Annotated in this window: 53 protein-coding genes (2 of these 53 cut by a window edge); 24 read left to right on the top strand and 29 right to left on the bottom strand. The window is 58.5% G+C overall.

Going from position 1 to position 56,401, the window contains the following annotated elements:
• Positions 1–125: the 5' portion of a 30S ribosomal protein S6 gene (gene rpsF, locus FQB27_RS13820; RefSeq protein WP_169561645.1), read on the bottom strand. 298 nt of this gene lie to the left of the window's left edge; 125 of the gene's 423 nt are visible here — the first part of the coding sequence; its start codon is at positions 123–125; the stop codon falls past the left edge of the window.
• Between the two features lie 198 nt (positions 126–323).
• Here rpsF and fabD point away from each other — a divergent pair, with 198 nt between their 5' ends.
• The 8 genes from fabD (at position 324) to gmk (ending at position 7,659) form a co-directional block, all read left to right on the top strand.
• Positions 324–1,277, top strand: coding sequence for an ACP S-malonyltransferase (gene fabD / locus FQB27_RS13815; protein ID WP_169561644.1), 954 nt, complete (start codon positions 324–326; stop codon positions 1,275–1,277).
• A 28-nt stretch (positions 1,278–1,305) separates the two neighbouring features.
• Positions 1,306–2,043 carry a 3-oxoacyl-ACP reductase FabG gene (fabG, locus tag FQB27_RS13810; RefSeq protein ID WP_169561643.1) on the top strand — a complete coding sequence of 246 codons (738 nt, stop codon included), beginning with the start codon at positions 1,306–1,308 and terminating at the stop codon, positions 2,041–2,043.
• 199 nt (positions 2,044–2,242) lie between these two features.
• Positions 2,243–2,473: an acyl carrier protein gene (locus tag FQB27_RS13805; RefSeq protein WP_169561642.1), complete on the top strand. Its 231-nt coding sequence runs from the start codon at positions 2,243–2,245 to the stop codon at positions 2,471–2,473.
• 54 nt (positions 2,474–2,527) lie between these two features.
• Entirely contained in the window at positions 2,528–3,787 is a 1,260-nt protein-coding gene (gene fabF, locus FQB27_RS13800; protein WP_169561641.1) for a beta-ketoacyl-ACP synthase II, read from the top strand.
• A gap of 40 nt (positions 3,788–3,827) precedes the next feature.
• The gene (gene mltG / locus FQB27_RS13795; RefSeq protein ID WP_169561640.1) at positions 3,828–4,814 is read left to right on the top strand and encodes an endolytic transglycosylase MltG; all 987 of its coding nucleotides are present in this window, start codon (positions 3,828–3,830) and stop codon (positions 4,812–4,814) included.
• A 74-nt stretch (positions 4,815–4,888) separates the two neighbouring features.
• Positions 4,889–6,037: a hypothetical protein gene (locus FQB27_RS13790; RefSeq protein WP_169561639.1), complete on the top strand. Its 1,149-nt coding sequence runs from the start codon at positions 4,889–4,891 to the stop codon at positions 6,035–6,037.
• Positions 6,038–6,127: 90 nt separating this feature from the next.
• Entirely contained in the window at positions 6,128–7,009 is an 882-nt protein-coding gene (locus FQB27_RS13785; RefSeq protein WP_206374673.1) for a YicC/YloC family endoribonuclease, read from the top strand.
• 44 nt (positions 7,010–7,053) lie between these two features.
• Positions 7,054–7,659: a guanylate kinase gene (gene gmk, locus FQB27_RS13780; RefSeq protein ID WP_169561847.1), complete on the top strand. Its 606-nt coding sequence runs from the start codon at positions 7,054–7,056 to the stop codon at positions 7,657–7,659.
• On the opposite strand, the gene rsmA is transcribed toward gmk, so the two are convergent.
• From rsmA to lptF, 6 genes are all read right to left on the bottom strand, one after another.
• On the bottom strand, positions 7,653–8,492 hold the full coding sequence (rsmA, locus tag FQB27_RS13775; protein WP_169561637.1) for a 16S rRNA (adenine(1518)-N(6)/adenine(1519)-N(6))-dimethyltransferase RsmA: 840 nt from the start codon (positions 8,490–8,492) through the stop codon (positions 7,653–7,655). The genes gmk and rsmA overlap by 7 nt on opposite strands.
• Entirely contained in the window at positions 8,485–9,474 is a 990-nt protein-coding gene (gene pdxA, locus FQB27_RS13770) for a 4-hydroxythreonine-4-phosphate dehydrogenase PdxA (protein ID WP_169561636.1), read from the bottom strand. The genes rsmA and pdxA overlap by 8 nt, the downstream gene beginning before the upstream one ends.
• Before the next feature lie 27 nt (positions 9,475–9,501).
• Entirely contained in the window at positions 9,502–10,770 is a 1,269-nt protein-coding gene (locus FQB27_RS13765) for a peptidylprolyl isomerase (protein WP_169561635.1), read from the bottom strand.
• Positions 10,771–10,856: 86 nt separating this feature from the next.
• Positions 10,857–13,019 carry an LPS-assembly protein LptD gene (locus FQB27_RS13760; RefSeq protein WP_169561634.1) on the bottom strand — a complete coding sequence of 721 codons (2,163 nt, stop codon included), beginning with the start codon at positions 13,017–13,019 and terminating at the stop codon, positions 10,857–10,859.
• A 3-nt stretch (positions 13,020–13,022) separates the two neighbouring features.
• Positions 13,023–14,117: an LPS export ABC transporter permease LptG gene (lptG, locus tag FQB27_RS13755; protein ID WP_169561633.1), complete on the bottom strand. Its 1,095-nt coding sequence runs from the start codon at positions 14,115–14,117 to the stop codon at positions 13,023–13,025.
• The gene (gene lptF / locus FQB27_RS13750) at positions 14,117–15,250 is read right to left on the bottom strand and encodes an LPS export ABC transporter permease LptF (protein ID WP_169561632.1); all 1,134 of its coding nucleotides are present in this window, start codon (positions 15,248–15,250) and stop codon (positions 14,117–14,119) included. The genes lptG and lptF overlap by 1 nt, the downstream gene beginning before the upstream one ends.
• A 250-nt stretch (positions 15,251–15,500) precedes the next feature.
• Between lptF and FQB27_RS13745 the strand changes: the two genes are divergently transcribed.
• Both FQB27_RS13745 and FQB27_RS13740 read left to right on the top strand, forming a co-directional pair.
• Entirely contained in the window at positions 15,501–17,009 is a 1,509-nt protein-coding gene (locus tag FQB27_RS13745; protein ID WP_169561631.1) for a leucyl aminopeptidase, read from the top strand.
• Between the two features lie 8 nt (positions 17,010–17,017).
• A complete protein-coding gene (locus FQB27_RS13740; protein ID WP_169561630.1) occupies positions 17,018–17,467 on the top strand; it encodes a DNA polymerase III subunit chi in 450 nt (149 codons plus the stop codon).
• 75 nt (positions 17,468–17,542) lie between these two features.
• Here FQB27_RS13740 and FQB27_RS13735 read toward each other — a convergent pair whose 3' ends face one another.
• From FQB27_RS13735 to FQB27_RS13725, 3 genes are all read right to left on the bottom strand, one after another.
• A complete protein-coding gene (locus FQB27_RS13735; protein ID WP_169561629.1) occupies positions 17,543–17,848 on the bottom strand; it encodes an AzlD family protein in 306 nt (101 codons plus the stop codon).
• Positions 17,838–18,548, bottom strand: a complete 711-nt coding sequence (locus FQB27_RS13730) for an AzlC family ABC transporter permease (RefSeq protein ID WP_206374671.1) — start codon at positions 18,546–18,548, stop codon at positions 17,838–17,840. Before FQB27_RS13730 ends, FQB27_RS13735 begins: the two co-directional genes overlap by 11 nt.
• Positions 18,549–18,687: 139 nt before the next feature.
• Positions 18,688–20,622 (bottom strand): ABC-F family ATP-binding cassette domain-containing protein, encoded by a 1,935-nt coding sequence (locus tag FQB27_RS13725; protein ID WP_169561627.1) that lies wholly within the window; start codon positions 20,620–20,622, stop codon positions 18,688–18,690.
• 162 nt (positions 20,623–20,784) lie between these two features.
• On the opposite strand from FQB27_RS13725, the gene ndk reads away from it, so the two are divergent.
• The gene (ndk, locus tag FQB27_RS13720) at positions 20,785–21,207 is read left to right on the top strand and encodes a nucleoside-diphosphate kinase (protein ID WP_169561626.1); all 423 of its coding nucleotides are present in this window, start codon (positions 20,785–20,787) and stop codon (positions 21,205–21,207) included.
• Between the two features lie 104 nt (positions 21,208–21,311).
• Here the strand turns inward: ndk and FQB27_RS13715 are convergent, their stop codons facing one another.
• The 5 genes from FQB27_RS13715 to FQB27_RS13695 all read right to left on the bottom strand — a co-directional run bounded on the left by FQB27_RS13715 (position 21,312) and on the right by FQB27_RS13695 (position 27,677).
• Positions 21,312–21,740, bottom strand: a complete 429-nt coding sequence (locus tag FQB27_RS13715) for a bactofilin family protein (protein WP_169561625.1) — start codon at positions 21,738–21,740, stop codon at positions 21,312–21,314.
• Between the two features lie 24 nt (positions 21,741–21,764).
• Entirely contained in the window at positions 21,765–23,222 is a 1,458-nt protein-coding gene (locus FQB27_RS13710) for a M23 family metallopeptidase (RefSeq protein WP_169561624.1), read from the bottom strand.
• 121 nt (positions 23,223–23,343) lie between these two features.
• Positions 23,344–24,150, bottom strand: a complete 807-nt coding sequence (locus tag FQB27_RS13705) for a ferritin-like domain-containing protein (protein WP_169561623.1) — start codon at positions 24,148–24,150, stop codon at positions 23,344–23,346.
• 3 nt (positions 24,151–24,153) lie between these two features.
• Positions 24,154–24,615 carry a thioredoxin-dependent thiol peroxidase gene (bcp, locus tag FQB27_RS13700; RefSeq protein ID WP_169561622.1) on the bottom strand — a complete coding sequence of 154 codons (462 nt, stop codon included), beginning with the start codon at positions 24,613–24,615 and terminating at the stop codon, positions 24,154–24,156.
• Positions 24,616–24,689: 74 nt separating this feature from the next.
• Positions 24,690–27,677, bottom strand: coding sequence for a bifunctional [glutamine synthetase] adenylyltransferase/[glutamine synthetase]-adenylyl-L-tyrosine phosphorylase (locus FQB27_RS13695; protein WP_169561621.1), 2,988 nt, complete (start codon positions 27,675–27,677; stop codon positions 24,690–24,692).
• A gap of 96 nt (positions 27,678–27,773) precedes the next feature.
• Here FQB27_RS13695 and FQB27_RS13690 point away from each other — a divergent pair, with 96 nt between their 5' ends.
• On the top strand, positions 27,774–30,989 hold the full coding sequence (locus tag FQB27_RS13690; RefSeq protein WP_169561620.1) for a YhdP family protein: 3,216 nt from the start codon (positions 27,774–27,776) through the stop codon (positions 30,987–30,989).
• A 43-nt stretch (positions 30,990–31,032) separates the two neighbouring features.
• Here FQB27_RS13690 and tyrS read toward each other — a convergent pair whose 3' ends face one another.
• A complete protein-coding gene (gene tyrS / locus FQB27_RS13685) occupies positions 31,033–32,286 on the bottom strand; it encodes a tyrosine--tRNA ligase (protein WP_169561619.1) in 1,254 nt (417 codons plus the stop codon).
• Positions 32,287–32,382: 96 nt separating this feature from the next.
• Between tyrS and FQB27_RS13680 the strand changes: the two genes are divergently transcribed.
• The gene (locus FQB27_RS13680) at positions 32,383–33,507 is read left to right on the top strand and encodes an anhydro-N-acetylmuramic acid kinase (protein ID WP_206374669.1); all 1,125 of its coding nucleotides are present in this window, start codon (positions 32,383–32,385) and stop codon (positions 33,505–33,507) included.
• On the opposite strand, the gene FQB27_RS13675 is transcribed toward FQB27_RS13680, so the two are convergent.
• The 3 genes from FQB27_RS13675 to FQB27_RS13665 form a co-directional block, all read right to left on the bottom strand.
• A complete protein-coding gene (locus tag FQB27_RS13675; RefSeq protein WP_169561618.1) occupies positions 33,497–33,733 on the bottom strand; it encodes a hypothetical protein in 237 nt (78 codons plus the stop codon). The two genes, FQB27_RS13680 and FQB27_RS13675, sit on opposite strands and share 11 nt — an antisense overlap.
• A gap of 122 nt (positions 33,734–33,855) precedes the next feature.
• Complete coding sequence (locus tag FQB27_RS13670; protein ID WP_169561617.1) at positions 33,856–34,710, bottom strand: SDR family NAD(P)-dependent oxidoreductase; 855 nt, start codon at positions 34,708–34,710, stop codon at positions 33,856–33,858.
• A gap of 170 nt (positions 34,711–34,880) precedes the next feature.
• Positions 34,881–35,534, bottom strand: a complete 654-nt coding sequence (locus FQB27_RS13665; protein ID WP_169561616.1) for an alpha/beta hydrolase — start codon at positions 35,532–35,534, stop codon at positions 34,881–34,883.
• Between the two features lie 179 nt (positions 35,535–35,713).
• On the opposite strand from FQB27_RS13665, the gene epsC reads away from it, so the two are divergent.
• The 4 genes from epsC (at position 35,714) to tenA (ending at position 38,751) form a co-directional block, all read left to right on the top strand.
• The gene (gene epsC, locus FQB27_RS13660) at positions 35,714–36,514 is read left to right on the top strand and encodes a serine O-acetyltransferase EpsC (RefSeq protein WP_284347897.1); all 801 of its coding nucleotides are present in this window, start codon (positions 35,714–35,716) and stop codon (positions 36,512–36,514) included.
• An 80-nt stretch (positions 36,515–36,594) separates the two neighbouring features.
• Positions 36,595–37,716, top strand: a complete 1,122-nt coding sequence (locus tag FQB27_RS13655; RefSeq protein ID WP_169561614.1) for a cysteine desulfurase family protein — start codon at positions 36,595–36,597, stop codon at positions 37,714–37,716.
• 41 nt (positions 37,717–37,757) lie between these two features.
• Positions 37,758–38,087, top strand: a complete 330-nt coding sequence (locus tag FQB27_RS13650; protein WP_169561613.1) for a ferredoxin family 2Fe-2S iron-sulfur cluster binding protein — start codon at positions 37,758–37,760, stop codon at positions 38,085–38,087.
• A 1-nt stretch (position 38,088) separates the two neighbouring features.
• Complete coding sequence (gene tenA, locus FQB27_RS13645; protein WP_169561612.1) at positions 38,089–38,751, top strand: thiaminase II; 663 nt, start codon at positions 38,089–38,091, stop codon at positions 38,749–38,751.
• A 42-nt stretch (positions 38,752–38,793) separates the two neighbouring features.
• Here the strand turns inward: tenA and FQB27_RS13640 are convergent, their stop codons facing one another.
• From FQB27_RS13640 to FQB27_RS13625, 4 genes are all read right to left on the bottom strand, one after another.
• Positions 38,794–39,603: a phosphodiesterase gene (locus FQB27_RS13640; RefSeq protein ID WP_169561611.1), complete on the bottom strand. Its 810-nt coding sequence runs from the start codon at positions 39,601–39,603 to the stop codon at positions 38,794–38,796.
• On the bottom strand, positions 39,600–40,922 hold the full coding sequence (locus tag FQB27_RS13635; protein WP_169561610.1) for an FAD-dependent oxidoreductase: 1,323 nt from the start codon (positions 40,920–40,922) through the stop codon (positions 39,600–39,602). Before FQB27_RS13635 ends, FQB27_RS13640 begins: the two co-directional genes overlap by 4 nt.
• A gap of 17 nt (positions 40,923–40,939) precedes the next feature.
• Positions 40,940–41,872 (bottom strand): PaaX family transcriptional regulator, encoded by a 933-nt coding sequence (locus FQB27_RS13630; protein ID WP_169561609.1) that lies wholly within the window; start codon positions 41,870–41,872, stop codon positions 40,940–40,942.
• A 101-nt stretch (positions 41,873–41,973) separates the two neighbouring features.
• Complete coding sequence (locus FQB27_RS13625; protein ID WP_169561608.1) at positions 41,974–43,338, bottom strand: 8-oxoguanine deaminase; 1,365 nt, start codon at positions 43,336–43,338, stop codon at positions 41,974–41,976.
• Positions 43,339–43,603: 265 nt separating this feature from the next.
• On the opposite strand from FQB27_RS13625, the gene FQB27_RS13620 reads away from it, so the two are divergent.
• Entirely contained in the window at positions 43,604–44,305 is a 702-nt protein-coding gene (locus FQB27_RS13620) for a Crp/Fnr family transcriptional regulator (protein WP_169561607.1), read from the top strand.
• Between the two features lie 74 nt (positions 44,306–44,379).
• On the opposite strand, the gene FQB27_RS13615 is transcribed toward FQB27_RS13620, so the two are convergent.
• The 5 genes from FQB27_RS13615 to metC are packed head-to-tail and all read right to left on the bottom strand — an operon-like array spanning position 44,380 to position 49,035.
• A complete protein-coding gene (locus FQB27_RS13615; protein WP_169561606.1) occupies positions 44,380–45,618 on the bottom strand; it encodes a TIGR03862 family flavoprotein in 1,239 nt (412 codons plus the stop codon).
• Positions 45,619–45,630: 12 nt separating this feature from the next.
• Positions 45,631–46,734, bottom strand: a complete 1,104-nt coding sequence (gene modC / locus FQB27_RS13610) for a molybdenum ABC transporter ATP-binding protein (RefSeq protein WP_169561605.1) — start codon at positions 46,732–46,734, stop codon at positions 45,631–45,633.
• Positions 46,727–47,428, bottom strand: coding sequence for a molybdate ABC transporter permease subunit (modB, locus tag FQB27_RS13605; RefSeq protein ID WP_169561604.1), 702 nt, complete (start codon positions 47,426–47,428; stop codon positions 46,727–46,729). The genes modC and modB overlap by 8 nt, the downstream gene beginning before the upstream one ends.
• 2 nt (positions 47,429–47,430) lie before the next feature.
• The gene (gene hisI, locus FQB27_RS13600; protein ID WP_169561603.1) at positions 47,431–47,823 is read right to left on the bottom strand and encodes a phosphoribosyl-AMP cyclohydrolase; all 393 of its coding nucleotides are present in this window, start codon (positions 47,821–47,823) and stop codon (positions 47,431–47,433) included.
• A gap of 36 nt (positions 47,824–47,859) precedes the next feature.
• The gene (gene metC / locus FQB27_RS13595; protein WP_169561602.1) at positions 47,860–49,035 is read right to left on the bottom strand and encodes a cystathionine beta-lyase; all 1,176 of its coding nucleotides are present in this window, start codon (positions 49,033–49,035) and stop codon (positions 47,860–47,862) included.
• A gap of 276 nt (positions 49,036–49,311) precedes the next feature.
• Here metC and FQB27_RS13590 point away from each other — a divergent pair, with 276 nt between their 5' ends.
• The 5 genes from FQB27_RS13590 (at position 49,312) to FQB27_RS13570 (ending at position 54,621) form a co-directional block, all read left to right on the top strand.
• Positions 49,312–50,325 (top strand): amino acid ABC transporter substrate-binding protein, encoded by a 1,014-nt coding sequence (locus tag FQB27_RS13590; protein WP_169561601.1) that lies wholly within the window; start codon positions 49,312–49,314, stop codon positions 50,323–50,325.
• Positions 50,326–50,428: 103 nt separating this feature from the next.
• Complete coding sequence (locus tag FQB27_RS13585; RefSeq protein ID WP_169561600.1) at positions 50,429–51,625, top strand: amino acid ABC transporter permease; 1,197 nt, start codon at positions 50,429–50,431, stop codon at positions 51,623–51,625.
• A gap of 3 nt (positions 51,626–51,628) precedes the next feature.
• The gene (locus FQB27_RS13580; protein ID WP_169561599.1) at positions 51,629–52,729 is read left to right on the top strand and encodes an amino acid ABC transporter permease; all 1,101 of its coding nucleotides are present in this window, start codon (positions 51,629–51,631) and stop codon (positions 52,727–52,729) included.
• Between the two features lie 12 nt (positions 52,730–52,741).
• Positions 52,742–53,515: an amino acid ABC transporter ATP-binding protein gene (locus FQB27_RS13575; protein WP_169561598.1), complete on the top strand. Its 774-nt coding sequence runs from the start codon at positions 52,742–52,744 to the stop codon at positions 53,513–53,515.
• A 200-nt stretch (positions 53,516–53,715) separates the two neighbouring features.
• The gene (locus tag FQB27_RS13570; protein ID WP_169561597.1) at positions 53,716–54,621 is read left to right on the top strand and encodes a hypothetical protein; all 906 of its coding nucleotides are present in this window, start codon (positions 53,716–53,718) and stop codon (positions 54,619–54,621) included.
• A gap of 72 nt (positions 54,622–54,693) precedes the next feature.
• On the opposite strand, the gene FQB27_RS13565 is transcribed toward FQB27_RS13570, so the two are convergent.
• A complete protein-coding gene (locus FQB27_RS13565; RefSeq protein ID WP_169561596.1) occupies positions 54,694–55,515 on the bottom strand; it encodes a hypothetical protein in 822 nt (273 codons plus the stop codon).
• A gap of 191 nt (positions 55,516–55,706) precedes the next feature.
• On the opposite strand from FQB27_RS13565, the gene FQB27_RS13560 reads away from it, so the two are divergent.
• A protein-coding gene (locus FQB27_RS13560) for an alpha/beta hydrolase (protein ID WP_169561595.1) crosses the window boundary here: on the top strand, positions 55,707–56,401 show its 5' portion. 328 nt of this gene lie beyond the right edge of the window; the window shows 695 of its 1,023 coding nt (coding positions 1–695); the start codon lies at positions 55,707–55,709; the stop codon falls past the right edge of the window.

Genomic DNA, 56,401 nt, shown 5'->3' with positions numbered 1-56,401 from the left:
TTTTCCACCTTGGCGATAGTGCCGCCTGCATTGGTGATAAAACCGGACATTGTTTCGGTCAGAGTTTCAACCTGCTGAGAGGAGATGTCCTGACGGGCAATCATAACTGTCTCGTAAAGAGGCATATATAAAGCTCCTTATGGCTATTGGGTGTCTGGAGTTTCCATAAGGGAAACCGAACAGACGAAGCCGACCTCCGTCGGCAAGGAGTATTGAGGTCGCGGACTATACAGAAATCCCGGCTTTATGCAAGTAGGCTTGACAGGAAAAATACAGTCAATATGACTGTTCCTATTATCTATTAACTGGATTGGACACTATTTATGACACGTGCATTCGTTTTTCCGGGGCAGGGAAGTCAGGCCGTCGGCATGGGCAAGGAACTGGCCGAGGCATTCCCGCTGGCGGCGCAGGTATTCGAAGAAGTGGATGACGCCCTCGGTCAAAGTCTCACAAAGCTGATGTATGAAGGGCCCATTGAGGACCTGACCCTGACCGAAAACGCCCAGCCGGCTCTGATGGCCGTCAGTGTGGCGGTTGCCCGTGTCCTGGAGCAGGAAGGAAATCTTCGCCTGGCCGATGTGGCCCGCTTTGTGGCCGGACACTCCCTTGGTGAGTATTCCGCCCTGACAGCGGCAGGGGCTCTGGAACTGGCCGATGCGGCCCGGCTTCTGAAAGCGCGCGGGCAGGCCATGCAGCAGGCGGTTCCCGTCGGCATTGGCGCCATGGCGGCGCTGCTGGGCATGAATATTGAGCCGGTCGAGGAACTGGTCAAGGAAGCCACCGCCGCCGCCGATGAGGGCGAGGTTGTGGTTGCCGCCAATGACAACGCCGATGGGCAGGTGGTCCTGAGCGGTCACAAGGGCGCGGTCGAGAAAGCTATTGAACTGGCCCGTGAAAAGGGTGTTCGGAAAGCCATGATGCTGCCGGTCAGTGCCCCGTTCCATTGTCCGCTGATGCAACCGGCCGCCGATGTGATGGCCGAGAAACTGGGCGAGGTCACCATTGCGCCGCCGTCCGTTGCGCTTGTCGCCAACGTGACCGCCGGTGAGGTCAGCGATCCTGAAACCATTCGCAAACTGCTGGTTGAGCAGGTGACGGGCCGGGTACGCTGGCGTGAATCCGTTCTGTTCATGGGAGAGCAGGGCATTTCCGATCTGGTAGAGCTGGGGACCGGCAAGGTGCTGACCCAGATGGTTCGCCGGATCAACAAGGACATGACCGGCAGTGCCGTTCAGTCCCCGACCGATATTGAAACTTTCTTGAAATCACTTTGATCTGTTACAGGGAATTGGGGAAAAATTGATGTTTGATCTTACAGGTAAATGTGCGCTGGTTACCGGTGCTTCCGGTGGTCTTGGGGCCGCCATTGCAAAAGACCTGCACGCAGCCGGGGCAACCGTTGCCCTGTCCGGCACCCGCAAGGAGGCCCTCGAAAAGGTGGCAGCCGAGCTTGGTGACCGGGTTCATGTTCTGCCGTGCAACCTGTCCGACATGGAAGCCGTAGACGGCCTGATCAAGGCTGCCGAAGAAGCCATGGGTCAGCTTGACATTCTGGTCAACAATGCCGGCCTGACCCGCGACGGCCTTGCCATGCGGATGAAGGATGAGGACTGGGATTCCGTCATGGACGTGAACCTGAAGGCGGCGTTCAAGCTGTCAAAGAACTGCCTGCGCGGCATGATGAAGCGTCGGACCGGGCGGATCATCAATATCACGTCCATCGTCGGTGTGACCGGTAATCCGGGCCAGATGAACTATGCCGCGTCCAAGGCGGGCATGATCGGGATGTCCAAGTCCCTCGCGCAGGAAGTGGCCGCACGCGGTATCACCGTAAACTGCGTTGCGCCGGGCTTTATCAAGACCGCCATGACCGATGAACTGTCCGATGGCCAGAAGGAAAACCTGCTGGGTGCCGTTCCTGCCGGTCGTCTGGGCGATCCGCAGGATATTTCTGCGGCGGTTCTCTATCTTGCTTCGGACGAGGCAGCCTATGTTACCGGCCAGACCCTGCATGTGAACGGCGGTATGGCCATGATCTGATGGTCGTAATTTGACCATAATGAGATCCCACTTTGTGGTGGACCTGTGGCGACGATGTCACGTTCTATTTGCATCGTCGTCAAAATATGATAGGAACGCCACGATTTTTTGACCGCCGGTTTGCGTCTTGTAATTTGATCGCACTGGGGGTAAGGAATACACTATTAACTAACTGCCGGACTATCTAAGGATAAAGCTAATGAGTGATGTCGCAGAAAGCGTAAAGAAAATTGTTGTTGAACACCTCGGCGTAGAGGAAGCAAAGGTTACTGATACCGCCAGCTTCATCGACGATCTCGGTGCAGACAGCCTGGACACTGTTGAACTGGTCATGGCCTTCGAAGAGGAATTCGGTATCGAAATTCCGGACGACGCTGCTGAAAAAATCCAGACAGTGAAAGACGCGATCGACTTTATTTCCGCTGCCTGATTGGCAATCGGAAAAGTCTGACGATCCTTTTATTTTCATCGATAGGTATTTAGCATGCGACGTGTTGTAGTCACAGGCCTTGGTCTTGTTACCCCTCTGGCAAACGGCGTTAAGCCAAGTTGGAACAGGCTTATCAATTCTGAATCCGGCGCTGGTATCATCACTAAATTTGATACGACCGACTTGCCCGTCAAATACGGCTGCGAAGTACCTGTCGATGAAGATCACCCTGATGCCTTCAAGGCGGACGATGTTCTGTCCCCGAAGGAACAGCGCAAGGTGGACAAGTTCATCCTGTACGGGATTGCCGCTGCGGATGAGGCCATCAAGGACTCCGGTTGGGAGCCTGCAACCGAAGAAGACGCCATTCGGACCGGTGTGTCCATCGGCTCCGGTATTGGCGGTCTGCCGTCCATTGAAGAAAATTCCATTATTCTGAAAGAGCGGGGGCCCCGTCGGATCAGCCCGTTCTTCATTCCGGGGGCGTTGATCAATCTGGTTTCTGGCCAGGTGTCGATCCGTCACGGATACAAGGGCCCGAACCACGCGGTCGTAACCGCCTGTTCAACCGGCGCCCACTCCATTGGTGATGCGGCTCGCATGATTGTCATGGATGATGCCGATGTCATGGTTGCCGGTGGTGCCGAAGCGGCCATGTGCCGGATCGGTTTCGCCGGGTTTGCCGCTGCAAAGGCGCTTTCCAAGGGCTTCCACGATGACCCGACAAAGGCTTCCCGTCCCTATGATCAGGCCCGCGACGGCTTTGTGATGGGCGAGGGGGCTGGCGTTGTGGTTCTTGAGGAATACGAGCACGCGAAGAAGCGCGGTGCCAAGATTTATGCCGAAGTGGTCGGTTATGGCCTTTCCGGCGATGCCTACCACATCACGGCCCCGGCCAGCAATGGCGACGGCGGGTACCGTTCCATGCAGATGGCCCTGAAGAAATCCGGCCTGAACCCGGAAGATATCGGCTATGTGAATGCGCATGGTACCTCCACCCCGCTGGGGGACGAAATCGAGGTGAACGCGGTCAAGCGTCTGTTTGGCGATGCCAAGGACACACTGGCCATGTCCTCCACCAAGTCCGCGATCGGTCACCTGTTGGGTGCCGCCGGGGGTGTTGAGGCCGTGTTCTCCATTCTGGCGCTGACAGAAGGCATTCTGCCGCCGACCATCAACCTTGAAAACCCGTCTGAGGGTCTGGACATCAACCTTGTGCCGAATGTGGCGCAGGAGAAGAAGGTGGACGCGGTTCTGTCCAACTCCTTCGGCTTTGGCGGGACCAACGCCAGCCTGGTGATGAAGCGGGTATAACCCCGCCTGCCTTTTGAAAATTGAATGAAACGAGGTCAGAATGAAGCGTCTTTTTATCTTCGTTCTGGCCTTGTTTGTTTTGTTCAACCTCGCCCTTGCCGGGACGGCCTTTTATGGCTGGAAACAGTTTCACGCGCCGGGCCCGCTGGATCAGGAAACGGTCCTTGTTCTTGACAAGGGCGTCGGCCTGCGCGGCATTGCCACCCGCCTGAAAGAGGCAGGGATCATCCGAAACGATCTTGTGTTTGTGTTCGGGGTGCGCCTCAAGGATCAGGCCAAGAACCTGAAAGCCGGTGAATATCGCTTTACCGAGGGGATGAGCGGCCTTGCCATCATGAACCTGCTGGTCAGTGGCAAGGGGGTTGTGCATTCCCTGACCATCCCGGAAGGCTTGCAAAGCCGGGAAATCCGAGACCTGATTGAACAGGCGGACCCGCTTTCCGGTGAACTGACCGAGGCCCTGCCGGAAGGGTCGATCCTTCCTGAAACCTATCACTTTACCCGAGGCGACCAGCGTAACGCTTTGGTAAAGCGGATGAAATCCGCGATGAAGGATGCGCTTGAAACCGTGTGGAATGGCCGCAAGCCGGACCCGCTGATTACCTCGAAACAGGATTTGCTGGTCCTTGCTTCCATTGTGGAAAAGGAAACCGGATTGGCGTCGGAACGCCCCCATGTGGCGGGTGTGTTCCTGAACCGCCTGAAAATCGGCATGCGGTTGCAGTCAGACCCCACGGTGATTTATGGCGTGACCGAGGGCAAGGCGGATATGGGACGCCCCATCAGCCGCAAGGACCTTGCCACCGATACGCCCTATAACACCTATACCCGCGGCGGCCTTCCTGCCGGTCCGATCAGCAATCCCGGCCTTGACAGCCTGCGGGCCGTGGTGGACCCCAAGGTCACCAAGGATCTGTATTTTGTGGCCGATGGCACCGGGGGCCATGCCTTTGCCCGAACCCTTGCCGAGCATAACCGCAATGTGCGGGCATGGCGCAAACTGGAACGGGCAGGCGGCAGCCAATAATTTCCTCCCGGGCTGTTGCGGCACAAAACGCCGCGGCGCACGTCATTTCAGTACTCCCAAGAATGCGAGAGGAAATGATGTCAGCCACCAGTCAGTCTATTCAGTCCCTTTTAAAGCAACGGCAGGATCTTAAAAATGCCTTGCTGGACCTGCGTGCCGAAATCGCGGCCCTGAACCGTTCCGCCGGCGCGAAACTTGACGGGCTGGAGCAGGACGAGGAAGAGGATTTAGCCGCCCAAATGGTTGTGTCACCGTCCTTGCCGGAGGTCCCCGAGAAAGAGACAGAAGCAGCCCCGCAAGAGGCTGCACAAACAGACAAGACAGCAACAGAGGCAGCAGAGACACCCGCAGCGCCGGCATCACCAACAGCGACAGAAACGCCCCCGGCGCCGCAGCCAAGGTCCGGCGGCGCTTCAGGCGTGGCATCGGGCGCACGACCCACCCTGACGGGGGAGGAAAGTCTTTACCGGCAGGAGGAGGCAGCCCGGACGCGGCCGGGATCGGCACCGGGGGCAAGCCTGCCCGTTTTGCTGGAGCGGGCGCAGTTGCTGGCGGACTATTGTCTCAACCATCCCACGGATGTGGACCGGGACAGACTTGGACAACTGGACAGGATACTGGCGGAGCTGGAAGCGGGCGGGCTTGACCCGGACCGGGTTCAGACCCTGAAGGACTGTTACCGGGCAGTGGCGGCGCAATGCTATTCTGCTGGCGGCGTCAACGGTCTTACACTTCAGGAAAGTCAGGGATCGGTTCCCTTGCTGTGGGGCTTGCCCGCGGTGGTGGCGGCGTTGGTTTTTGTCGCCATTCCGTTCCTGTTGCTGTTTCGGACCCTGACGGGGAAAATGTTTGTCGCCGGTTTTGCGGATGAACTGACCCTGCTTATAACGGGGCTTGTGTCTTTCATCTGGGGGGCGTCGGGGGCCCTAGTCTGGGTGGCGGGCAGTATGATCCGGGATGTGCGGGCGCGCCGCTATTGCCGCCTGTGGTACCGGGGAACCGGGGTGCGGGCAGCCGTTGGCGGAACAGTGGGCCTGATCCCGTTTGTGGGGATGTTTTTTCTGTCCCCTGGTGCCGCGGTCGGGATTGCCCCGGATATCCTGTTATTTCTGGCGGCCTTTACTGTCGGCCTTGTGACAGGCTTTGTGTTCAGTATTCTGCTGGATCGCTTTCCGCGATTGACCCGGAACCGGTCGGAGCAGTATTCGTTTTCTCCCTTTTAAGGAACGGATGTCATCTTGTTGTCTGGGGAAAATGGCGATATACACTAGGCTTTTCACATAACGGAAGAGGCCGCCGTGACCCTACAGAGCATGACAGGATTTGCCCGCGCCAAGGGAGAGTTTGAAGATTATTCCTGGCTTTGGGAAATCAAAAGCGTGAACGGCCGGGGCCTTGAAATCCGCTGCCGGACACCGGGCGGGCTTGACCGGGTCGAGGAAATCGCCCGCAAGCGCTTGAAGGCCCGCTTCAACCGGGGCAGCATCAATCTGCAACTTCAACTGAGCCGCTCGTCCGCACGGGCGCCCTATGTGATCAATCGGGACTTTCTGGAAGAACTGATCGACCTTGCCAATGACTATGTTCACGATGGCAAGGCGAAACCCGCCCGCATTGACGGCCTGCTGGGATTGAAGGGCGTCATTGATCAGGGAGAGCGTGAAGCCGCGGATGATGACGAGCAGAAGGCACTGGAACAGGCGCTGACAGACAGCCTTGGGCAATTGCTGGACAATTTCGAGGCCGCCCGCGCCGAAGAAGGGGCCCTGCTGTTACCGGTCCTGACAACGCAGGTGGATGAAATCGAGGCCCTGACCCTGCGGGCCGCAGGCTCCGCTTCCTTGCGCCCTGAAAAGGTGCGGGGGCGGATGCAGGAACAGATGGCCTTGCTGCTGGGCGGGGAAAACGCACTGGATGCCAACCGGTTGGAACAGGAACTGGCCCTGCTGGCCACCAAGGCGGATGTATCCGAGGAACTGGACCGCCTGAAAAGCCATGTGACAGCGGCGCGGGATATCCTGTCCCGCACCGGGACGGACCCTGTTGGCCGCCGTCTGGATTTCCTGTGTCAGGAGTTTAATCGCGAGGCCAATACCCTCTGTTCCAAGGCCAATGACAAGGAATTAACGCAGATCGGGTTGGACCTGAAGGTTGTCATCGACCGTTTGCGGGAACAAGTACAGAATATTGAGTAGGTAAGATCGTGACAGAAACAATCGAAATTGAACGCCGTGGCCTGATGCTGGTCCTGTCGTCCCCATCCGGGGCAGGGAAGACAACCATTTCCCGATCCTTGCTGGCCGAGGATGACGAGCTTGCCATGTCCGTTTCCGCCACCACCCGCGCCCCGCGCCCCGGCGAGGTGGAAGGCAAGGACTATTATTTCATGGAACCGGTGGACTTCAATCTGCTGATCAACCGGGATGAACTTCTGGAACACGCCAAGGTGTTCGACAATTATTACGGCACCCCCCGCGAACCGGTGGAGCGGGCGCTGGCCGCCGGCAAGGATATCCTGTTTGATATCGACTGGCAGGGAACCCAGCAGCTTGCCCAGAAGATGGGCGATGATCTGGTCAGCATTTTCATTCTGCCGCCGTCCACGCAGGCCCTTGAAAAACGCCTGAAAACCCGCGCACAGGACAGTGACGAAGTTGTCGCCCGCCGCATGTCAAAGGCGTCCGAGGAAATCAGTCATTGGGCTGAATATGATTATGTCGTCATCAATGACGATATCAACCGCTGCCGGGCCGAGGTCAAGGCCATCCTGCAGGCAGAGCGGGTTCGCCGTACCCGCCGGACCGGTCTTCTGACCTTTGTGGAGCAACTGCGCGAGGGTTACTGAGCCTTCGCGTAGACACGGGCCAGCGTGCAGAAATCCTCAATGCTGAGTTCTTCTGCGCGGCTGGTGGGCTTGATGCCCGCTTCGACCAGCAAATCCTCTGTCGGGCCGCCAAGACTTTTCAGGCTGGCCCGCAGCATCTTGCGCCGCTGACCAAAAGCGGTCGCCACCACCTTTTCCAATATAGCCTGATCGGCCGGAAAGGCCGGTTCCGTCCGGGGCACCAGGGTCACAACCGTGCTGACCACCTTGGGCGGCGGGGTGAAGGCCTTGGGGGAAATGTCAAACTGCCGTGACGTATGGCACAGCCACTGGCTGAGAATGGAAAGCCGACCATAGGCCTTGGTGCGCGGGGCGGCGGTAATGCGGTCGCCTACCTCTTTTTGGAACATCAGGGTCATGGACTTGAACAGGTGGCGTTTGTTCAGCCACTTGATCAGCAGGGGGGTCGCCACATTATAGGGCAGGTTGGCAATGATATGCGCAGGCTGCCCGCCCAGCAGTTCCGCTTCGTCCAGTTCAAGGGCATCGCCGTTGATCACCGTCAGCCGCCCGTCGAAGGCATCGCTTACATCCTGAAGGGCGGGAAGGCAGCGGGTGTCCTTCTCGATGGCAATCAGTTGTTTGGCCCCTGCCGCCAGAATGGCCCGTGTCAGGCCACCCGGACCGGGGCCGATTTCCAGAACTGTTTCGCCCTCAAGACTACCGGCACACCGGGCAATTCGCCCTGTCAGGTTCAGGTCCAGAAGAAAATTTTGGCCCAGTGATTTTTCCGCCCGAAGGCCATAGGTATTGATCACGTCCCGAAGGGGAGGGAGGCTTGATCCGTCAGTCATGGGGGAGTGTCCTTTGTGCCCTTGCCATATCGGTTGCCATGCGGATGGCGGCGATCAGGCTGGCCGGGTTGGCAATACCCTTGCCGGCGATGTCATCGGCGGTTCCGTGATCCGGCGAGGTCCGGATGATGGGCAGGCCCAACGTCACATTGACGCCATTCTCGAAATCAATGGTCTTGATGGGGATCAGGGCCTGATCATGATACATGCAAATGGCCGCGTCATATTGGGCGCGGGCGGCAGGGTGAAACAGGCTGTCTGCGGGGAAGGGGCCGGTCACGCCGAGGCCCTCTGCCTTTAGTTTCCGTACCAGCGGGATAATCATGTCCTGTTCTTCCCGTCCGATGCTGCCATCTTCCCCGGCATGGGGGTTCAGGCCCGCCACAACAAGGCGCGGGGCGGCAATGCCGAACTTTGCGGTCAGGTCCGCCCATGTGGTGCGGATGACATGTTCCAGATGCCCTGCGCTCAAGGCGGCGGACACCTTCGCCAGCGGGATATGGATGGTGGCCGGGACCACCTTCAGGGCCTCACAGGCCAGCATCATGACAGCCTTTCCGGGCGCACCGGTCAGGTCAGCCAGAAACTCCGTATGGCCGGGATGGGTGAACCCCGCATCATAGAGGCGCTTTTTCTGGATCGGGTTTGTGACAAGGGCGGAAACCTCTCCCTGCTGGCACAGGCGGACCCCGTATTCGATGGCGGCAACGGTATCCTCGGCGGCGGTGCCCCCGGTGGCCGGGGACAGGATCGGCAGGGCGCTGTCAAAAATTTCGGCTGCGGCTGCCGGGTGAGCAATTTCCCGGATCGGCAGATCGGGAAACAGCGGCGCGAGGCGGGCGTTCACCCGCTCCGGGTTGGCAATCAGCGCGAACGGGGCCAACCCCAGTTCATGGCGCTGGGCCCATGCCTTGGCGGTGATCTCCATTCCGATACCGGCGGGATCACCCATGGTGATGGCAAGAGGAGGGATGCTGTTCATGTATGTCCTTTGATGCCGATAAGGCGATCAGCGCATCTCGATGGTGGCTTCCCGGTGCAGGTCCTGCAGGTACCGGCGGGCGCGGGCCTCGATCCGGCGGTTGCCGATATCCTGACGGATGGCTTCCTCGCTGTCGCTGCGGCCAATATCGTCCTGACGGTCGCAAACAATGAAAATGCGGTAGACATCCTCGTCCAGATACGGCGCGCTGGCCTGACCCGGTTTCAGATCCTTGACCATGTTCCGGTATTTTTCCGGCATGTCGTTCAGGCTGACCGTTCCCATGGTGCCACTGCCGGGTGAGGCGATTTCCTCCAGCAGGGCCGGGACGTAATCGCAGCTACCGATAAAGCGGCTGACGGAATTGATCAGTTGCATCTGGGATTTGCCGTTGCCAAGGCTTTCGGCCGGTTTGACGGGAATGGCAAGCTGGCTCATGGTCAGGCGGGAATTGCCCGGCCCCTCGTCCAGAATCTTGCGAATGTCGCGAACGGCAACGATGTAGTATCCGTCAGGGGTGCGGATGGCTGACGAAATACCGCCTTTTTTGGCTTTTGGCAGGACGGCCGCGATTTCCGGGTCCACATCCTCGGCCATGGTCCAACCGATATTGCCGCCATTGGCCGCAGAGGGGCCCTGACTGAACTGGCTGGCCACACGGGGGAAGGATGCCCCGTTGCGAAGCTGCGCGATCAGGTCATTGACACCCCGACGCACATTGGGCTCGTCGGACGGGGTTTCCACCGGAATGAAGATTTCACTGAGCAGATATTCATCCTTGCCCTTGTTGGCCTGAAGCCGGGCCTGTGCCGCGGCAACTTCCTCGTCGGAAACAAGGATGCGCGGGACAATCCGGCGGCCGACAACCTTGCGCCATGCCAGTCCGGCCCGGACCTGCTCCAGCAGGGTTTCAATATCGATCCCGCGATTTTCAAGCATGGCATCGATCTGGCCGGACGGGATGTTGTTGGCCTTTTCGATCTGGTCGATGGCCTCGTTCATCTCCATATCGGAGACGGTCAGGTTGAAGCGGGCCGCTTCCTGCAGTTTCAGGCGATCGTCGATCAGGCGGGTAATGGTTGGCTGCACCAGCCTGCGGCGGGTTTCGTTGTCGTTGGAAAAGCCCGACATGGCAATGGTCAGCGAGATCCGCTGCAAGACGTCATAGCCGGAGATCACCTCGTCATTGACCACGGCAACAATCCGTTGCACATCCTGCGCCCGCACGGCAGAGGCGGCGGTGAAGGTGGCCATGATTACAAAAACTGCGGCAATATACTTGCGAAAACCGGTCATTTGGATATCTCAAATCTGTCTGTCATGTTCAGGCGCAACGAGCCGTGCCGGAGAATAGCACTACTTTCCCCCTGTTGTGAACCATATCAGTTAAAGGGAAGCAGGCGGATTCTGAAACCGATGCTGGTGGATGGTTCCACATCCCGATCCCGGGTGAAGCTTCGCTGGCCTTCGATGGCAAAACCAAAGCACTCATCCAGATATTCCAGCCCGAAGGTGGCTTCAACGGAGCGGCCGCCATCAGTCAGGTCCCGGCGGTAGGAGCCATAGGCGCTCCAGAAATCCGCCAGCTTGACGCGGCCCTGTGTGAAGATTTCCTGCCGCTTCTCAAGCCCGGCATTGGTAATTTCATCACCGATCCGCACATAGCCGAGACTGAGCCAGTTTTCCTCGGTTCCGACAAGAGCCTCAATCTCGTTGCGGGCCAGTTCCAGATCGTCTTCATCCAGCCGGATCCGGTGGGTGTATTTGAAATAGTCGATGGGCTGGATTTCAAGGCGGGCCACATAGTCGGACCAGCGATCCTCAAGCCCGCTGCCTTCGCCAAACCGGTTGTCACCGGCAAGATGGGCCGTCTGTCCAACCAGAAGGGTGGTATATCCGCCTTCAGCCCCATAGAAGCCGAAATTCACACCGTAATTGACCCGCGTACCTTCCTCGACGGCGTCCAGACCGGCAAACCGGTTGTCGCCAAACAGGTTGGTATCGTCGAATTCAAAGCTGAGGCTGTCCTCGTTGGGTGTTTCCTTGCTGCCAAGGGACTCGGACCAGACGCCTTCGACCACCGGTTCGATCAACTGGCGGACGGAACCGGCCTGCCGCACGAACGGATAGCTCCATTTCATGGACAGGGACGGGATCACCCGACCGGTAAACTGGCTTTGTGTCTCGCTGGAGGTGTCATAGGGGTCCTCCAACTGGTCGAGCGCATAATAGGCATCGCCCCGCAGCGAGGCATCAAGACTGAGAACCTGCCCGGAGGGGGAGGTATAGGGCAGGTGCCAGCCGCCTTTTACGGACACCCGGTTGGTGTCCTGACCTTCCGTCCGGACCAGTGTCAGGGCGTCCACATCAAGGCTGTAGCGGGCGCCAAGGCGGGTTGGCTCACCCACATAGGAATATTCCAGCCACGCCGGCACAAACGGGGTTTCGCCAGTCACGTCTTCCGCTTTCAGGCCCTGAAAGGTATAGGCGCTGAGGCGGGTATAGTTGCGTCCCCGCAGGCCTTGCACATAGGCGGTTGAGGTCAGGCTGTCCTCGTTGCTGATATCATATTTGTCGAGATAGGTATCATGAGAGGTGGCAAAGAAGTCGAAGCCCCATGCCCATGTATCATCAAGGTCAAACTCGCCAACGCCGCGGACATGGCCCTGAAATTCTTCGCGCCCGGTCTTGACCCCGTTTGAGTCCCGCTCGTCCACATAGGTGATGGACCCGTCGAGTGTGTAATCCCCGCGCTCCACCGCCTGCCGGTATTCAAGGGCCAGATGCCCCCCTTCCTTGGAGGTCATGGTGGGGGAGATGGTCAGGTCCTTGTCGTCGGAAATGACATAGTAATAGGGAACAGTCGCGCCGTAGCCAAGGAAAGAGGAATCAAAGATGGTCGGCGGAAGAAACCCGCTTTTCCGGTCCACGGTCGGATCCGGGAACGAGAAATAGGGGGTATAGAGAACCGGAACACCGTAGAATTCCATGACCGCATCGCGGTAAGTGATCTGTTTTTCGGCCTTGTCATGCTTGACCTTGCGGGCCTTGACCTGCCACAGGGGGGCGGCGTTCTTGTCCTCCTCACACAGGGCGCAGGTGCTGAAAACGGCGTTGTTCATGACGGTCGAGTTTTCATCGACCCGGACGGCGCTTTGGGCGGCAAGGCGGGAATTGTCCGTGAACAGGACCCGGATATCCCGGATGGCGCCGGTTTTCAGTTCGTTCTGAAGTTCGATTTCATCGGCAAACAGGACCTCGCCGGTGGGTTCCAGAAGGACGATGTTGCCCTTGGCGACAATCTGGTCCTCGCGCACTGAATAGGTGACCCGGTCGGCTTTCAGGACACGTTCGCCCTGAACGATTTCAACATTGCCAATGGCGGTGACCTGTTCATTTTCCCGGTCATAGGAAATATTGTCGGCGCTGAACAGGCTTTCCTTGGCCAGATCGAAGTCTTTTTCGACCTGCTGTGCGGACACAAGGGCTGGCGCCGTTGCCACAAGGAAGGTGGAAGCGAGTAACTGAACTAAATGTCGCCTCATAAACTACCCGTCCTCCAGGTGGAACATCATTGACAATCCAAACAACGCAATGGTGGCTGCCGGGGTCCACGCTGCCAGTTGAACCGGCAATCCTCCCGACATTCCAAGGGCATACACGATATCCGTGAAGAAATAAAACACAAATCCTGTGGCAATACCAGCCATGACCAGCAATCCGGTGCGCCCCTGACGCTGGGCACGCAGGCTGAAGGTGGCAGCCACAAGCACCATCGCCGCCAGCAGGACCGGCGCCGCCAGCAGGCTGTGCCAGTAGAGGCGGTGCCGCACAGCAGAGAAGCCGGCCTCCTCAAGGGTGTTGATAAATTGCGGCAGTTCCCAGAAGGAAATGGTCTTGGGGGACGCAAAACTTTCCTGAATCTGGTTGACGGTCAGCGAGGTGTCCAGACGCATGGTGTCAAGCACGGTGCCCGGCTGGTCCGGGCTGGTCATCAGCACATCGGTCAGGTCCCAGTACCCGTCCCGAAGGCGGGCCCGGTCGGCCTCGATGCGACTGGTAAACTGCTCGTCCCGGTCATATTTGAAGATGATCACCTCGGTCAGGTCGATGCCCTGATTGAGGGCGCCGCGGGCGTGAATGACCGACAGTCCGTCCGGGTCCACCTGACGCAACCACAGGTCTTTCGAGGAAAGCTGAAGCAGGTTGGACCGCTGTTCCAGATACTTGGCTTCCAACTGTTCGAAATGGGCTTCCATCGTGGCGGCAAGGGGGTTGAAAACCGTCAGGACAAAGGCCCCGGTCAGGAAGGCGATCACCAGTGACGGCAGCAGGAACTGCCAGACGGAGACACCCGCCGCCCGGATGATGGTCAGTTCGCTGGTCTTGGACAGCCTGAAAAAGGTCAGCATTCCGCCGAACAGGGCCATGAAGGGCAGTAGTTTCTGGGTCAGGTCGGGCAGCCGCATCAGGGTCATTTGCACCACCAGACCGATGGTGATGTTTTCCTTGTCACCGGCCCGGCGCAGCAGTTCGATAAAATCCACCAGAAAGATGATGGAAACAAGAATGCCGCAGATCAGCCCCACATTTTTCAGGAACTGGCGACCAAGATACAGGGACAGGTTACCGCTGAGCCGCATTATTCATCCCCCTCTGCCAGTGCGAGGGGCGGCTGACCCCGGCGGGACCGAAGGCGGAACGTGCCGCCCGATGCCAGCCATGCGGCAATGCCCGCGGCCACAAGCGGCACCCCATAAAGCAGCGGGATCAGGAAAATGTTGAAGTCGGAAACCCGGAACAGGGCCATGGCGATAATGATCAGCCCGATGCCGCTGGCCCCGGCAATCAGCAGCTTGCGGCCCTTGCTGCGGCGGGTGAATTCCCCGCTGAGAACCCCCGCCGAGGCGATATAGACAAGGGCCAGCGCATAGAGCGGCAGGACGAACCGCTGATGCAGTTCGGATCGTATCTTGCCAAGGTTGCGCTGGGTCACCGCGTCATCGCCGGGGAACAGCAATTCGTTCAGGTAGCGGGCTTCCGGTTTCAGCCAGATCAGGCCGGGCGCCTTTTCAAACTGGCTGACATCCAGGGTATAGTCATCGAAATACAGGATGCTGAGCTTGGCCTGATCTTTCTGCACTTCCTGAATGTTGCCCTTCTGCATGACAAAGCGGGGGCCTGCCTCCGTATTGATGAAGGCGCCTTTTTCCGCCATGTAGGTCATGGGCTTTTCCGGGTTGCGTTCGTCATGCACCAGAATGCCAAGAAGCTCACCATTGGAGGTTTTCTCGCGGATATAGACGGTGACATCGCGGGACAGGGTGTTGAACACCCCTTCGCGCAGTACGACCGAGGCCAGACTGTCCCGCCATTCCACCCGCAGCTCGGTAATGGTGCGAAGGCCAAACGGAGACAACACAAAGCCAAGGAAATACAGGCCCAGCGTCACGATCAGCGCCAGATAGAGGGCCGGGCGGGTCAGTGACCACTTGCTGAGGCCCGCAGACCACATGACCACCAGTTCGGAGTCCGTATACAGTTTGTTGAACGCAAACAGGGTGCCAAAGAACAGCCCCAGCAACAGGGTGTATTTCAGAATTCCGGGCAGCAGCAGCAGGGTCAGGTAAAGAAAGGTGCCAACCGGCAGGCCGTTGATCAGTTTCTCAACAAACTGAAGGGACTGGGACAGCCAGACAACCCCTGTCAACGCAAAGGTGATAAACAGGGTCGGGACAGCGAACTGCCGCATCATGTACCGGTTAATTTTGTTCATGGCCGAGAGTATAACGAATGATTTTCGAAGTGCTATAAAGAAGCGAGAAATCCCGGTCAATTGTTAACCTGAACAATGGCCATGAAGGCGCCGTCGCGGGGCGCCGGACCCGGGCCGGGGCTTCAGGTCGGCGCCGCTTTGCGCGGGATGGGTGTGCGTTGGCGGTTGACTTGGGGCGGGGGTCGGGACTAAGTCTAGTAACCAAGTAAAAGGAAATGATAAATCCAACCCACTTTCACAGGTGCTTCAGATGAAATTCGCGTTCTCCGAAATCTCCATTCCCAAGCGTGGCTCTCTTGCGGTTCCGGTTCTGGCCGATACTGTCTTTCCGGCAATCACCGACGAGGTGGACAGCGCCACGGGCGGCGTCCTCAAGCGGGCGATCGAAAACAGCCGCTTCAAGGGAAAGGCCGGGGAGGTTCTGGAAATTCTGGCGCCGAACGGGCTGGAAGTTTCCCGCGTTGTCCTGTTCGGTCTTGGCGATGTCAAGGAGATCACCCAGACCAGCATCGAGGATCTTGGCGGAACGCTGGTGGGCAAGCTGAACAGCGCCGGTGCCCGCAGCGTAACGGTTATTCTGGACGGGTTGGAGGCTTCCGGCCTGAAGGAAAGCGACCTTGCCGCACGGGTGGCCTTCGGGGCCATGCTGGGCAACTACCGGTTCACCAAGTACAAGACCGAGGATGAGGATAACGGCGCGCCGACCCTGACCCGCATGACCGTGGCCTGCAAAAACTCCGCCGGGGCCCGCAAGGTCTTCGCCGATTTTGAAGCGGTTGCCGAAGGGGTCTTCATGACCCGTGATCTGGTCAGCGAGCCGGCCAATACCCTGTATCCGGAAAGTTTCGCCGAACGCTGCCGGGAACTGACCAGCCTTGGTGTCGAGGTTGAGGTTCTGGGCGAAGAGGAAATGGAAAAGCTGGGCATGGGGGCCTTGCTGGGTGTCGGGCAGGGGTCCGAGCGGCCCAGCCAGATGGTCGTCATGCAGTGGAATGGCGCCACCGGCAAGAAAACCGCCAGCAAGCCGATTGCCTTCGTTGGCAAGGGGGTCTGTTTTGATACGGGCGGTATTTCCCTGAAGCCGGGACCCGGCATGGAAGAAATGAAATGGGACATGGGCGGTGCCGGTACGGTCACGGGCCTGATGAAAGCCCTTGCCGGTCGCAAGGCCAAGGTCAATGTGGTCGGTGTGATCGGTCTGGTTGAAAACATGCCGGACGGCAAGGCGCAGCGTCCGGGCGATATTGTCACCTCCATGTCCGGGCAGACCATTGAAATCCTCAATACGGATGCGGAAGGGCGTCTGGTACTGGCCGATGCGCTCTGGTACACGCAGGATCGCTTCAACCCGGAAGTCATGATCGACCTTGCGACCCTGACCGGGGCCATCATTATTTCTCTCGGTCATGAAAATGCGGGCCTGTTCTCCAACAACGACGATCTGGCCAACCAGCTTTTCGAGGCGGGCAAGGTTGTGAAGGAAGGCGTGTGGCGCTTCCCGCTGTCCAAGGAATACGCCAAGATGGTCAAATCCCCCATTGCCGATCTTCAGAATATCGGCACGGGCGGACGTGGGGCCGGGTCCATTGTGGCCGCGGAATTCCTGAAGAAGTTTGTCAATGATGTTCCGTGGGCCCATCTGGATATTGCCGGTATGGCATGGTCCAAGACCGCAACTCCGACAACACCGAAGGGCGGAACCGGCTATGGCGTCCGTCTTCTGGATCAGTATGTCCGGGATGTGTGGGAAGGCAAGTAACCCCTCCGATGACAGAAGTCAGCTTTTATCATTTGCAAGCTGAACCTTTGGAACGTGCGCTGCCCCGTTTGCTCGACAAGGTGAACGAGCGGGGCTTGCGGACGTTTGTCAGGCTCAGGACCGAAGGGTTGCTCACCCTGCTGGATGAGCAACTCTGGACCTGGTCCGGGCCGTCCTTTTTGCCGCATGGCCCCAATGGGGACGAACAGGCGGCCCATTATCCGGTCACACTGGGGCTGGAGGGGGAGAAGCCCGCCAACAATCCCACCGTGCTGGTCCTGCTGGAGGATGCCGCGGCGGCGGATGTGGCCGATTTCGATCGCTGCCTTTATATGTTTGATGGCAATGACGACGCCCTGCTTCAGGCGGCGCGCGCCCGCTGGAAAAGTTTCAAGGACGAAGGCGTTCAGGTGACTTATTGGCAGCAGGGGCCAGAAGGCTGGCAGAAAAGGGCCTGACGGGCGCCCGTTGCGATCCCGCCTGCTTTTTCGGTCCTGCCCGCTTTACCCGGTACCGTTTTTTATCCCGGAAAATCAGTCGATAAACAGCGACCAAAGGGCCGCTGCAGCCATGCCTGCGCCCATGGCGGCGATGGATTTGCGGGTCAGCAGCATGACAGCCCCGGCAATGGCAACGGCAGTTGCCTCGCGGGGGCCTCCCTGAAAGAGGGCCGTTGCCACAATGGCCGCCAGCACCGAACTGGACAGGGCCTCAAGGAAATGTTCCACCCGTTTCGAGACCGCAACGCGGGCCATGATCAGGGGCCCAAGCGCGCGGGTCAGCAGGGTCACGGCAGCCATCAGCAAAATGGCCAGATAGGCGGACAGGCTATCGGGCATGGCGGATAACTCCTGTAATGCCCCCGGCAAGGGCGGCGGCGATGATGTTCCATCCGGTGGGCAGCACGTCCAGCGTGGCAATGGCCACAATACAAGACACAATGATGGGAAAGATGGAAGATCCGGACCGAAGGTCGCCGATCAGGAAGGCCGCGAAAAAGGAAACCATGACCACATCAATGCCATAGGTCTGGGGATTGCCGATCAGGCTGCCGGAGAAAATCCCCGCGGTGGTGCCCGCCATCCACATGATCCAGATAATGATCCCCCCGCCCAGCAGGCGGCCCACATCCAGCCCGCCGCGTTTCAGGAACGCATAAGAATCGGCGAAATTGGCATCGGTCAGCAGCAGGATCGCCAGAACCCGTTTATGGACGGGCAGGGCGTTGATCCACGGCGACAGGGCGGCACCCAGAATGATCATGCGGGCGTTGACGGCAAGAACCACAAGCGCAATGGACAGATAGGGCAGGGGCACCTGCCACAGGTCAAGGGCGGCGAACTGGGCCGCCCCGGCAAAGACCGTACCGCTTGTCAGCAAGGCTTGCAGCGGGGGCAGGCCGGTTTCGGTGGCGGCCGCGCCAAAGGCAATACCGACCGGTGTCAGGAAAATCGCGAACGGGAACAGCGTACGGGCCCCCTTCAGGACACCTTCTGCGGTAAAGGACGCCGTGTTGAGGCCGGGGGAGGAACTTGACATAGGGATCATTCGGTTGGCAGCGGCCTGACCGGATACGCGGCCCGATCAGGGGAAAGAAGGTTCAGCCTCCCCGAAGGGAGACCGGAGTATGCCTACCGTATAGCGGAGGCCTGTGAAAAATGCCAGAGGCAAGAGGCGGTCAGGACGCGACGCGCCCCTCTTTCTCAAGCGCTTCCAGTTCCTCAAGGGCGGCCATCCATGTCTCTTCCGCGTCTTCCAGATCGGCCTTGATCTTGCCCAGCTTCAGCGCCAGTTGCGACTGGAATTCCGTACCCTTGTCATAGGTTTCGGGCGCGGCGAGTTCCTCTTCCAGCTTGGCTTTTTTCTCTTCCAGCTTGGACACCGCGTTTTCAAGCGCCTTGACCGCCTTGCGTTTGGGGGCAAGGGCGGCACGGGCGGCGGCGCGGGCCTGCCGGGCTTCCTTGCCGCTCAGCTTGTTCTGGCTTTCGGCAGCAGCCTCGTTTGAGTCTTCTGCTGCCGGGTCGGGCCGTTTCCCGGATGAGGCCGCACGCGCCGCCTCAAGGACATACTTCTTGTAATCCTGCATGTCGCCGTCATAGGCCTTGACGCCGCCGCCTGCCACAAGCCACAGGGTGTCGGCAACAAGGCTGACCAGATGCGGATCATGGCTGATCAGCAACACGGCGCCCTCGAACATGTTCAAACCCTCGATCAGGGCCTCGCGGGCCTCCACATCCAGATGGTTGGTCGGTTCGTCAAGGATCAGAAGGTGGGGTTTTTCGACCGACAGCAGGCAGAAATTCAGGCGGGCCTTTTCGCCGCCGGAAAGCTGCTGAACCGCCACATCGGACTTGTCCTTGGAAAAGCCGAACTGCCCAAGGCGGGAGCGGACCTGTGGTTCCGTGGCGTGGGGCAGCTTTGCCGCCAGATGCTGATAGGCGCTTTCCGTCGGGATCATGTCGTCCAGCTGGTGCTGGGCGAAGAAGCCGATTTTCAGCTTGCCCGATTTATGCAGGGTCCCAAGCTGGTTCCCAAGCCGACCGGCGATCAGTTTTGCAAAGGTGGATTTACCGTTGCCGTTGGACCCCAGCAGCGCGATCCGGTCATCCATGTCGATGCGCAGGTTCAGGTGCTTCAGGATATGCTTCCCTTCCTCATACCCGACAGCGCATTCCTCCATGGAAATGATGGGCGAGGACAGCGGTTCCGGGGACAGGAAGTTGAACTCGACCGAATATTCCTCGACGACCGAGGCGACCGGCTTCATTTTTTCCAGCATCTTGATACGGCTTTGCGCCTGACGGGCCTTGGAGGCCTTGGCGCGGAAACGGTCCACGAAGGATTGCAGGTGCTTGCGTTTCGCATCCTGTTTCTTCTGTGTCATGGCCGCCAGCATCAGCTTTTCAGCCCGGGTCTTCTCGAAGAAGTCGTAGTTGCCCGTATATTTGACCAGTTTCTTCTGATCCAGATGGACAATGGTGTTGACCACATTGTTCAGAAGGTCCCGGTCATGGCTGACGATGATCAGGGTGCGCTGGTAATTGCGCAGGAAACTTTCCAGCCACAGGGTCGCTTCAAGGTCCAGATAGTTGCTGGGTTCGTCCAGCAGCAGCAGGTCCGGTTCCGCAAACAGGGTTCCCGCAAGGGCCACACGGGTCCGCCACCCCCCGGAGAAGGAGGAGCAGGGCCGTTGCTGGGCCTCATGATCGAAGCCGAGACCGGCAAGAATGCGGGCGGCGCGGCTTTCCGCTGAATGGGCGTCGATATCGGCAAGGCGGATATGGATATGGGCAATCCGCTCCGGGTCCTCGCAGGTTTCCGCTTCCTCCAGCAGGGAGGCGCGTTCCAGATCGGCGGCCAATACCGTCTCGATCAGGCTTTCCGGGCCGCCGGGGGCTTCCTGTGGCAGGACGCCAAGGCGCGCGCCGTTGCGAAGCTGCAGGCTGCCGCTGTCATGGTGGATTTCCCCGGTGATCAGTTTCAGCAGGGTTGATTTGCCCGTTCCGTTCCGCCCCACAAGGCCGACCTTGTGGCCCATTGGAATGTGAACAGAGGCGTCATCCAGAAGGGTGCGGCCGGCAATACGGTATGTAAGGTCATTGATCTGAAGCATGTGGAACGTATAGGGCCAGTCTTTGCGTCGGTCCAGACTCTATTTCAAATCTGTGAAAAATGGGGGTTTGCGTCGTAAAATGCCGTAAATCGGTTGCAGGGACGCCAATGTGCGTTTATAAGGCGCCAATATCTTTTTTCCCACATAAACAGAGTGAAGAGAATGGCAATCGAACGTACGTTTTCAATCATCAAGCCAGATGCAACCCGTCGTAACCTGACTGGCAAGGTCAATGCCATGCTGGAAGACGCCGGCCTTCGCATCGTCGCCCAGAAGCGCATTCGCATGACTCGCGAAAATGCGGAAACATTCTACGCTGTTCACAAGGAACGTCCGTTCTTCGGCGAACTGGTTGAATTCATGACTTCCGGTCCGGTTGTTGTTCAGGTTCTGGAAGGTGAAAACGCGATTGCCAAAAACCGTGAGGTTATGGGCGCAACAAACCCGGAAGAAGCTGCTGAAGGCACCATCCGCAAAACTTTCGCGGAAAACATCGAAGCCAACTCTGTTCACGGTTCCGACAGTGCAGAAAACGCAGCGATCGAAATCGCCTACTTCTTCGCAGGTTCCGAACTGGTCGGCTAATCCGAACGGTTGCGGAAACGCAGAAACGAACAAGGCCCGGTTTTCCGGGCCTTTTTTGTGGCCTTTTCCGGTTGGAAAGGCGGCTGATTAAAAAGCGCTTGGGGTCAGTCGGCGCGGGCGGTTTCTGCGGGCGCGCCGTCAAACAGGGCGACCGGGTCGGTCAGGTCGCGGGGGTTTTCGCTGTGGGTGCAGTGACCGTCGATGCGGGCACCGGGGTCGATCTGCAGGGTGGCGTTGGTTACATTGCCCTTGACGCTGGCAGTGGCGGCGATGACCACATCCACGCCGCGGATATTGCCGTCAACCTTGCCCCGGACCACAATTTCACCGGCATTGATATCACCGGTGACATGGGCACTTTCCCCAAGCCCTAGTTTTTCCGCCCGCACATTGCCGACGACCACGCCTTCAATCTGGATTTCCCTGTCGGATACAAGATCGCCGGTGACAACCATGCCCTTGGCAATGATCGACGGCATACCGGTTGCCGATGACGCACCGTTTGTCTTTTTGGAACTGTTTCTTGAAAACATGGTCAGGCTTCCTTGTTGTGGGGATCAGTCGTCAGCGGGTTTCGGGACAGGCTTGAACGCATAGTTCCCCGCCTTGAAGAAATTGGCCGGGTCCTGATGTTTGCCGTTATACATGATTTCGTAATGAACATGGCGTCCCGTGCTGCGCCCGGTCGATCCCATCAGGCCGATTTTTGTGCGGAAGTCGATGATATCGCCTTTCTTCACATAGGTCTTTTTCAGGTGGCCATAGCGGGTGACGAAGCCTTGTCCATGGTCGATCTCAACCATGACCCCATAGGCGGGCTTGTATCCGGCCACCTTGACCTGACCGGGGGCTGTGGAATAGACGGCCGTGTTTTTCGGTCCGGCAATATCGATCCCGGCATGGAAGGATTTCTTCTTCTTGATGGGGTCGCGCCGGGTGCCAAAGCTGGACGAGACATAGCCCACATCGGTCGGCCGGGCGAGGGGGATGTTGTTCATGAGGGAGTTGAGGGTGGTCCACTTGGCCAGCATCAATTCCATCTTGGCTGCATCCTCGTAATAGTCCTGTTCCGCCTTCAGCAGGTCATCGGGCATCCGGAAGGCGAGATACGGACCGCCGCGGCCTTCATGCAGGTCGGGGGCGAAAATGGTATCCGGGTTGAGGCCGGTCAGGGTGATCGTTTCCTTCAGGGAGACAATGCTTTGTTCCGCCTGTTCGTGAACCCGGGTGATCAGCTCGCGGTTTTCCGTGGCGATTGAGGCCAAGCGGCTTTTCAGGTCCGTGATTTCCGCCTGCAGGGCTTTTTCCCGGTTTTTCTGCTCCCGGCTTTCAAGATGAAACGCGCTGAGTTGCTGTTTGGCCTGTTGCAGATCGTTATAGATCTGGTCTTTCGAGGTCTGGAAAAGCTGCAATTCCCGTTTCAGGGACCCCAGCTTCTTCTGGGACAGGATCTGGTCCTTGGCGATCTGGTCCCGTTCGGCGGCGGTATGATAGAGTTCCTTGTTGATCTTGGTGATCTGCAGGGACAAATCCTCGCTTCGGGTATTGGTATGCTTGAGCTTCGCACTCAGCATGGAAATGCGTTTTTCCAGTTCCCGCGCATACTGGTCGCGGCTGTCTAGGGCGGTTTCCGTTGACTTGAGATCGGTCGTGGCTTCCTGCAGGGTATGCTCAAGCGCCTTGCGTTCCGTGAGGATGTCTTCAAGCCGGGCATATTGCTGTTCCAGTTCCCCTTGCGTGCGGGCGAGGGAGACTTTCTCCTGCATCAGTTTCAGCGAGACCGTGCGGACCTTGTCCTGCATCTGGGCCAATGTATTTTCCTGAAGGGCCAGTTCGCTTTTCTGGAGACTATTCTGAACCCCCAGAAATCCCACAAGGCCAAGCACCACGGACGCACCAACCGCCATGCCGACCTGATGTCGGGCGGTCAGGGTAAAGGATTTGAGCTGACTGTTGGAACTGACAATGATTTGCCGGTCGGAAAATACTTTTTCCAGGCATTTTTGTAGTTTCATGAGTCTCCCCGTACGGCTCTGTTTCTTCGTTTTCAAGGCCAAAGCTGGACCTTTATTAACCTAATTTTAACATAAACTGCAACTCTGCAAGACCGGGCGGCCCCCGGCGGGGCTGTCTGCGTCAGGAGGCGTTTTGCGGCGCAGAGAGGGGGACATAATAGTCGGGCGGGAAATCTGCGGCGCTGCGTGCTTCTTCGTTAAATGGCGGTTTCAATAGGCCCCGGAAGTTTTCGCGTACCATTTTCTGCCAATAGGCCTTCGGTTCCCGGCCTTGTTTTTGGCAAATGAATTTGAACCAACGGTTGCCTGTGGCCACATGGCCGATTTCTTCCGAAAGAATGACTTTCAAGACACTCACGCTGGCCGTGTCCCCCAAATTGCCGAATCGCTCGATCATGGCCGGGGTTACATCCAGTCCGCGTGCTTCCAGCACCATGGGCACCACCGCCAGTCGGGCGGCGATGTTGTCACGGGTGGAATGGGCGGCTTCCCACAGGCCGTTATGGGCCGGGAAATCGCCATATTCATATCCCAGTTCCGCAACCCGGTCGCGCAGCAGCAGGAAATGCTTGCCTTCCTCGTCGCCGACCTGAACCCAGTCGTCATAAAAGGCGCGGGGGAAACCCTCGTCGGTAAAGCGGGCGACCATGTCCCATGCCAGATCAATAGCGTTCAGTTCAATATGTTGAACCGCATGAAGCAGGGCGGCACGGGCCTTGTCCGAGGTGCCCCGCCGCCGGGGCATCTCCGTGGGCGGCAGCAATTCGGGCTTTTCCGGACGCGCCGGATGGTCCGGCGGACAGACCTGTCCGATCTCCATATGCGGAGCGGCGCGCCACAGCGCCGCCGCCTCCCGGCTCAGCCGTGCCTTTTCCGCGGCGTCCGCCGTGGTCAGGATGGTCAGGGCAAGATCGGACAGGGTCGTCATGGATCAGAGGGCCCGGGCCGCGTCCAGAACGGCGGCCACATGGTCTTTCACCTTGACCTTGCGCCAGATGTTGCGGATCGTTCCGGTCTCGTCCACAAGGAATGTGGCCCGTTCGATCCCCATATATTTACGCCCATACATGTTTTTCTCGACCCAGACGCCGAAATTCTCGCACACATCCTCATTGACGTCGGCGGCAAGAATGACGGACAGGTCATGCTTGGCCCGGAACTTGGCGTGTTTTTCGATGGTGTCGCGGGACACTCCGATGACCTTGACGCCAAGGGCATCAAAATCGGCGGCCTGTTCGGAAAAGCCGATGGCCTCCTTGGTGCAGCCGGGGGTGTCGTCCTTCGGATAGAAGTAGATCACGTATTTCTGGCCGGCCAAAGACGCGGCGGTGATGTCACCAACCGTATCGGTCGGCATGGTAAAGGCAGGTACTTTCTGTCCTTCTTCAAGCATGGTGCATCCTCTTCTGATTGTGGGTTCCCCCTTCATTAAGAAGGATGGGGGAACATTACAAGGGGAATATACGATCAGTCCGGCAAATCGGTTTGCGGCTTCGGGACAAGCTGTGAAAAGACCCGGTCCACCAAGGCCTGTACCTCTTGCAGGCGGATGGTCAGGGCCTCGAAATTCTCAACCTCCCCGGCCTCTGCCAGGACCTCCTTGAAGGCGTCCGGGGCCGTATCCGCAATTACGCCCTTACTTAAAGACAGTCTCGTAAGGCCCTGCAAATTAATATAAAATCGCATGGATTGGTAAAGTTGGTCCAGACTGTCAGCAGGGACAATGCCCGCCGCCTTCATGGCCATGAGGCTGGCATGGGTATTGGTGTCCAGAATTTCCGGATGGTCCTTGCCGTGGATCAGTTTCAGATACTGGACGATGAAATCCAGATCCATGATGCCGCCCCGGTGATGCTTGATGGCCCAGAAGGATTTGTCGGCATGTTGCTTCTGCAGGCGGTCCCGCATGTCATAAAGATTGGCGGCAATCGTCTCGCCGTCCCGGGGCAGGGTCAGGATATGACGGATCATCCGTTCCGCTTCCTGTTGCAGGGACAGATCCCCGGCCACCGGTCGCGCCCGGGTCAGGGCCATATGCTCCCACGTCCAGGCTTCCTCCTCGTAGTATTTCTGGAAGGCGTCGGGGGTCATGGCGATGGGGCCGGCCTTGCCGTGGGGGCGCAGGCGCATGTCCACTTCATACAGATACCCTTCGCCGGTCAGCGCGCTGAGGGCGTTAATCACCCGTTGGCTGAGGCGGGTGTAATAGAGGCCCGCCGGAATGGGTTTCGGCCCATCGGACATCATGTCCTGTTCAGGGGTGCGGAACAGAAAGATCAGGTCCATGTCCGATCCGGGGGTCATTTCCCGGCTGCCCAGCTTGCCCGCGCCCAGAATGGCAAACTCGCCGCCGGGAACGGTGCCGTGCTTTTCCCCAAGGTCCGCCACCACGGCGGGCAGGATACGGGACAGGGTCACCTCGGCCAGCATGGTCAGGGCCGGGCCTGCGGCTACGGTTCCGCCAAGACCGGTTCCGTGGTCGATATTATGCAGGATTTGCACGCCGATGCGGAACTTGATGTCATTGACCCAGCGGCGCGAGATTTCCAGAACATCCTGAAAATCGCGGGCGGTGCCCAGCATCAGGTCCAGATCGGCCACCAGTTCGTCCCGGTCCCGCAGCGGCCCCATGAAATCCGGTGACAGCACCCCATCCAGAAGGCGCGGGTTGTTGGCCAGCCGGTTGGCCAGTCCGGGGGCCATCCCCATGATTTTTGCCAGCAGTTTCAGCAGGCTGGGATGGGCCGTGAACAGCGAGAAAAGCTGAATCCCCGCAGGCAGTTTTTTAAGAAACGCATCAAAGCGCATGAATGCGGCATCTGGGTCGGCCGTATCGCCTAACCGTTCCAGCAGGGTCGGCATCAGCGCCGTCAGCAGTTGTTGCGCCCGTTCCGTGCGGGTGGCGCGGTATCGGCCATGGTGCCACTGGCGGACAATCTGCGAGATATTGTCCACATTCGTATAGCCCAGATTTTCAAGGGATTTCAGGGTTTCCGGGTCGTTCTCGGCCCCGGTGAACACCAGCCGTCCGGCCTTGCGGTCCGGTTCCTCCTCGAAGGCGAACAGGGCATCATAATGGGCCTGCACCGTTTCCAGCGTCAGTTTTAGTTCCAGCCGGAAGGCTTCCGGGTCCGCATGACCCATGAAAACGCCGAGCTGGGCAAAATCCTCGGCGGCTTCCGGCAGAAGCTGGGTCTGGTTGTCGTGGATCATCTGCAGGCGATGCTCAAGGGTCCGCAGATACTCATAGGCCTTGACCAGATCATCCCGCACCTCCGGCTTGACCTTTTGGGCCTCCACCAGATCGGACAGGGTTTGCAGGGTGGATGGATTTCGGAGGGTGGGATTGCGCCCCCCCTCGATCAATTGCTGGGTCTGGCAGAAAAACTCGATCTCGCGAATGCCGCCGCGCCCGATCTTGATATTGTGGCCTTCCAGCGAAATCTTGCCGAACCCTTTATGGGCGTGGATTTGCGACTTGATGGACTGGATGTCGGCAATGGCGGCGAAATCAAGGAATTTCCGCCACACGAAAGGCCGCAGGAATTCCTTGAATTCGAGACCGGCCTCGATATCCCCGGCAATGGGGCGGGCCTTGATCATGGCGGCCCGTTCCCAGTTCTGGCCCTGACTTTCATAATAGGCGCGGGCGGCCCCAAGGGGCAGGGCGATGGGGGTGGCGCCGGGGTCGGGACGAAGCCGCAGGTCGGTACGGAACACATAGCCGTTGGCGGTTCTCTCCTGCATGATCTTGACCAGATCGCGGGTCAGGCGGATGAAGCAGTCATCCATGAACTTGCGGCCGGTATAGGTGACTTTCCGGGAATCAAACAGGACGATCAGGTCGATATCGCTGGAATAGTTCAGCTCATACGCCCCCAGCTTGCCCATGCCAAGGATAATCAGCCCGCTATCGCGGGTTGGATCGTCTGGGTGGGGCAGGACGATATCCCCTTTCCGGTGGGCTTGCAGCAGCAGATGGGCGGCCGAGATATCCACCGCCTTCGCGGCAAAATCGGACAGGGTTCGGGTGATGGTGCCAAGGGGCCAGATGCCGGTAATATCGGCAACCGCCGTAATCAGGGCGATGCGCTGCTTGGCAATCCTGAGCAGGCGCATGATCTGGGCCGTATCACTGTCCGGTGTTATGGCCGCGTCCAGTTCGGCATAGATAAAGGCAAGGGCCGCATCGGTGCCGGTTTCGGCAAGGGTCTTGAAAAAGGCCGGATCGCTGAGCAGGCAGTGGCTGAGATAGGGGCTGTTGCCAAATAGCGCATCCAGCAGGCGCCGACCTTTTGGATGGGCCGGAAAGGCTTCCGCAAATTTGCCATATTCGGGGTTAACTAGAAGGGTGTCGGACCAGTTTTCATTCCCGATACGAAGCCAGTCGGCATTTCCGGCTTTCGGAAATCGGCTAACTTCGTTTAATAAAGGAAAAAATTCACTGTCTGACATGTTCATGGGTCCTAAAATCGGGCATAGTGGTTCCATCGTTCGATCTTATGGAACCAATTCATAATGCAAACCTTTTGGTAAAGTGAATAACACGTTTTGGTAAAAGCAACTTCAAAATTACTGCTGCGTATCGTCCTCAGCGTTGTGGTTCTCGTTTGCCTTGCCGTGCTGGCACTTGTGGCGGCCCTGAGCCAGGGGCCGTTGTCGGTCACTTTTGCCGGACCCTATCTGCAACAGGTGCTGGCCAGCCAGTATCCTGAATACCAACTGGATTTTGATGAATTATACCTGACGTGGGACAATCGCGACAAGAACCTGGATCTGGCCCTGCGGTCGGTGGACTTGGCGCGAGAGGGCAGCAATATCGCCTCGATCCCCAATGTGACGGTGACCTTCAGCGGCGAGGCCCTGATCGGCGGCATGATTGCCCCGTCGGCGGTGGAGTTCCGGGGCCTGCGGTTGCGTCTGTCCCGGCAGGAGGATGGCACGGTCAGTCTGGGATATGCCGGACATGATACAGAAGCGGATGCGGCACCCGAGACCGAAAGCGAGGCCGACGGCGACAACAGCACGGTTGAAGTTATCCGCCAGATTGTGTCCGAACTGGGCCGCCGGGAAGACCGGTCGGAACTGACCTCCTATCTGGAGCGGCTGGAGATTTACCAGTCCCGGCTGTATCTGGAGGATGAGCTTTCCAAGCGGTTTTTGCGGGTGACATCGGCCAATGTGGTGATCTGGCGGTCCGAGGATGGGCTGGCCGGTCATGTGCAGGGGGATGCCCATTTCGGGGATCAGGCGGTGAGTCTGGTCGCCAACGCGGCCTTCGATGCCGAGAGCCGGAAAACCGTGGTAAATACGCGGGTGGAGGATTTTCCGTTGCCGATCCTTGGCAAGGAAGCGCCGGACCTTGCCATGATGCAGGGGGTGGACCTGCTGGCATCGGGAGAAATCAACCTGTCCCTTGATACCGCCTTCCAGCCCGAACAGGTCAGCTTTGATTTGTATACGGGCGAGGGGAGTGTGGGCCTGCCCGATCTTTATAAAAAGCCGTTGCAGTTAAACCGGGTGGCCCTGAAAGGGCACAGCCTTGCCCCGTTTGACAGCGTGAATTTCAACATTGTCGATATCGACAGCGCCGGCCCCGACATCAAGATGAGCGGGTCAATCGCCCTGAAGGAAGAAGGGGTGGGGCTGGATATCGAGGGCAGTTTCCCGGAACTTGAGGTCAATACCCTTGGCGATTACTGGCCCTATTCTGCGGCGGTGGATGCCTATAACTGGGTGACGACAAAAATTCGTGATGGCAAGGCCACCAATGTAACCTTCCGGGTTTCCCTGCCGCCCGGTGCCATCGAAAGCGGCGAAATCCCCGACCAGTCTATTCGGCTGGCCTTCGATATCGAGGGGGCCACGGCCGATTATTTCGCACCGCTTCCCCCGGTCACCAACATTACGGGCAAGGCCATTCTGGATGAAAAGCAGATCCACATCTTTGATATGGTCGGCACGCTGCAGGATATGAGCCTTCCCTTTGGCGATGTTCTGATTACCGACTTCGACAAACACGACCAGATTGCCAATATCAACATCAAGGTGACCGGTGACAGCCGCAGCATCTTTGGCTTTCTGGACAGAAAACCGCTGGAACTGTCAGCGGAATATGGTGTCTCGGCAGAGCAGATGCAGGGCACCGGGGAAGTGGAGGCCCGCTTCGTCTTTCCGTTGCTGCATGATCTGGACATGACCAACGTCGTGTTTGATGCCAAGGGCAATTTTACGGACGCCTTCATTCCCGCTGTTTTCGAGGGTGTCGATCTGTCGGAAGGGGCGCTTTCCGTGCATGTAAACCCGGACCTTCTGGAGGTGGCGGGGATTGCGCGGCTGAACGGGTCGGAATCCGGGGTCAAGTTCCAGACATGGTTCCGGGGCAAGGAAAAAGGCCACAAACGGTACGAAGTTCAATCCGCGCTGGATGATGAGGGGCGGCAGGCGCTGGACGTGGCGTTTGACTATGTGCAAGGCAAAACCCCCATTTCGCTGGATGTGGATGTGCTGCCCGATGGGTCGGCAGAAGGCCTTTTCACGGTCAGCCTGAATAACGCGGTGCTGGACATTCCCGCCCTGAAACTTGAAAAGCCGGAAGGCGAGCCCGCCTCGTTCGGGGCGCGTTTTTCCACCCGCCCGGACGGGGGAACCACCCTTTCGGACATGCGTCTGGACGCCACCGGGATCGAGGTGACGGGCCGGGCCACGCTGGACAAGGGGGGGCTGCTGTCGTTCCTGTCCGACAAGGTGATTTATGGCCGCAACCGTTTCCAGCTTGAGGTGAGCCGTCTTGCCGCCAACGATTACAAGGTAACGGCATCGGGGGCGCAGTTTGACCTGCTGCCCTATCTGGCGCGGGAGGTCGAGGCGGAGGGGGCGGCAGAACCAGCGGCAGAACCCGCCCCTGAAAAGGAGGCCCCGATCGGGCCGGATCTCCGGTTCTCCCTTGCGTTTGATCGGGTTTTGATGGACGAGGGGGTGACGCTGTCGGGCGTGGTGGGGCTGGTTAATCTGGAACAGGACCGGATTGTATCGGCCAATATTCTGGGCAAGTTTTCCGAAACCGACATGGTGAAGTTTGTGGTCCGCAGTGACACCGGACCGCGCCGGGCCGAATTTACCACCAATCAGGCAGGGTTGCTGCTGAAGGGGCTGGATATCTATGACAATATCCGCGAGGGAACCTTGCGGATTTCCGCCACCATGAATGACGCGGGACCAGAGGTTGAGGCCAAGGGTGTTGTGGACATGCGGAATATCCGCGTGGTCAATGCCCCTTTCCTTGGCAAGTTGCTGACCTTGGGCTCGCTTGGCGGCATTGTTGATTTGCTGCGCAACGAGGGCATGACCTTTGCCAAGGTCGAAGGACCGTTCACCTATAAGGATGGCGTGATTTCCACCAAGGACTTCCGGGCGGTCGGGTCCATCGGCCTGACCTTTTCGGGGGATGTGAACCAGAATACAGGCACCATGGATGCGTTTGGAACGGTGATCCCGTCCTATACCCTGAATTCCATTCTGGGGAATATCCCGTTGCTGGGCAACCTGCTGGTGGGCCGCAAGGGCGAAGGAATATTTGGCTTTTCCTATAAGGCCGAGGGGGATGTTTCCGATCCGGATATTTCCGTCAATCCGGTGTCTGCGCTGGCGCCGGGGATTTTGCGCCGCATGTTCTTTGAACCGTGGGAGGGATCGGAAAACGGTTCGGATGAACCGCTGGGACCGGCATTTCCGGGGGAAGAAGAAAAACGGGAAGGAAAACCCTGAGGCTTCCTTCCCGCGTATCAGGTCATGATGTAACGCCTGTCGGTCAGGCCGGCAGGATCAGGTGATGCCGCTTCTTGCCTGCGGACAGCTTGATCCGGCCAGATGTATTCACATCGGCTGAAGTCAGGACAAGTCCTTCATCACTGATCTTTTCATCATTCAGGCGGGCACCGCCACCCTTGATCAGCTTTCTGGCCTCGGAACTGGACGCGGACAGGCCAACCCGGTTGAACAGGGCAAAGGCCGGAATGCCTTCATCCAGTTCCGCCTTCGGGATTTCCGTTGTCGGCAGGTCCTCGGACAGTTCCCCAAGTTCAAACGTCTTGCGTGCGGTTTCCGCTGCCGCTTCCGCCGCTTCGCGGCTGTGGGCAAGGGCGGTACATTCGTTGGCGAGGACCTTCTTGGCCTCGTTCAACTCTGCGCCTTCCAGTTTTTCAAGACGGGCGATCTCGTCCAGCGGCAATTCGGTGAACAGGCGCAGGAATTTCCCAACGTCCGCATCCTCGGTATTGCGCCAGAACTGCCAGTACTCGTACGGGGACAGCATGTCTTCGTTCAGCCACACCGCACCGGACAGGGTCTTGCCCATCTTGGTGCCGGATGCGGTGGTCAGAAGCGGGGTTGTCAGGCCATACAGCTCAAAGCTGTTGGTCCGGCGACCAAGCTCGGTACCGTTGACAATGTTGCCCCACTGGTCGGAGCCGCCGATCTGCAGGGTCACACCGTATTTTTTGCGCAGCTCCACAAAGTCGTAGGCCTGCAGGATCATGTAGTTGAACTCCAGGAAGCTCATGGACTGTTCCCGCTCAAGGCGCAGCTTCACACTGTCAAAGGTGAGCATGCGGTTGATCGAGAAATGACGGCCGTATTCGCGCAGGAACGGGATATATTCCAGTTTGCTGAGCCAGTCGTCATTATTCACCATGATCGCATCGGTCGGGCCATCGCCAAAGGTGATGAATTTCTCAAACACCTTCTTGATGCCATCCATGTTGTCCTGGATGATCTCGTCCGTGATCACGGGGCGGCTTTCATCCCGTCCTGTGGGGTCTCCCACCTTGGTTGTCCCGCCGCCCATCAGCACGATGGGCTTGTGGCCAGCCTGTTGCAGGCGGCGCAGGATCATGATCTGCATGAGACTACCAACGTGAAGACTGCGGGCCGTACAGTCAAAGCCAATATACGCTGTGACCGGTCCATCATACAGAGACTTGTCCAATGCTTCGATGTCGGTGCATTGGTGGAAGTATCCCCTGTCCAGGAACATTTGCATAAAGTCAGAGCGTAGATTAGTCATTTTTACTACTTTTGCTGATTACGTTGAAAGAGCCGTTCCTGTACCATACTTTCCCATGGGATTGGAAGTACCGGATTAAAACGAAGGAGCAGGGATGTGAAGAAGGACACAGTAGGCGCCAAGGCAGAGTGGGCCATCGGCATGATGAGCGGGACCTCAATGGATGGGGTGGATGCCGCGTTGCTGAAAACGGACGGGACCGAGGTGCAGGAATTTGGCCCGGCCCTGTCCATTCCTTATGATCCCGGCTTTCGCGAACAGTTCCGGGCCTGCCTCGGGCAGCGTTCTGCCCCGGCGGAACTGGTGGCGGAGTTTACCCGCCAGCATGCGGCCCTTGCGTTGGACCTGCTGGACAAAAGCGGGTTGGACCGGTCTGAGGTGCGGGCCGTCGGCTTTCACGGTCAGACCCTGTATCACGAACCGGAGAACGGCATCACCGTGCAGGTGGGGGACGGGCAGTTGCTGGCCGACCTGACCGGTATTGATGTGGTCGCGGATTTTCGGACGGCGGATGTGCAGGCCGGCGGCGAGGGCGCACCGCTTGCGCCGCTTTATCACCGGGCGCTGGCCTCCGGGTTGGATCAGCCGGTTGCGGTTCTCAATCTGGGCGGCGTGGCCAATGTCACATGGCTGGACGGCGAGGATATCATTGCCTTCGATACCGGCCCGGCCAGTGCCATGATTGATGACTGGGTGATGCGCCATACGGGGCAGGGATATGATGCCGGGGGGGCGCTGGCCCGATCCGGCACGGTTGATGCCGCGGCGCTGGAACAGTTGCTGGACAATCCCTATTTTGATCGGAAACCGCCGAAAAGTCTGGACCGCGATGATTTTTCCGCCGCGCCCGTGGCGCATCTGTCCCCGGCGGACGGGGCGGCAACCCTGACGGCCTTTACGATCCAGTCCATTGCCCGGGCAGGCGAGCATCTGTCCCGGCCGCCACGGCGCTGGCTGGTGACCGGCGGCGGGCGCCATAACAACTGGATCATGGAACGGCTGTCGCAGGAACTGGGCGTTCCGGTGGAACCGGTGGAAGCCGTCAATTGGCGCGGCGATGAACTGGAGGCAGAGGCCTTCGCCTTTCTGGCGGTGCGCAGCCTGAACGGGCAACCGCTTAGCCTGCCGCAAACAACCGGCGTCCGCGCCCCCATGCAGGGCGGTGTCCTGTTCCGCCCGCAAGCGGGACAAGCGGGCGAGCAAGAACAGCTTACGGCATAAGCGAGACGATCAGCGCGGCAACCGCCGCCGCAATCAGCAGCGCCAGAAACAGCGAGCCGCCGCCAAATTTCCGGTCGCGGACGAACAGGCGCTGATAGGCATCATCGCCCGCCTCGTTCAGGGCGTTCAGCTGGGCTTCCTGCCGTTCCAGTATCTCGTCATACTGGCGGCGGCCCCGGATCAGGGGGGGCTGCTGTGGGCGGTTCGTGTGGTTTGTGCGGTTCATGCGGTTTATGCGGTTCCTGTCATGGCGCGGCTCTTCCTTTCAAGGATAGGGGCGGACGGGGCAGGGGCAAGGCCGTTTGCCCGGATGGGCCTGCCAGTGGCCCGCTGCCCGTCCCTGATTTTTCAGGCGGGGCGGGGCTCGGCCGGTTTTTTGCGCCCCTGTTTCCATAAAACCTTCATCAGCAATCGTTTGTAGCCTTGCGGCATCAACCGCTGCAGCAGGGAAATGATCACCGCATCCCGGCCCACCAGAATGCGTTCCTTGCCGTTCTCGATGCCGCGAACGATGATGGCCGCCGCATCTGCCGCCGATGTTTCCGCCATCTGGTCGAAACTTCTGGCCATCTGTTCCTTGTTTCGAACACCTGCCATGGGGGCGTCAATGGTCGATTTCCGAATGATGTTGGTACGCACGCCGCCGGGGTGAACCGATGTGACCGTGACCCCGTGGGGGGACATTTCAATGGCAAGGCTTTCGCTGAAGCCCTTGACCGCATGTTTGGCCGCGCAATAGCCCGCTTGCCCCGGATAGCCGATCAGGCCAAACAGGCTGGAGATATTGACCAGATGCCCCTTGGTGGCGATCAGTTGCGGCAGAAAGGCCTTTGACATACGTACCACGCCCCAGAAATCCACCTCCATGACATGTTCCAGCGAGGATAGCTCCACATCCGCAAACGGGCCGACACGGGTCAGGCCCGCATTGTTGATGACAAGATCGGCGGGGCCGAATTCAGCCTGGATCAACTCCGCATAGCGCCGGGTGGCCTCCGTGTCGGATACATCCAGCCTGTCGGTGCGAAACCGGGGCGCGCCCAGATGGGTTAGCTGGGCGGCGGTGTCCTGCAATTCCGTTTCGTTGATATCGGACAGGGCCAGTTCCGCGCCCCGTGCGGCCAGTGTCAGGGCCAGTTGCTGACCAATGCCCGAGGCGGCCCCCGTCAGAATGACCCGCTTCCCCGTCAGGTTCTTCTTCATTCCCGTATCCCTTTTGGTTGTTTTGTTTGTTTATTTTTTTCTCATAATAGGCATTGCTGCGGGGGGAAGTCCAGCGGAAGCGGCGCATAAAAAAAGCCCGCGACGGGAAGGTCGCGGGCCGGGGCCGAAGCATCGTTCGGCGGCATTTTATGGGCGAATTGGGCGGCGGATTATTTCTCCGCGTCGCCCTGCAAACGCATGTTCAGATAATCGTCAACGGATTCCATCAGGTTGGGGATGGTGTTCTCGAAGAAGTGATCGGCGTTTTCCACTTCGCTGTGGTGAATGGTGATGCCTTTCTGGGCCTGCAGTTTCTCGACCAGCTTGCGCACATCCTTGGTCGGGACCTGACGGTCCTTGTCGCCGTGGATGATGACACCGGAAGACGGGCAGGGCGCCAGGAACGAAAAGTCATACATGTTGGCGGGCGGTGCCACGGAAATGAAGCCTTCGATTTCGGGGCGGCGCATCAGAAGCTGCATGGCAATCCACGCGCCAAAGGAAAAGCCGGCAACCCAAACGGCAGGTGAATTTTCGTTATGGGTCTGCATCCAGTCCAGTGCCGCTGCGGCATCGGACAGTTCACCCACACCCTGATCATAGTCGCCCTGACTGCGTCCCACACCCCGGAAGTTGAACCGCAGAACCGAAAAGCCCCGGTTCTTGAAGGTGGTGAACATGTGATAGACCACCTTGTTGTTCATGGTGCCACCAAATTGCGGATGGGGATGCAAGATCAGCGCAAGGGGGGCATTGGGTTCACTTGAATGGTGATACTTACCTTCAAGCCGGCCTTCCGGACCGTTAAAAATAATGTCAGGCATCTATTCTCTAGTTCCTATCTTTCCCTCGCCTCTATCAGAAGCCGGGCTACTCAATCTGTGACGAGGGTCAACAATTAGCGACATATTATACACCAACAGGTGAGGGGCAGTTGACCAGATTCTCATCACAGTTATATCTGGTTTTACCGGGCGCGTTGTAACCACTCGTATTTTCCGCTATAAGTGCGGCACAATACAGAAGGAAAGGGCATATGTTCAAGCATATTAGCGAAGATCTTGCCGGAGTGATGGAAAGAGACCCGGCAGCACGCTCGAAAATCGAGGTCGCGCTCCTCTATTCCGGGTTTCATGCTGTCCTGTTGCATCGTGTTGCACATGGATTGTGGCGACGAAACTGGCGCCTGACTGCCCGCCTGATTTCACAGTTCAGCCGGTTTGTAACCGGTATCGAAATTCATCCCGGCGCGGTGATTGGCCGCAAGCTGTTTATTGACCACGGCATGGGCGTGGTGATCGGGGAAACCGCCGAAATCGGCGATAATGTAACCCTGTATCATGACGTGACCCTTGGCGGTGTGGCGCCGTCGGTGGATTCGGATTCCCAACGCAACGTCAAGCGCCACCCGACCTTGTGTGACAACGTGATTGTCGGCTCCGGGGCGCAGGTTCTGGGCCCGATCACGGTGGGTCGCTGTGGCCGCGTCGGCGCCAACTCGGTTGTGGTGAAGGATGTCCCCGAAGGGGTGACCGTTGTGGGCAGCCCGGCGCGGGCGGCCAATGGTGCGCTTCGAACCCGGACGGACGAGAGATTCGCCGCCTATGGTATCGGCAGTGACGAATTGCCCGATCCGGTCTTCAAGGTCATGGACGGCCTTCTGGACAAGGTTCAGTCCCTGTCCATGCGGGTTGAGGAACTTGAAAAAGAGGCTGAGGAGCGGCATGGTTCGCACCTGTTGATCTCGACCGAGGAAATCGAGCTGGAAGAGACCACGGTCAAGACCCACAAGCAGGATCGTTAGGCCCGTCCTTTCGTTCCCCCCGTAAACCCTTATGCGATAATGTCTTGCCGGACGCGACGGCAAGACATATTTTTTTGTCTATGACGAGCAGTATCTATCTGGATTACAACGCAACGGCCCCTGTCCGGCCCCAGGTTGTCGACCTGGTCGCCGAGGTGATGAAGGAGGGGGGGAACCCGTCTTCGGTTCATGCTTCCGGGCGCAAGGCCAAGGGGCGTGTTGAAGACGCCCGTGCGGAAATCGCCGCGCTTGCAGGATGCAAGCCGCAGGAAATCATCTTCACATCCGGCGGAACGGAAGCCAACAATCTGGCCCTGAACGGCATGGGTGAACGTTTGCTTCTGGTCAGTGCCGCCGAACATGATTCTGTTCTGGCCGCCGGGCCGGAAGGGTGGGTGGTCCGTCTTCCTGTGGATGAAAAGGGTTTGCTGTCCCTGTCGGCGCTGGAGGCGGCGCTGGAACAGGGGGGCGGGCCATGTCTTGTGTCCGTCATGCTGGCCAATAACGAAACCGGCGTGATCCAGCCCATCTTTGAGATTGCCGAACTGGTCCATGCCAAAGGCGGATTGCTGCATACGGATGCCATTCAGGCGCTGGGCAAGATCCCGGTGGATTTCAGGGCGCTGGGGGCGGATATGATGTCCCTGTCGGCGCATAAAATCGGCGGCCCGCAAGGGCAGGGCGCCCTGATCGTGCGCGAGGGGCTTCCCCTGCAATCCATCCAGAAAGGCGGCGGGCAGGAATTGGGCCGTCGCGGCGGCACCGAAAATGTGGCGGGGATCGCCGGTTTCGGGCTGGCCGCCCGGCTGGCAGGCGAGGGGTTGGCCGATTATGCCGCCCTTGCGACCTTGCGCGATCACATGGAGGACGCCATCCGGGCCTTGTGCCCCGAGGCGCGGATTTATGGGCAGGAAACGGCGCGCCTTCCCAATACCTCCGCCCTTTCCATGCCGGGGGTGGGCGCGGAACTTCAGGTGATGAATTTCGACCTGTCCGGTATTGCGGTCAGCGCCGGGTCTGCCTGTTCCAGTGGCAAGGTGAAGGCCAGCCATGTGCTGACGGCCATGGGGGCCAGCGACAAGGAGGCCAGCGAGGCCATCCGGGTCAGCCTTGGTTGGATGACGACACAATCGGATATGGACAAATTTGTACAAGTCTGGGACAAGTTGTACCGGCGAAAGTCGCCGAAATTTGCCGCTTGATCAATTCTCTTCAATAACGCAGTTCAGGAGTAAAGACAGTCATGCCGAAAATGACCTTCATTAAACCGGGCGGTGAAAAGCTTGAAGTGGATGCACCGCTTGGCATGACCATTCTGGAGATCGCCCAGCAGAACGGGCTTGATCTGGAAGGAGCCTGTGAAGGCAGTCTTGCCTGCTCCACCTGCCATATCATTGTCGATGACGATGATTTCGACCGGTTGCCGGAGGCCAGCGACGATGAAGAGGATATGCTGGACCTTGCCTTTGGCCTGACCCCCACCTCAAGGCTGGGATGCCAGATCCTCATGTCCGAGGAACTGGACGGCCTGATTGTAACCCTTCCCTCATCCTTTAATAACCAGATGTTCTGATATGACACTTTTTTCACGTTTGAAGGCTGCCAATCCTTCCGATTGGCAGGCATACATTACGCACGACTTCGTTCAGGGCCTGGGGCGCGGCGATCTGCCCCGTGAGGCGTTCGAGTTTTACCTGAAACAGGATTATCTGTTCCTGATCCATTTTGCACGCGCCTACGCGCTGGCGGCCTACAAGTCCGACAATCTGGACGATTTGAAAGCGGCCGCAAAAACCGTCAACGGACTGGTTGATACGGAAATGAGCCTGCATGTGAAATATTGCGCCGGTTGGGGTATCAGCGAGGCGGAAATGCAGCAGGTGACAGAAGCCCCGGAAAACATGGCCTATACCCGCTATGTGCTGGAACGGGGCATGGCAGGCGATATTCTGGATCTTTATGTGGCGCTGGCGCCCTGCATCGTCGGGTATGGCGAAATTGGCCGGGCGCTGATGGACAACCCCGCCACGGTCAAGGAAGGGAACCCCTATCTTCCGTGGATCGAGGTGTATGCCAGTGATGACTATCAGGAGATGGTCGAGGATTCCATTCGCCAGATCGATCGTCTGGCGGAAAGCCGGTTTACGGAAAAACGGTTCGACAGCCTGTCGAAAACCTTCGGCGATGCCACCCGCCTTGAAATCTCTTTCTGGCAGATGGGCCTGAACGCGCTTTGATAAAAGCGCCCCGCCGGGCGGCGGGGCTTTGGCAAGGCGGCCTTAGTAAAGGTCGCCTTCCAATTCCCAGATCATGGGATAATCCTTCACATATTCCATATGGGTCACAACGTCCCGCTTGTCGCTGTTCAGCATGTGCAGCAGATAGGCCGGTGGTTCGGCAACCGTGGCCAGTCGTTCGCTTTCTTCCAGATGCAGCAGGATCTGGTGCGACGTGGACGGGCAGACCTGGGCACAGGTGCCGTGGAACGCCGCCTGAATGGGGCGGTGCAGGTGACCGCAGAAAATCCGCGTAATGTTTGAATGCTTTTCGATGACGGCGCCAAAGCTGTCCCGATCCTGAAGGCTCATCTGGTCCATGGCGCGAATGCCGGTATCAAAGGGCGGGTGGTGCATGAAGATCAGGGTCGGTTTGTCCGGGTTTGCGGACAGGGTCGCATCCAGCCAGTCCAGCCGTTCCCGGCACAGGATGCCCCCCGGATATTGCGGGATATTGGTGTCCAGCATGATGGCGTTGATATGCGGGGTTTCCACCACATACTGAAGAAAGCCTTCTTTCGGCATGTAGTCGGCATCGGTAAAGACGGTGCGGATGGTGTCGCGGCAGTCATGGTTGCCAATCCCGAGATAAACCGGGATGTCGGATTTGTCGATGCTGGCTTTCAGGTTCTGGTATTCCTCGGCCGATCCCGCATCGACAAGGTCGCCGGTCATCATGATCAGGTCGGGCCGGACGGACAGGGCGTTGACATGGGCCAGCGCCGCATCCAGACGATCCGCAGTATGGTAAAGGTTGTCAAATTCCGATCCTCTCACGGAAATGTGGGGATCGCTCATCTGGGCAATAATCATTCTGTTCTGCTTTCCTTGATCAATGACAGCATGTCCCTTTTGCGGACAAATTTCCTGCGCGGGGCGTCGTGGTCGGCACGTTCCGTTTCCGCCCGGTCGATTGTTTTCCAATCCTCGAACGAGACCGTTTCAATCCCTTTTTCCGCACAGTATCTGTCCAGTCCAACAGGACCGTCTTTTTCTGAAAATTTTTCGCATTCAAAGTCTGAGAGTATTTTCTCCACGACATTCTGGCTGTCAAGACGGTTGGTGCCGATTGTGCCGGTGGGGCCTCGTTTTGCCCAGCCGACAACGTAAACGCCATCCTCAACCTTGCCGTCCATATTGCGCACAATGCCTTTCTCGACGGGGAGTCCTTCCAGCCCGGTCAGGTCGTACCCGATACAGGTGACAAGAAGGTTACAGGGAATATCCAGTGTTTCCCCGGTGCTGACGGCTTTCCCGTTTTCGATCCGGTTGCGGGTAAAACGGACCGCCTCGACCGACTGATCGCCCAGAATCTCGGTTGGGGACAGATGAAAATCCAGATACAGGGACCGGTCGGCGCCGTTCGGGCTGTTTTCCGCATATTGCCGCAGCAGATCAAGATTGGTGTTCACCACCTTTTGCCGCTTGGCATCGTCAATTAGGAAACTGTCCGGGATTTCAGCCGGATCGGTATAGGGAACGGCATTTTGCATTTCGCCAAGCTCGCTCAGTTCCTTGGAGGAAAACTGCGCGTGTTCCGCGCCGCGCCGCCCGACCACATGAACCGTTTTCAGCGGGCTGGTGAAAATCCGCTCTCCGGCGTGGTCGGCAAGGTCGGTGCCGGCCATTTCATCCTCGGTTCGCAGCAGGATACGGGCTACATCAAGGGCCACATTGCCGTTGCCGATGACAATGGCGTCCCGGATATCCAGATGGGGGACCGCGTCCCGGTATTCCGGGTGACCGTTATACCAGTAGACAAAGGTCTGTGCCCCGTAGACCCCTTGCTTGTCTTCCCCCGGAATGCCAAGGGTCTTGTCCCGCGGGGTGCCAATGGCGATGATCACAACATCATACAGGCTTTTCAGCGTTTCCAGCGAAATGTCACTGCCAAAGGACAGGTTGCCGACAAATCGGACGCTTTCATTTTCCATGATCTTGTCATAGGCGCGAGAGACATTCTTTGTGGTCTGGTGATCCGGGGCCACCCCGGCCCGCACCAACCCGTAGGGCGTTGCCAGCTTGTCGAGAATATCAATCTGGCAATCCGGGCATTTGGCCAGCAGCGCCCCGGCGGAATACATGCCCGCCGGTCCCGAGCCGACAATCGCAACGTTCAATCCTTGACCCATTTATTCACGTCCCCCCATTACTGTGCCTGTTTCAACCCTCCAAAGCGGGCATGGAATTCCGCTGACGCCGGTGGCAGGTCGCCGTCAACGGTTCTCAGTATGTTTAAAAGATGTTGTTCCGCCTGTTCCCAGACAAGCAGGTATATGTCCCGGAACAGAAGCCGGGCGCGGTTACCGCTCCAGCCTTGTGGCAGCAGCCGTTCGGGCAACATGGGATCGCGCAGCAACGCCCGCCGGTATCCATGAACCAGCAATGTACGAACAAGAAAACAGGTCCGCGCGTCGGGTTGGTGGCCCGCTATCAGGGCTTTCCCAATGCCGGAAAAATGATCCATGAATTCCGTGTATCCGGCCTCGATCTGTTGCAGGTTCCAGCCTTTTTGCACCAGAATATGCTGCGGTGTTTTTTCAGGCGGGGCAAGTCCCTCGCCGGACAGGATGGCCACATGGGGTTCCAGCCCCAGATCCTGAAGCAGTGTCGAGACCGCCGCCGTGTTCGCGCCGGGATGGGCATAAATGCCGGCACCAAGATCGCCAAACCCCAGCCAGCCCAGTTCCAGCCCCAGCAGGCGCTTTTGCTCGTCACTCATGCTGCGGCGCTCGGAAAACAGGAAGACCCATTTCCCGTCCCACGGTTCCGGCTGGTAATTGTAAATGCGCCGTGTCGCTTCCTCGACCCGGTGGCGTCCCGACGGGGTCAGGGTGTAATCGCTGCGGCGGCCCTTCTGGACGCTGGTCAGCAGGTTTTCCTGTTTCAGCCGAAAGACAGAGGTGCGGACAAGACGTTCATTCAGGCCAAGGTCAGCCGCAAGGTCAATCAGACTGCCCAGCCAGACCGTCCCGCCATGGGGGGCAATGGCATCGCCCCACACCGTCATCAGCAAGGATCGGGCCTTTACATTCAGGCTGGAAAGCAGACGGTCAATATGCGGGTCGGTTGCAGCAGTCACAGAACATCCGTTTTATCAGGCCACCGGTTCTGGTGTCATGATACGTAGTTTAGAGGTTTCTGTATCGCTTTCAAGACTTTCCGGGCCGCTTGCCGGATGGCTTAACGCCCCTGCAAGGCTTGCCCAAGGGCATGATGGTCCCGCATCAGCCGGTCCATGTCGAGGCCCGTGATCTCGCCATCCCGGACGCGCCATTCCCCCTTGACCATGACGGCGTCCGCCGCATGGGCCCCGCACAGAAGCAGGGCGGCCAGCGGGTCGCCTGATCCTGAAAAGCGGGGTTCGTCCAGCTTGAACAGGGCAAGGTCGGCCTGCATTCCGGGGGCAATCCGTCCAATGTCGGAACGCCCCAGACAGCGTGCAGACCCTTCGGTTGCAAACCGGTAGGCGGCATGGTGGGTCATGTCATCAGCGGTATAGCGAAGCCGCCCGATCAGCAGGGCCTGCCGGACCTCCTGCACAAGGTTGGAGCCGTCATTGGAGGCCGAGCCGTCCACGCCAAGCCCGACCGGGCAGCCTGCCGCTTCCAGTTCCAACGTGCGGGCAATGCCGGACGACAACACCATGTTGGAGGAGGGGCAGTGGCAAATCCCGACCCCGGCGGCACCAAGGCGGCCGATTTCCTCGTCATTGAAATGAATGCCGTGGGCCAGCCACACATCGTCCGCCATCCAGCCGACATTTTCCAGATAGTCAACGGGCCGCTGGCCGAACATGTTCAGGCAGAAGTCTGTCTCGTCATGGGTTTCCGCAAGATGGGTGTGCAGGCGGACACCGTGCTGCCGCGCCAGTTCCGCCGAGGCGCGCATCAGGTCGGTACTGACCGAGAACGGAGAGCAGGGGGCCAGTGCCACCTGTGTCATGGACCCTTCCTGTGGGTCGTGATAGGCGCGGATCAGTCGCTGGCTGTCGTCCAGAATGACCTGTTCGTCCTGAACCGTGCTTTGCGGGGGCAGGCCACCCTGATCCTCGCCCAAACTCATGGAGCCCCGGGTGACGGTCATGCGGATGCCCAGCTTGCGGGCCTGTTCCACCTGAATGTCGATGGCATCGGTCAGGGCCACCGGGAACAGGTAATGGTGATCGGCGGCGGTGGTGCAACCGGATAGCAGCAGTTCGGCAATCGCCAACCGTGAGGCCGTGGCCATCATGTCCGGCGTTAGTCGGGCCCACAAGGGGTACAGCGCCACCAGCCACGGGAACAGGGGTTTGTTCAGGGCCGGCGGGCAGGCGCGGGTCAGGGTCTGGTAAAAATGGTGGTGGGTGTTGATCAGGCCGGGCAGGACCACATGATTTCCGGCATCGAACACCTGCAACCGGTCGGCCGGGATGCTGGACGGGGACTGGCCCGGTCCGACCAGTTCAACGATCTTGCCCTGATCGATGACAATCCCGCCTTCGGCCCCATCGGCCAGCAGGGCGAGGGGGTTTTTGATCCAGAGGGCTTTTTCCGTAATAGTGTCCATGATGGCGGTCTCATGTGTCGATGTTGCGGGTCCGGGTCTCAAATGTCATTCCTGTCACATTGTATTAACCCTGCTTCGGTATGAAATATAAACGACTCCGTTTCGAAAAGGGATGTGGTTTTTGTTTTGCGGCAAATGAAGTGATATTGGAAGTTTCCCCTTACGGGCCGAAACCTGTTGCCGACGTTGGGTAAACCAACTAAATTTGAATTATTAGTGGAAAAATACCGATCATTCTTCGGTCGAGTGAATTGATTAAATCGCCATGCAGAATCTTGACAATATTGAGTTGCTGAACGGTCTGTCCCCGGAAGAACGGATGGGCCTGTCCGGTAAATGCTCCTGGAAGACCTACACATCGGGAGAGCAGATTCTGGAGCGATCCAGCACCAGCCGGGATGTTTTCTTTGTCGTTGAGGGCAGCGTCAATGTTGTCAATTTCGGGGTGTCCGGCCGCGAAGTGGCCTACGCCACGGTTGAGGCGGGCCAGTATTTCGGTGAATTGTCCGCCATAGACGGCAAACCGCGGTCAGCCAATATCATCGCCAACAAGAAATGCCTGTTGGCGGCCCTGTCGCCTGAGAATTTCAGCGACCTTCTGATGAGCCACCCGGAAATCATGATGCAGGTGATGCAGCGTCTGGCCGTGATTATCCGAACCAATGACGACCGCATCCTTGACCTGTCCACCCTTGGCGCGGTGCAGCGGGTCTGTCAGGAATTGCTGCGGATGGCGGAAACGGACCCGATCAACAAGGATTCGTGGTTGATCTATCCCATGCCAACCCAAAGCGTGATTGCCAGCCGCGTGTCTACCACGCGGGAAACGGTGGCCCGTGTTCTGGGGCAGCTCAGCAATGACAATCTGGTCTTCAAGAAGGGCAAGACCCTGTATCTGAAGGATCGGGCCGCGATCGAGGAATTTATCAGCACGCTGGCCATTTCACCGGGCAGTGTTCCGCGCTAAAGACTTGCCGCGTTCAGGGGCATACCATTCGAGGCGGACCGGGGCGGTCCGCCTTCTTTCATTTTAAGGATATTCTATCCGTTTGTTGCGGGCGTCTGGTCAAGCCAGTGCCGGATGCCATCGGCCGCCGCCACTGCCATACTGAAACAGCCCTGAAGCAGGTAACCGCCGGTCGGGGCCTCCCAATCCATCATTTCGCCGCCGATAAAAATACCGGGGCGGGATTTCAGCATCATGCCGCTGTCCACCTCGTTCATGGCGATGCCGCCGGCACTGCTGATGGCCCGCTCAATGGGGCGGATGCCGGAAATTTCAGCGGGGATTTTCTTGATCCGCTCTGCCAGTGCCGCTGCCCCGGATTGCGGCGGGCCGGAGAATTCCTGTAGCAGGGCAATTTCAAGCGGGGTCAGTTTCAGGGTCTTTTTGAGGAAGCTGGACAGGCTGGCCTTGCCGCGCGGCTGTGACAGGCGCTGTTCCACCTCTGGTAGGTCCATATCGGGCCGCAAGTCAATATTGAGAGTGGCCTGACCTTCCCGATCCAGGGTTTCGGCCAGCGGACGGGCGAGGGCATAAAGCGCGCCCCCTTCCAGTCCGTATCGCGCCACTACCATATCCCCGCGGGAGGTGTTGCCCTCATGCTCCAGCCGGATGTTTTTCAGGGGCATTCCTTCAAACCGGTCCAGAATGAAACGGGACCACAGAACATGAAAGCCGCAGTTGGTGGGGCGGAACGGGGCCATCTCAAGGCCGTGCCGTTCAAATTCGTCGGTCCAGTCCCCCCGTGATCCCAGATGCGGATAGCTGGCCCCGCCAAGTCCGAACAGAAGGGCATCGGCCTGAACCTCGACGGGGTGTCCGTCCGGGCCTTCAAAGGTGACGGTTCTGTCTTCGGAAAAAGACAGGAACCGGTGTTGCAGGTGAAAGGTAACGCCCTGTTCGGTCAGTTTCTTGGTCCAGGCGCGCACCAGACCGGTGGCTTTCATTTCGGTGGGGAAGATGCGCCCGCTGCTGCCCACAAAGGTGTCCACGCCAAGCTGCTGTGCCCAGTCCCGAAGATCGGCGGGGGAAAACCGTTCCATCAGGGTTTTGAACAGCGCCTCATCCTTGCCAAAGCGGGCGGCGAACCGGGTGCTGTCCTCGGAATGGGTCAGGTTCAGGCCGCCCCGTCCGGCCAACAGGAATTTCCGGCCAACGGAGGGTTTCTGTTCATAGAGATGAACATCAAAGGCCGGGGTCTCGCTCAGGATCTGGGCCGCCATCAGGCCGACCGGGCCGCCGCCTATGATTACGATTTTTGAGGATTTCGGGGTCATTGAGGGTACGATCTACTCTCCAGAATGCCGGTGATAGGCATCGGCGGTCACAGATTTGACAAGGGCAAAAACCTCTGTTCCCACATCCAGCCCAAGGTCGTCAAATGATTTTCGGGTGATCCGCGCCGTCAGGGGGACGCCTGTGTCTATGGTGACATCCACACTGCCGGAACCGGCCGGATGAACCGCAGACACAATCCCGCGAAGCCGGTTGAGGATGGAAATCTGTTCAACCGGGCGGGTGCTGATGGCGATATCCCGCGCCCGAATGCGAATCCGCAAGCGTTCGCCCGGCTCGGCAGGGACAAGGGGCAGGGTCAAAAGCCCCGCTGGTGTGTCCAGGCGGCTTAGCCTGTGGTCCGGGTCATGACCGGTGACAATGCCTTCCACCACCGTGCCCGCATCACTTCCGCCGGTAAAGGGGAACAGGGCAGGGCGCGACAGGATGTCCGTCGCCGGGCCAAAGGCCTGCACCTTGCCCTGGTCCATCAGGACAAGGGTGTCGGCAAGCCGGATCACTTCCTCGATGGAATGGGAAATATAGATAATGGTCTGGTCAAACTGGTCGCGGATGCGCTCGATCAGGGTCATGATCTCGTGCCGGCGTGCCAGATCAAGGCTGGACAGCGGTTCATCCATGATCAGCAGGTCCGGGTTGGACAGCAGAGCCCGACCGATGGCGACCCGTTGTTGTTCGCCGCCGGACAGGGTGGCGGGTTTGCGGTCCAGTAAGGCTTCCAGCCCCAGCAGGCTGACCGTATCGTCAAATGTGACCGGTGCCTTGCCCGCGGCGGCGGCGCTGGTGCGGCCATAGGTCAGGTTGCCCCGGACCGTGTAATGGGGAAACAGGCGGTTTTCCTGAAAAACATATCCGATGCTCCGCTTTTGGGGCGGAATGTTGCAGGTTGCCGGTCCGGTCGCGGCCCGTTCGAACAGGGGACGGTCATTGACAATGATGCGCCCATGCGCCGGGGTGTCGAGACCGGCCAGCATCCTGACAAGAGACGTTTTTCCCGCGCCTGACGGGCCGAACAGGGCGGTGATCCCGCGCCCGGCGGAAAAATGGGCCTCAAGGGTGAGGGCGGGCAGGGGACGGGTGACGGAAACCTCAAGCATGGCGCCCCCCGTCCAGTTGCCGTCGTGTCAACCGGGCCAGCCATTCGGACAGGGCAACCGTTCCAAACGCCAGAAGCAGCGACAGGATCACCAGCCGTTCCACCCGATCCTCGCCGCCCGGAACCTGAAGCAGGGAATAGATGGCAACGGGCAAGGTGCGGGTTTCTCCGGGAATGTTGGAAACAAAGGTGATGGTGGCCCCGAACTCCCCAAGGGCGCGGGCAAAACCCAGCGTGGCGCCCGACAGGATACCCGGCAGGATCAGGGGCAGGGTGATGGTCAGGAATACCCGAACGGGCCCGGCCCCAAGGGTGAGGGCGGCACTTTCCAGTTTTCGGTCCACACCGTCAAAGGCCAGCCGGATGGTCCGCACCACAAGGGGGAAGGACATGACCGCCGTGGCCAGAACCGCGCCTTTCCAACTGAAGATCAGGGAAATTCCGAAGGTATCGAAAAGCCAGCCGCCGATCAGGCCGTTTCGCCCCATCAGGACCAGCAGGAAATACCCGACCACGACGGGCGGCACCACAAGGGGCAGGTGAACAAGGGTGCTGAACACCGCCTTGCCGGGAAAATCCCGGCGCGACAGCAGCCATGCGCAGGCAATCGCCGGCAGGATGGAGAGAAGCGTATTCCACGTGGCAACGCGGAGTGACAGCGAAATGACCTCCCATTCCTCCGGCGACAACATCATGCCTACTTCTTGTCGCCGTACATGCTTTCGGGATCGATTTCCACGTCAGCAATGGTTTCAAGATCGCCCTCCCGCACTGAGCGGAAGAAGCAGTTATGGCGGCCCGTGTGACAGGCCACGCCTTTCTGGTCGACCAGCAACAACAGGGTGTCGCCATCGCAATCGACGCGGAAATCCACAAGGGTCTGGACATGGCCCGATGTTTCTCCCTTGCGCCAGAGCTTCTGGCGGGACCGGGTCCAGTAGCAGACAATTCCGGTGTCAAGGGTTTCGCGGATGGCATCCCGGTTCATCCACGCCATCATCAGCACCTCGCCGGTGTCATGTTGCTGGGCGATGGCCGGGATCAGTCCGTCGGCGTTGAATTTCAAGGTCTTTTCAAGGGCGTCAATCATTCTATCACCAGAAAGGTAAGGGGGGCAAAGCCCCGCCTAAAGGGCCTTGTTGAGGCGTGCAAAGCCGTTCTCAAGATCGGCAATCAGGTCGTCCGTGCTTTCCAGACCGATATGCAGCCGGACCAGCGGATTGGTGTTGTCCCACGAGGTCGCGGTCCGGTGGCTGGACGGATCGGCATAGATGATCAGGCTTTCATAGCCGCCCCATGAATAGCCCATGCCGAACAGTTCCAGATTGTCCATAAAGGCCGCAAGCGCCGGTTTCGGCAGGGCCTTCAACTGGATTGAAAACAGGCCGGACGCGCCCAGGAAATCCCGCTTCCAAAGGTCATGTCCCGGATGGTCGGACAGGGCTGGATGCAGCACGGAATGCACTTCCGGGCGGCCTTTCAGCCATTCGGCGACCCTGATCCCGTTTTCCATATGTTGTTTCAGGCGCACGGACAGGGTTCGAAGGCCACGCTGTGCCAGATAGACATCATCGGGACCGGCGGTCTGGCCGGTCAGGTTGGCACCCGCCTGCAGGGTGGCCCAGTGTTCCTGTGTGGTGGTCACGGTGCCCAGCATCACGTCGGAATGGCCGACGATATATTTCGTCCCGGCCTGAATGGAAACATCGACCCCATGCTCGAACGGCTTATAATAGAGCGGGGACGCCCATGTGTTATCCATCATGACAACCGCGCCCTTCTTGTGGGCAACCTCGGCAATGGCGGGGATGTCGGACATCTCGAAGGTCTGGGAGCCGGGGGATTCCGTGAAGACAACACGGGTTTCCGGGCGCATCAGTTCCGCGATCCCGGCACCGACAAGCGGATCGTAATAGGTGGTTTCCACGCCAAACCGTTTCAGGACCGTGTCGCAGAAGGCGCGGGTCGGTCCATAGACGTTATCGGTCATCAGGATATGGTCCCCGGTTTTTAGGAACGCCTGAAGCGCGTGGGCGCAGGCGGCAAGGCCGGACGGGAAGACCTGTGTGCGGTATCCGCCTTCCAGTTCGGCAACCGCATCTTCCAGCGACCATGTGGTTGGCGTTCCCATGCGGCCATAGGTGACAACCTTTTCCCCCTTGGCCCGGTCCCGGTGGCGTTCCTCCAGTTCGGCAAGCGAGGAATAGAGGATGGTCGAGGCGTGATAAACCGGTGCGTTGACAATGCCAAAATTCTCGTCCGGGTGGCGCCCTGCGATCACAATCTTCGTTTCGTCTTTCATGCCTGCCTATCCATTTTTGAATACTGGGAAATTTTCTTAATGAATAAAGGATCGCGACTGTTGTGGAAAGTATGAAAGTTTCCAGAAGGGTGATCTAAATTTTCAATATGTAAATTAGATTGATAAAATTTTTTATTGACCGTTACGGTAAAATTACTATCGTCATTTCTATGGGGAGCCTTGATTGGGAGACGAGCCCCCGGTCTGCCAACGAGCAGACGCCCCGGGAAGACGCGGGGCCAAAAGAGTAATCATGATCTGACAGGAAGGTGTTTTATGAAAAAGACAGGCTTTATTGCTGTTGCGACTGCCGTCACATTGCTGGCCGGGACCGCATCCGCTGCAACTTTGGATGACGTTCGCGCCAAGGGCTTTATCCAGTGCGGGGTTACCACGGGACTGGCAGGGTTTGCCGCGCCCAATGACAAGGGTGTCTGGGAAGGGTTCGATGTGGACATCTGCCGCGCCATGTCTTCCGCGATCTTTGGCGACCCGGACAAGGTGAAATATACCCCGACCACCGCGAAAGAGCGTTTTACCGCCCTGCAATCCGGTGAAATCGATGTTCTGGCCCGGAATACCACATGGACCCTCAGCCGGGACGTGAATCTGGGGTTTGAATTTGTCGGCGTCAACTATTACGACGGTCAGGGTTTCATGGTGAAGAAATCCCTCGGCGTGAAATCCGCCAAGGAACTGGATGGCGCCCGCGTCTGTATCCAGTCCGGGACCACAACCGAACTGAACCTGGCTGACTATTTCGCTGCCAATGGCATGAAATACGACTCCGTGCTGTTCGATACCTCTGACGAGGTTCGCGAAGCCTATATCAAGGATACCTGCGACGTGTACACAACGGACCAGTCCGGCCTGTATTCGCAGCGTTCGGTTCTGGCGGATCCGGAAAACCATGTTGTTCTGCCGGAAATCATTTCCAAGGAACCGCTGGGCCCGCTCGTTCGTCACGGTGACAATGCGTGGGGCGATATCGCCCGCTGGACGCTGAATGCGCTGATCATCGCCGAGGAACTGGGGATCAATTCTTCCAACGTGGATGAAATGAAATCCTCCAAGAACCCGGAAATCGCCCGTCTGCTCGGCACATCCGGTGACCTTGGAAGCCAGCTTGGTCTGGGCCCTGAATGGGCTGCCAATGCCATCAAGCAGGTTGGCAACTATGGTGAAATCTTCGAAAAACATCTGGGAGCCGGCACACCTCTGAACATCGCCCGCGGTCTGAACCAGCTGTGGAGCAAGGGTGGCATTCTCTACGCCCCGCCAGCCCGCTAAGGACGGTTGAGGATTAAGGAAAGGTGTGTGTCTCTTCCAGAGGCATGCACTTTTCCTGTTTTTTGCCAGTTGATTTCACGACTACTCCGGGAAGGAGGCCCGAATGGCTGTTGATGCACTGGGGCGACAAGGAGGGGACAAGGTCAGTCTGTGGCGGGACCCGAAAGCAAGAGCCGTCTTCTTTCAGATCCTTGTTATAACGCTTTTCCTTGCTTTCGTTTTTTACGTTGGGAATAACACGGTTGAAAATCTGGAGAAACGCGGGATCGCGTCCGGATTTGGTTTCCTGTCGGAACCTGCGGGTTTCGGTATCGGCATTGTCCTGTTGCTGGACTATAACGCGCAGACATCCACCCACGGCGATGTTCTGCTGATCGGCATTATCAATACGGTGGTTGTATCGCTGTCGGGGATTGTTCTGGCGACGATCTTCGGGTTTGTGTTCGGTGTGCTGCGGCTTTCCAAAAACTGGATCGTCAACAAGATCGCCGCCGTCTATATCGAGGTGATGCGCAATATCCCCCTGCTGGTTCAGCTTCTGTTCTGGTATTTCGCGGTTCTCAGTGTTCTGCCGACCGTGCGGGACAGTATCAAGATCGGCGAGAATGTGGCGATCAACAATCGCGGCATCTATTTCCCGAGTGTGATCCCCGAGGCGGGCTTCATGGTCATTGTGGTGGCGCTGGTTGTGGCCATCGCAGGGGCGGTGTTCCTGACGCGCTGGGCGCACAAGCGGCAGGACAAGACGGGGCAGGCCTTTCCGGTCTTCTGGTCTTGTGTCGGACTGATCATCGGCTTGCCCGTGCTGGCGGCGCTGGTGACCGGGATGCCGTTTTCATTCGAAACCCCGAACCTTGGCCGTTTCAATATCTCCGGTGGCTGGGTGCTGGAGCCGGAATTCCTAGCCCTGTGGCTGGGGCTGTCCATTTATACCGGCGCGTTTATCGCGGAAATCGTTCGCGGCGGGATTAATTCGGTCAGTCATGGCCAGACCGAGGCGGCCCATTCCCTTGGCATTCGGCCCGGCCTGACCATGCGGTTGGTTATCCTGCCGCAGGCGCTGCGGGTGATTGTACCGCCGCTGACCAGTCAGTATCTGAACCTGACCAAGAACTCGTCGCTGGCAACGGCGATCGGTTATGCGGACCTGACGGCCATTTTTGCCGGAACCACCCTGAACCAGACCGGACAGGCGATCGAGGTCATTGCCATTACGATGGCGTTTTATCTTGGCATCAGCCTGCTCATTTCCATGTTCATGAACTGGTACAACCGGCGCATCGCCCTGGTAGAGAGGTAAGAAATGGCTATTGTGAAAACAGAACGTCATCCCGAACTGCCGCCGCCGGTGTCTCAAACCGGTGTGATCGGGTGGCTGCGTCAGAATTTGTTCTCGAACTGGTGGAACACGATCCTGACACTGGTCTCCCTCTATGTTGTGTGGGAGGCGATGAGCGCCCTGATCGGCTATACGATCATTAACGCCAACTTTGCGGGCACCACGCGGGAGGATTGCACCGGAACGGGGGCCTGCTGGGTCTTCATCAAGGCCCGGTTCGGGCAGAACATGTATGGCTTCTATCCCGAGGCGGAACGCTGGCGCATCAATGTTGGCTATGTTCTGGGGGCGGTCGGGCTGTTTCTGGTGCTGTCCGATGTGATCAAGGACAAGAAATGGCCGGCGGTCTTCCTGTTCGTTGTCTATCCGATCCTTTGTTACTTCCTGTTTTATGGCGGCTTTGGCCTGCCAAAGGTGGAAACATCTGAATGGGGCGGGCTGTTCCTGACGCTGGTTCTGGCGTCGGTGTCCATTTTCGTGGCCCTGCCACTCGGGATCGTTCTGGCGCTGGGACGGCGATCGGACATGCCGGTGGTGCGCATGGTCTGTGTGGGCTTCATTGAACTGATCCGCGGCGTGCCACTGATTACGGTCCTGTTCATGGCCTCGGTCATGTTGCCGTTGTTCCTGCCGGAGGGCATGAATTTTGACAAGCTGATCCGGGCACTGGTCGGGATGTCGCTGTTCTCGGCGGCCTATATGGCCGAAGTGATCCGCGGTGGCTTGCAGGCCATCCCGAAAGGCCAGATGGAGGCGGCAAAATCGCTGGGTCTTGGATACTGGCAGGCCATGGGTCTGATCATCCTGCCGCAGGCGCTGAAGATTTCCATTCCGGCCATTGTGAATACGTTCATCGGACTGTTCAAGGACACCACGCTGGTCATCATCATCGGGCTTCTGGACCTGTTGAGTGTGATCAAGTCCGGGACGACGGACAAGAACTGGCTGGGACTGGCAACCGAGGGCTATGTCTTCGTTGCCGCCGTGTTCTGGGTCTTCTGCTTCGGCATGTCACGTTACAGCATCTGGTTGGAGAACAAGCTCCATACCGGTCATAAAAGATAGGAGGCAGGCATTATGAATAACGCTGCCAAGGCATCAAACAAACAGGACGATATCGCGATCCAGTTGATCGGGATGCATAAATGGTACGGGGAATTCCACGTGCTGCGGGATATCAACCTGACCGTCAACCGGGGCGAGCGGATTGTGGTCTGCGGGCCGTCCGGGTCGGGTAAGTCCACCATGATCCGCTGCATCAACCGGCTGGAAGAACACCAGCAGGGACAGATCATCGTGGATGGCATCGAACTGACCAATGATGTGAAGAAGATCGATGAAATCCGCCGTGAAGTGGGCATGGTGTTCCAGCATTTCAACCTGTTCCCCCATCTGACGGTGCTGGAAAACTGCACGCTGGCCCCGATCTGGGTGCGCAAGACCCCGAAAAAGGAAGCGGAAGCCACCGCCATGCAGTTTCTGGAACGGGTGAAAATTCCCGAACAGGCCCATAAATATCCGGGCCAGCTTTCCGGCGGACAGCAGCAGCGTGTTGCCATTGCCCGGTCGCTGTGCATGAACCCGCGGATCATGCTGTTCGACGAACCCACATCGGCGCTGGACCCGGAAATGATCTCGGAGGTGCTGGACACCATGATCAGCCTTGCCGAAGACGGCATGACCATGATCTGCGTGACCCATGAAATGGGCTTTGCCAAGACCGTGGCCGATCGGGTGATCTTCATGGATGGCGGCGAGATTATCGAGCAGGCCCCGCCTCAGGAGTTTTTCGAGAATCCCCAAAGCGAGCGGACGCAGTTGTTCCTGTCGCAAATTCTTCACAACGCCTGAGGGGAACAGCCGATCCCTTGACCCCTGCAAGAACCCCGATTTTTCGGGGTTCTTTTTTTTGCCCAAGTCTTGCCGAAATAGAGGCGAATTTATGAAAAATAATTCTCGCAATATGAAATGTGATAATACCTTATGGAGAAATTGATTCGCTTTTATTCTCTTATGTAAGGGCGAGGGGTGGGGGCAAAAGGATGCGGATTTTGGCTGTGCTGTGCACAATACTGGCTGGGGGACTGGGCATGACGCCGGGTGCCCGGGCCGCAGACGGATTACCGCATAGCTTTGAAGACATGTTGTTTGCCCCGCATCCTTTTACAAGCCCCGCCCCGCAAGGGACATCATGGGATGGCGGACAGGGCAACGGGATGGTTGCCCCCGGTTTTGGTGTGACATCCGGTGCCAGAGGTGCGGACAGTATGGGCATCGCGGCCCGTCAACCGGGCCTTTTAAGCCCCGCGCCCGTGGGCGGGGAGCCGATTTTCGTGGCGGATACGGGCCCCGGTTCGGGCATATCCGTAAACCCGGATCAGGAACAGAGCCAGAGCGGGGGCCTGTCCCTCTATGCCCTTGATGAATGCCGTGGCAGTTGCGCCTTTTCCCTATATGTGGGGGTTGGGGTTGAAGATCATATGGAGGATATCTTCATCAACAGCCCATCCTTTCCCACCAGTTGGGATTACCGGGACAGCGGGCTGATTGCGGCCACCTTTTCAAAGAAACTGGTGAATTTTTACGACTGGGCGGTGCTGGAGCCGGAGGTGGGGATCGCCAAGCGGTTCGGCAAGGAAGACGAGTATGAGTTTTGGGCAGCGCTGTATTTACGCTGGATGAAATTCCCGTGGAATGACTATGTGAAAACAACGCTGGGCCTGCCGATCGGCATGAACTACGCCACCGGGATCGCCGAGATCGAGAAAGACCGGGCCGATGGCGGGGATACTTCGCGCTGGCTGCATTTTTTCTCGCCGGAGCTGACCTTTGCCCTGCCGGAGTATGAAAACGAAGAGGTTTTCGTCCGGTTCCACCATCGGTCCGGCGGGTATGGCCTGATCACGGATGGTGGCGGCGCGAATTATCTGTCGCTTGGCTATCGGCACCGGTTCTAGGGCAACCGCACCAAGGCTTCGGCCCACTCGGGCGGGAAGGTACGGCGCAATGGGCCAGGCGGGCCTGACGCGTCAGCTACCCGCGTTGAGCGACCGCCAGTATCGGGTATTCAGTTTGCCGATCAACTGGTCATGGCTGCTTCCCAGACATTGGCGGAAACTGCGAAAGCCCACCACGGTTTCCTCGAAACATTGCCGGACCGTATCACGGGCGAGGGTTGTTGCCTGATCCGGGTACCGGGATTGATCCGCCTGACCGCTAAAGAAGGCGAGGGCAGTCTCGCGCTCTGACGGGGAGGCGCGGCCCTTGCCGGGCAACGCATTGATGGCCTGATTGACCAGACGGGCGGCATTGGCCCGGCCCTGATCCCGATCCACAAGGCGGGTAGCAACCGACCGAAGGGGGCCTGTCGCCAGCAGGATATCCGCTTCCGTTTGCGGTTTTGCATCATTGGCAATCGGAACAGGAATAAGCGAGATACCCTCGGGCACGGTGACCATCAAGGTGCCATCCCCAAGCCCCCGCAACCGGGTTTCCGCAAGGGAGACCTGAACGGCATTGTGACCGCGGGCCGCCCGGATGGTCAGGGGCAGGTTTGACAGGTCAATCCGGTCCCCATCCGGCCGCACAAGGGAAAGCGCCAGTTTTTGGTTGTCGTGAACGTAATATTCCTGACCGGCATGGGGCGAGGCCCGATGCTCCTGCAGGCAGATGGCGGTCAGCTCGGCGCTGCATTCCCCTTTTTCGCAAGAGAGGGAAACCGGCAGGTCCGCCGAGGCCACCGCAAGGATTTGCGGCGCGGCCCCGGCCGGGGCCGCGAACAGCATCAGTGGCAGGGCAAAACCGGCAAGAAGGGCCCGTTTGCACATCGCTTGAGATGAGAACGTGATCATGAAACTCGCTCCTTTATCCGGCAGGGCGCTTTCAATTAGAAGTTTATTGTATAATGAAATGGGGTTTCTTGCAAATCCGGGGGCAAAGGCCGGAAAGGGTAGTAGGAAACGGCTTTCCGGTTGGCTTGCCCGCAAAACGATTTTATAATTGTTTTCTAAACTTCTTTTTGCTGTAGGAAGGCGGGGCGGGCATGACATCGATCTGTTTTGGAACCAACAGGAAACCCAATCGCAAAAACAAGCCCGATGATTTCGGGCGCAATTTCAGTGAAGACGGCCTTGCCAGCCTGCGCTTTGGCACTGCCGATGTGACAGGCGCAGGGTTCGATCAGATCACCGTTTCCCTTGCGCAGGAGATTTTGCGAAAGGATGCGGGCCGCAAGCAGAAGGACGGCAAGGGATCGAAACTTGGCAGTCTGGAGATTTTCGGCAAGGTTCGGGACAGCATGGCCCTTGAGGGCACGGACACGATTGTCTTTATCCACGGATACAACGTGTCCTTTCACGAGGCGCTGTCCGCCGCCGCCCGCCTGAAGCACGAATTTCGCGATGCCGCCGGGGGACGGGGGGTGAATGTTGTGCTGTTCTCGTGGCCGTCCGACGGGTCCATGATGCCTTTTATTGCCTACGCCAATGATCGGCAGGATGCGGCGGCATCGGGGCCGGCCTTTGCCCGCAGCTTCCTGAAGCTCGGGGATTATTTGCGCGGGTCCACCCCGGACGAGGCCTGCGACCAGAAACTTCATCTGGTGGCGCATAGTATGGGCAATTATGTGCTGCGGCATGCCTTGCAGGAAATTTTGCGGCAGGCGCCGGGGCGTCCGCCGCGCCTGTTCGACCAGATTTTCCTGATGGCGGCGGACGAGGATGACGACGCCTTCGAGAA

The organism is Sneathiella chinensis (genome assembly GCF_012720115.1).
GTDB classification, from domain to species: domain Bacteria; phylum Pseudomonadota; class Alphaproteobacteria; order Sneathiellales; family Sneathiellaceae; genus Sneathiella; species Sneathiella chinensis.
Note: the sequence above shows the minus strand (reverse complement) of the source record. Positions and strands in the feature narration are given on the sequence as shown.

What these genes read in the sequence shown, in the direction of transcription:
- FQB27_RS13715 (WP_169561625.1), bottom strand. Translation starts at nt 21,740, where the DNA reads ATGTTTTCAAGAAACAGTTCCAAAAAGACAAACGGTGCGTCATCGGCA.
- fabG (WP_169561643.1), top strand. Translation starts at nt 1,306, where the DNA reads ATGTTTGATCTTACAGGTAAATGTGCGCTGGTTACCGGTGCTTCCGGT.
- gmk (WP_169561847.1), top strand. Translation starts at nt 7,054, where the DNA reads ATGCTGGTCCTGTCGTCCCCATCCGGGGCAGGGAAGACAACCATTTCC.
- rsmA (WP_169561637.1), bottom strand. Translation starts at nt 8,492, where the DNA reads ATGACTGACGGATCAAGCCTCCCTCCCCTTCGGGACGTGATCAATACC.
- metC (WP_169561602.1), bottom strand. Translation starts at nt 49,035, where the DNA reads ATGAAAGACGAAACGAAGATTGTGATCGCAGGGCGCCACCCGGACGAG.
- FQB27_RS13710 (WP_169561624.1), bottom strand. Translation starts at nt 23,222, where the DNA reads ATGAAACTACAAAAATGCCTGGAAAAAGTATTTTCCGACCGGCAAATC.
- FQB27_RS13580 (WP_169561599.1), top strand. Translation starts at nt 51,629, where the DNA reads ATGGCTATTGTGAAAACAGAACGTCATCCCGAACTGCCGCCGCCGGTG.
- FQB27_RS13730 (WP_206374671.1), bottom strand. Translation starts at nt 18,548, where the DNA reads ATGTCAAGTTCCTCCCCCGGCCTCAACACGGCGTCCTTTACCGCAGAA.
- FQB27_RS13760 (WP_169561634.1), bottom strand. Translation starts at nt 13,019, where the DNA reads ATGAGGCGACATTTAGTTCAGTTACTCGCTTCCACCTTCCTTGTGGCA.
- FQB27_RS13585 (WP_169561600.1), top strand. Translation starts at nt 50,429, where the DNA reads ATGGCTGTTGATGCACTGGGGCGACAAGGAGGGGACAAGGTCAGTCTG.
- fabF (WP_169561641.1), top strand. Translation starts at nt 2,528, where the DNA reads ATGCGACGTGTTGTAGTCACAGGCCTTGGTCTTGTTACCCCTCTGGCA.
- FQB27_RS13670 (WP_169561617.1), bottom strand. Translation starts at nt 34,710, where the DNA reads ATGAAGAAGAACCTGACGGGGAAGCGGGTCATTCTGACGGGGGCCGCC.
- bcp (WP_169561622.1), bottom strand. Translation starts at nt 24,615, where the DNA reads ATGCTTGAAGAAGGACAGAAAGTACCTGCCTTTACCATGCCGACCGAT.
- ndk (WP_169561626.1), top strand. Translation starts at nt 20,785, where the DNA reads ATGGCAATCGAACGTACGTTTTCAATCATCAAGCCAGATGCAACCCGT.
- FQB27_RS13565 (WP_169561596.1), bottom strand. Translation starts at nt 55,515, where the DNA reads ATGATCACGTTCTCATCTCAAGCGATGTGCAAACGGGCCCTTCTTGCC.
- FQB27_RS13745 (WP_169561631.1), top strand. Translation starts at nt 15,501, where the DNA reads ATGAAATTCGCGTTCTCCGAAATCTCCATTCCCAAGCGTGGCTCTCTT.
- hisI (WP_169561603.1), bottom strand. Translation starts at nt 47,823, where the DNA reads ATGATTGACGCCCTTGAAAAGACCTTGAAATTCAACGCCGACGGACTG.
- FQB27_RS13790 (WP_169561639.1), top strand. Translation starts at nt 4,889, where the DNA reads ATGATGTCAGCCACCAGTCAGTCTATTCAGTCCCTTTTAAAGCAACGG.
- modB (WP_169561604.1), bottom strand. Translation starts at nt 47,428, where the DNA reads ATGATGTTGTCGCCGGAGGAATGGGAGGTCATTTCGCTGTCACTCCGC.
- FQB27_RS13740 (WP_169561630.1), top strand. Translation starts at nt 17,018, where the DNA reads ATGACAGAAGTCAGCTTTTATCATTTGCAAGCTGAACCTTTGGAACGT.
- lptG (WP_169561633.1), bottom strand. Translation starts at nt 14,117, where the DNA reads ATGCGGCTCAGCGGTAACCTGTCCCTGTATCTTGGTCGCCAGTTCCTG.
- tyrS (WP_169561619.1), bottom strand. Translation starts at nt 32,286, where the DNA reads ATGACTAATCTACGCTCTGACTTTATGCAAATGTTCCTGGACAGGGGA.
- FQB27_RS13765 (WP_169561635.1), bottom strand. Translation starts at nt 10,770, where the DNA reads ATGACCGGTTTTCGCAAGTATATTGCCGCAGTTTTTGTAATCATGGCC.
- FQB27_RS13615 (WP_169561606.1), bottom strand. Translation starts at nt 45,618, where the DNA reads ATGACCCCGAAATCCTCAAAAATCGTAATCATAGGCGGCGGCCCGGTC.
- FQB27_RS13665 (WP_169561616.1), bottom strand. Translation starts at nt 35,534, where the DNA reads ATGCCTGACATTATTTTTAACGGTCCGGAAGGCCGGCTTGAAGGTAAG.
- FQB27_RS13620 (WP_169561607.1), top strand. Translation starts at nt 43,604, where the DNA reads ATGCAGAATCTTGACAATATTGAGTTGCTGAACGGTCTGTCCCCGGAA.
- FQB27_RS13650 (WP_169561613.1), top strand. Translation starts at nt 37,758, where the DNA reads ATGCCGAAAATGACCTTCATTAAACCGGGCGGTGAAAAGCTTGAAGTG.
- FQB27_RS13575 (WP_169561598.1), top strand. Translation starts at nt 52,742, where the DNA reads ATGAATAACGCTGCCAAGGCATCAAACAAACAGGACGATATCGCGATC.
- lptF (WP_169561632.1), bottom strand. Translation starts at nt 15,250, where the DNA reads ATGAACAAAATTAACCGGTACATGATGCGGCAGTTCGCTGTCCCGACC.
- FQB27_RS13640 (WP_169561611.1), bottom strand. Translation starts at nt 39,603, where the DNA reads ATGATTATTGCCCAGATGAGCGATCCCCACATTTCCGTGAGAGGATCG.
- FQB27_RS13785 (WP_206374673.1), top strand. Translation starts at nt 6,128, where the DNA reads ATGACAGGATTTGCCCGCGCCAAGGGAGAGTTTGAAGATTATTCCTGG.
- tenA (WP_169561612.1), top strand. Translation starts at nt 38,089, where the DNA reads ATGACACTTTTTTCACGTTTGAAGGCTGCCAATCCTTCCGATTGGCAG.
- FQB27_RS13695 (WP_169561621.1), bottom strand. Translation starts at nt 27,677, where the DNA reads ATGTCAGACAGTGAATTTTTTCCTTTATTAAACGAAGTTAGCCGATTT.
- FQB27_RS13590 (WP_169561601.1), top strand. Translation starts at nt 49,312, where the DNA reads ATGAAAAAGACAGGCTTTATTGCTGTTGCGACTGCCGTCACATTGCTG.
- FQB27_RS13725 (WP_169561627.1), bottom strand. Translation starts at nt 20,622, where the DNA reads ATGCTTCAGATCAATGACCTTACATACCGTATTGCCGGCCGCACCCTT.
- FQB27_RS13735 (WP_169561629.1), bottom strand. Translation starts at nt 17,848, where the DNA reads ATGCCCGATAGCCTGTCCGCCTATCTGGCCATTTTGCTGATGGCTGCC.
- FQB27_RS13625 (WP_169561608.1), bottom strand. Translation starts at nt 43,338, where the DNA reads ATGGACACTATTACGGAAAAAGCCCTCTGGATCAAAAACCCCCTCGCC.
- FQB27_RS13805 (WP_169561642.1), top strand. Translation starts at nt 2,243, where the DNA reads ATGAGTGATGTCGCAGAAAGCGTAAAGAAAATTGTTGTTGAACACCTC.
- fabD (WP_169561644.1), top strand. Translation starts at nt 324, where the DNA reads ATGACACGTGCATTCGTTTTTCCGGGGCAGGGAAGTCAGGCCGTCGGC.
- mltG (WP_169561640.1), top strand. Translation starts at nt 3,828, where the DNA reads ATGAAGCGTCTTTTTATCTTCGTTCTGGCCTTGTTTGTTTTGTTCAAC.
- FQB27_RS13655 (WP_169561614.1), top strand. Translation starts at nt 36,595, where the DNA reads ATGACGAGCAGTATCTATCTGGATTACAACGCAACGGCCCCTGTCCGG.
- pdxA (WP_169561636.1), bottom strand. Translation starts at nt 9,474, where the DNA reads ATGAACAGCATCCCTCCTCTTGCCATCACCATGGGTGATCCCGCCGGT.
- FQB27_RS13705 (WP_169561623.1), bottom strand. Translation starts at nt 24,150, where the DNA reads ATGACGACCCTGTCCGATCTTGCCCTGACCATCCTGACCACGGCGGAC.
- FQB27_RS13675 (WP_169561618.1), bottom strand. Translation starts at nt 33,733, where the DNA reads ATGAACCGCACAAACCACACGAACCGCCCACAGCAGCCCCCCCTGATC.
- modC (WP_169561605.1), bottom strand. Translation starts at nt 46,734, where the DNA reads ATGCTTGAGGTTTCCGTCACCCGTCCCCTGCCCGCCCTCACCCTTGAG.
- FQB27_RS13635 (WP_169561610.1), bottom strand. Translation starts at nt 40,922, where the DNA reads ATGGGTCAAGGATTGAACGTTGCGATTGTCGGCTCGGGACCGGCGGGC.